This is a genomic window from Methylobacterium sp. AC690, assembly GCF_979256535.1.
In genome coordinates this window covers 1-55,166 of the sequence record NZ_CEEDOX010000025.1, presented here as the reverse complement: position 1 = coordinate 55,166, position 55,166 = coordinate 1, and the positions used below count along the sequence as shown (strand labels likewise).

Below are 55,166 nucleotides of genomic sequence, written 5' to 3'. Positions count from 1 at the left end.
GAGCCCGAGGGCAAGGAAGGATTTGGTCATGGGTTCTCGTCCTTAGGTTCACGTGTAAGCCGGGGCGGTCGAGCCGCCTTCGGCGGAAAAGGCTTGCGCCTCAGTGCCGGATGGCGGTTCGCCGAGCGTCATCGTCCCGCGGACCCGCGTCGAACACGGCCCTGCAGCCGGGGCTCAGGCTGGCTTCCTGCGCCCGCATGCAGGCCACGATCCGACCGCGGTCGGGTATCGCCGTCAGGCAAAGGCGCATGACGTCGTCGCGGCACAGAGCCGCCTGCTCTTCCTCTCCGGCCCTGGCACCGGATTGACCGGTTACAAGGATGCCCAGGACCAGGGCGACGTGGAGGAAAGGCTTCGTCATCGTATCGGTCCCGTCTCGGTACGCCCGGGCATCCAGTTCGGGCAGGGTCCGACATGGAACGTTAAGGATACGACTTCGTTCCGTTTAAGCGTCGAGTGTTCCGAAGCCTCGGCATCCGGGGATCAGGCGGCATACTTGATGCTGCATCCGGGCATGGTGACCGCGAGTCCGCCAATGATGCGGATCGGAACACGGGGTATGGACTGACATGCTGGCACGGATCGCGGCGGGCGCCATGGGCGTCATTGTTCTGTTCGAACCCGTCTCGGCCAAGGATGCGGTCGGCGCCCGTGCTCGCGCATGGGTGGCGAGCGTGGTGGAACGCGTGGAAGGCACGGCTGCGCTGGTGGCCGCGACGACCCGTGGGCGAACGGTCCGGACCATCGACGTCCACCTCTGTGTCGCCGCCGATGGCACCGTGCAGGACGTCGCGTTCGGGAACCCGCTTCTTATGGACCCCTGGAAAAGCGTCTGAGGGGGGGCGGTCCTAGCCGGTCCGTTCGGCCCGCCACCGAACGCGTTACTCGCCCTCGACGGAACGACCGACCTGGATTTTCCCATGAGGGTGTCCGACCGACGGCAATGAGGGCGGCGGCCTCGATGTGTCCCATCCCAGGTTGGTGACGGCCTCGCCTAGGTGCGCGAGAGGACTGACGCCTTGCCCGCGAAGGTGGGAATCGCCGCGGCACGCAACGTATCCGAAAGGTGTCGTGGCCGACCCGCGCAGGGGGCGGAGCGCAGGCCGGCCACTGATCGCACGGTCACAAGGCGGACAGTGCGATCCGTCGAGCGGCAGGTTCAGTGCGCCTCGATGGGGCCCGCCGTCCGCTGCGGCTTTTTCAGGATGGCGACGACGCCCAGGCTGAGAACGAGGCTGACGCCGACGATGTAGAACCCGTCCGCGTAGGCCATGACGTAAGCCTCGCGGCGAACCTGCTGGGCCAGCATGCCGATAGCGGCGCCCTTCGCGGCCGCCTGGTCGGCGATATGCCCGTGCAGGCCGGCGGCCAGCGCGGCGAGGCGCTCCTGCGTCCGCGTGGCGTTCACGGTGATCGCCTCGGCCAGCACCGAGAAGTGCATGTGCTCGCGCCGGTCGATCATCGTCGAGAGCATGGCAATGCCGATGGAGCCGCCGAGGTTACGCATCATGTTCGACAGCGCCGAGGCGTCGGCCGTGTCGCGCGGTGCGAGGCCCGCCGTCGAGAGCTGCGAGAGCGGGATGGTGAACAGCGGCTGGCCGATGGCCCGCATCAACTGCGGCAGGATCAACTGGTCCATGCCGACGTCGTGGGTGAGGCCGACGTTGATCCAGCAGCTTGCAATGAAGAACAGCGTCCCGGTCACCACCAGCAGCCGGGCGTCGAAGACCCGCATGATCAGGGGCATCATCGGGAACAGCAGCAACTGCGGCAGCCCGGACCACATCACCACGTAGCCGATCTGCTGGGCGTTGTAGCCCTGGATCTGCGCGCAGTAGACCGGGATGATGTAGATCGAGCCGAACGAGACTGCGCCGAGGACCGTCATCAGCACGCACGAGCCGCCGACCGAGCGGTTGCCGAGCACCCGCAGGTTGATGAAGGGCCGCTCGGCCATCAGCTCGCGCACGATGAAGCCGGTGATACCGGCGGCCGCCAGCAGCGACATGTTCACGATGATCTGCGAGCCGAACCAGTCCTTCCGCTGGCCCTCCTCCAGCACGTAGGTCAGCGCCGGCAAGCCGGTGGCCATCAGGCCGATGCCGATCCAGTCGCCCTTCAGGAGCTCGGCCCACCGCGCCGGCACGTCGTCGAAGGCGCCGAGCTGGATGCCCATCGCGAGCGGGCCGAAAATCAGGTTCAGGTAGAAGATGTAGTGCCAGGAGAAGTTGTCGGTGAGCCAGCCGCCCACCGTCGGGCCGATGGCCGGGGCGAAGGTGGCGGTCAGCCCGAACATCGCGATGCCGATGGTCTGCTGGCTCTTCGGCAGGCGCGTGCGCACGATGACGATGGCGGTCGGGATCAGCACGCCACCGGTGAAGCCTTGGCCGGCGCGGAACAGGATCATCTGCGGGAGCGAGGTCGAGAGCGCGCAGGCGAGCGAGAAGGCCGTGAACAGCATCGTGTTCATCGACAGGTACCGTCGAAGGCCGATCACCGAGGAGAGCCAGCCGGTGAGCGGGATCACGATGATCTCGGCCATGAGGTAGGCGGTCGAGATCCAGCTTCCCTCCTCGGTGGAGGCTCCGAGCGCCCCCTGGATGTCGGCGAGCGAGGCGTTGGTGATCTGGATATCGAGGATGGCGGTGAACGCGCCGAGGATCGCGCCGAACACCGCCAGCCAGTCGCGTGCGCTCGCCTTGACCTCAGGTGCCGTCGTGGCCGTCGCGCCGGCGCTCATCGCGGCAGCGCCTCGCTCACGAGCGCCGGGCGCGGCTTGCCCTGCCGAGGCTCGACCCGCTCAACCTCATCCCGTGTATGCACCGTCGCCTCGACCGAGAGGCCCGGACGCAGCCGCGCGAGCAGCGGGTCCCCATCATCCAGGGCGATGCGCACCGGCACGCGCTGGACGACCTTGGTGAAGTTGCCGGTGGCGTTCTCCGGCGGCAGCAGGGCGAACTGCGCCCCGGTGCCGGGCGAGAAGCTCTCGATACGCCCTTCGAACGCGTGTTCGCCAAGCGCATCGACCGTGAAGGTGACGTTCTGACCTTCGACGATCCGCCCGGTCTGGGTCTCCTTGAAGTTTGCCACGAGGTAGATGTCGCGGCCCATCGGCACCACGGTCAGCATGCCCGTGCCGGCGGAGACGAACTGTCCGACCCGCAGGGAGCGGTCGCCGACCACGCCGTCAACGGGCGCCGTGATGGTGGTGTAGGTCAGGTTGAGCTGTGCCTGCTCGACCTTCGCCTGCGCCGCCTCGAGGCTCGCCTTCGCGCTTCCCTCAAGGGCGCGGAAGCTCTCCACCTGCTTCCGGGCTGCATCAAGGGAGGCAATGGCCTTGTCGTGCGCCGCCCGCTTCTGGCGCAGGTCGGCATCCGCCTGCTGCTGGCGCTGCGCCGTGCCCGAGCCGGTCTGCAGCAGGTTCTGGTAGCGGGTGTATTCCTTGCCGGCGAAGTCGAGAGCCGCGTCGGTGTTCTCGACCTCGGCCTTCGCGGACTGGACCTGGGCCTGCTGCTGCAGGATGGCGGCGGCGGTGCTGAGGAGCTGGGCCCGGCTCTTCCCGACCTCTGCCTCGGCCTGCTTGAGCATGACCCGATACTCGCGGTCGTCGAGGCGGGCGACGACGTCGCCGACCTTCACCGGCTGATTGTCGCCGACCAGCACCTCGGCGACGTGGCCGGCGATGCGCGGGGCGACGGTCACCTTGTCGGCCTGCAGGTAGGCATCCTCGGTCGTCTCCAGGAACCGCCCGACCGTCCACCAGTGCCAACCGTAGCTGCCACCACCGCCCAGGGCGGCGAGGAGGAGAGCGGGAAGGATCCAGCGCGACTTCCGACGCTTGGCAGCCGGTGCAACGGCTGGGTGGCCCGAGGCGGCCGGCGTGGGATTGCCCCCCGTCGCCGTGAGAGCGGTCGGAGCTTCCGGTTGGGGAAGATCGCGGGATCGAGCGTCCATGGTGCTGGCCAACATCAATACGATACGGTAGTGTATCGATACAGGATGAGACCGGACGTGACAAGGAGCATGATGATGGCTGAGACCTCGACCGCCGAGCCCGAGGCGACATCGAAGCGCGGCACGGGCGGGCGGCCGACACGCGAGGAAGCCGCCCGGCGCGAGGCGCGCATCGTGGAGGTCGCCACCCAATTATTCATCGAGCGCGGCTTCGACGGCACCTCCATCGACGCGGTGGCGGAAGCCGCGGGCGTAAGCAAGCCGACGCTCTATTCCCGCTATCAGGACAAGCGCGCCCTGTTCGAGGCGGTCCTGCAGGGCCGCATCCGAGAATGGCTCGCCCCCCTCTCGGCGGCGGCGGAGATGCAGGCTCTCAGAGCTACCCCGAAGGATGCGGCGACGGTGCTGGACGAGCTGAGCCGCAACCTTCTTGCCCGCTCCCATGCACCGGGAGCCGCCGCGCTCACCCGCTGCATCGCCGCCCAGGCCATGCAATTCCCCAACCTTGCCAAACTGGCCTACGAGGAAGGTTGGCTCCGGGGCGTCAGGGCGGTCGGCTGCCTTCTTGGTGTCATGGTCGAGCAAGGACAGATCGCGGTCGACGACCCCGAGATCGCCGCCGACCTGTTCCTCAATCTCGTCCTCGGGCGGAGTTCGAGGCAGGCCCTGTTCGGCATCGAGGTGGATGCCGAGGCCCAGGAAAGGCGCCGTCGCGCCGCCATCGCCCTGTTCCTCGCCGGCGTCCGACCCGAACCTGCCTGAAGCACGCGAGGACGATACCGATTTTTGGTAAGCGGATTGCGGTTGAAATCCGACGTCACGTCGCGAAGACCTGCGATGCTCGTCGTTGCGTTACGGAAATGTCCGCTTCGTCGCCCATTCGCCTGAAAGTAGACCGGAAAAAATCCATCCTTCTCGGACTTTGCCGCCTATAGTGATCTGTGTCGGTAAAACGACCGATTTCGCCACCTACCAGATATGGTGGTGAGTGGGTGTCTGCCCCGACCAGAGTTGCTCGTGTTTCCTTAGGGTGGATTTCAGCTGGTCTGCTTACCGGCAATTCAAGCGTTACAGTAGTCGTGGACGCCAGACAGATGGGCGATCCGTCGCAGAAGCCCCTTCTTGGCAACGATAGAGGTCAAAAGCGTGCTGCGACACCACCCATGATCGTGCGCGGCATACCCGGTGTCGCGTAGCGGTTCTGGAAGGCGCGGTCGTAGTAGTTCGTGTCGAGCAGGTTGTCGACGTTGAGGTAGACCCGCACCTGCGGAGTGATCCAGTAGTACGAGATCAGGTTGACGACCGTGTAGTCCGGCAGTCGAAAAGTCGAGAGGGCGGTGCCGGCCACGCGCTGACCGACATGGGTCACACCAGCGCCGAGGCCGAGGCCACGCAACTCCGCCCGTTGGAACTCGTAGACACTCTGCAGGGCGAGGGTGTCGGCAGGGATGTTGGCGATCCGCGTGCCCACGGGCAGTGTGTTGTCACGACTTACAGCGGCATCGGCATGGGTGTAGGTGCCGATCATTCGCCAGCCGGGTGCCAGATACCCGGCGACCGTCAGGTCGAAGCCCCGGCTGCGCACCTCGCCGGCCGCTACGCTGAAGTTTAAATCGACTTCATCGGCCGTGAGGACGTTGGTGCGCCGAATGTCGAACAGAGCCGCCGTGGCGCTCAGTTGTCCGTCAAGCAGGCTGAGCTTGGTGCCGACCTCGTAGCCCTCGCCTTGCTGGAAAGCGAAGGGGCGTCCCGAGCGATCCGTGCCGGTATTCGGCAGGAAGGAACGGCCGTAGCTGCCGTAGACCGAGACCTCATCGGTGAGATCGTAGGTAAGGCCGAAGCGCGGGGTCGCGACCGTGTCCTGCAGGCTCGTGGTGCGGCCGGTGCGGTAGTCGGTCGAGACGAGGCCTAGGCTCTCCACGCGCACGCCCAGGAGGGCATGGAGGCGTGGGGTGAGGTCGATCTGATCCTGAACGTAGCCGCCGAAGCTCTCGGTGTTCTGCAGGAAGTTGGTGATCGAGGCGAGAGGAGGCCGGGTGGATTGCCCGTAGCGGGGCGCAAGGAGGTCGAGGGTGAAGGGGAAGAGGTTCGCGTTCGAGCGGTTGAAGATCTCGCGATAGCGGTACGTGTCGTACTCCAAGCCCATCAGCAGAGTATGGCGAAAGGGGCCGGTCTCGAACTTGCCCGCGAGGTTGAGCTGCAGGTCGAGGTCCGACCAGCTCAAGTCGCGATGTTCGAAGGTTCGGCGCAGGGTACGCCCATTACTGAGGACATTCATGGCGCCCACGCCGTCGCCGACGAGGCTCCCACCCAGAGCCTGGACGCCGGCCGTGACCACCCAGTTCTGATCGAGCTTGTGCTCGATGCGGAGTTGGCCGAGGGCGTTGTCGTTGCGCACCGGCGGGATGCCAGGCTCGCCGATGAAGCGGTTACGCGGCAGGGCGCGGATGTTACCGTTGATCGGCACGACGCCCCGGTCGAAGGTCGCGGTCGTGCTGGCAAACTCGCCCTCCAAAGTGATCGTGGTGTCGGCGGTCGGCTTCCAGGCGATGACGGGAGCGAGGTAGTAGCGGTCGCTGTGCACGAAGTCGCGGAAGCTGCCGTTGTCCTCCACGGCGCCCGTGACGCGAGCGAGCACTCGGCCTTCCTCGTCGAGGGCGCCAGTGGCGTCGAAGGTGCTGCGCTTCTGGTTGAAGCTTCCGAACTGCGTGCCGATCGCGAGGGCGCGCTCGGCCAAGGGCTGTTTGGTCACGATGTTGAAGGTGCCGCCGGGATCGCCGCGTCCGTAGAGGAAGGCGGACGGGCCCTTCAGCACCTCGATCCGCTCAATGGAGACCACGTCCGGCGAGGGCGGGTAGCCCCGGTTGATCGGGAAGCCGTTGCGGTAGTACTCGCCCGTGTTGAAGCCGCGGATCGTGAACTCCGTCAGGCCAAGGCCTGCAAAGTTGTTGGCCCGGCCGACGCCGGCAAGATCGAGGGCGGTGTCGACCCGCGTTGCGGCGGCGTCCTGCAGAACCCGATCCGGCACGACGACGACCGTCTGGGGCACCTCCCGTATCGGCGTGTCGGTGCGGGTCGCGCTGACGCTGTCCCGTGCAAGGTAGCCATCGACCTTGCGTGCTGTTCCGCCCGCAGGCCCTCCGATGCCGGCCACCGAGAGTTCGTTGAGCTGCACCTCTTGTGAAGCATCTGCGGCGAGCTGGGCTACGGCCGAACTGGGCCCAAAACTGACCAACGAACCCGATTGCGCCACAAGCACGAAGGCAGCGGACGCCGCCAGGGTAGTGCTTCTTTTGGTCATTTTTCTCGACACGATCACGGACGCAAACCAACTTGGATCAATTCCGTCCGTTACGGTCCAGAAACATACGCGGTCAAGCTCGCGGGGATCCGAGCACACACGCCTAGCTTCGAGGTCTTCGAATGTATCTCAGTCTAGATCTAGAAGCGTTATAATCTGTCGCGTCTCGCAGGAAGTGTGTTGCATGCGCGTAACAGCGGTGAAGGTCGTTCGCGGGTCAGCAGTCCTGTTTGTCTTGCATTCGGTTTGTAGCGGCATCCCGTCTGCGTACCTTTAACGAACAGCGCAACCGCTGGACGCCCTGACGGTTGGATGGCTGCTTTCAGGAAGTGCTCGGAGATGGCCGTATGACCGACGGGGGTCGTAAGCGGAAACTACCCGTTCGTTCTCAAATCCGACGTTAGGCAGAATATCCTGTCCGCGAGGGCATGCCCTGGCGGACACCTCGGACGCGCCAAAAAGTCTGTCCGGATGAGCTACAAAGATACAACTGTGATCGTCACCGGCAGGGCCGAAACCCTTCATGGGGTTCGGGGAGCGAAGCGACGAGAGCATGGTCCCGAAGGGACGCACCCTGCTGGCAGCGTCATGGTACTCTGGTAGGCTTCATCTGGCACGTTTTCTATGTCGCTGATTTTGGAAGACCGCCCCTGGGTCGTGTTCGATGGTGAATGCGTCCTCTGCAATCGGTTCGTTGGTGTTCTACTCACCCACGAGCGTTCACCGGATTTGCGGTTTGCGACCACGCGCTCGCGTATGGGACGGGCGCTCGCGTCTCGTCACGGTTTGACCGAGAGCGATCTGGACAAGACCTACCTCGTTGTCCGAGGGCATCAGGCCTGGACGCGATCCGATGCCTGGATCGAACTCATGAGCCTCATGCGGGCGCCACTGGGGTGGTTGCGACATCTGCGCGTGGTGCCGCGATCGTGGCGGGATGCCGTTTACGACGGGATTGCACGCAATCGGTATCGCTGGTTTGGGCACCATACGATCTGTCAGGTTCCCTCGGCAGAGGCGCGCCATCGGTTCGAGCTCGACTGAGGTCAGTCGACTGCGCTCGTCCAGCGTTGCCGCAGGCCACCACGGGGGCGCAGAGAGAAACGGGCCTCCGGGACCGGATCGGCGCTCTCTGGATGTGGCGTCCAGGTCCGAACGAGCGTGGCGATGGCGATCGACACTTCCATCAGCCCGAAAGTCTGTCCGATGCAGACGCGAGGGCCTGCGCCGAAAGGGAAGTAGGTGAAAGGCTGATGGTCTGAATCGAGCCACCGGCGGGGATCAAAGCTCTCCGGATTGGGGAACCAGCGCGCATCTCGTTGGGTGATCCAAGGCACGACCTGAACAACGTCCCCCCGGCGCACCGGCAGCCCGGCGATCGTCACGTCTCGGACCGCCCGGCGTAGGAACATCGTGTAGGCAGGCGGATAGAGTCGCAAAACCTCGCGGACCGTGCCGCTGAGGAGAGGCATAGCCGGTAGGTGGTTTGCCGCAACGGGTCCTGTCCTGCAGACAGCGACGATCTCCCGGCGGAGCGCCTTCACGAGGTCGGGCCGCGGCGCCAGGGAGGCGAATGTCCACGTCAGAGCCGCGGCCGAAGTCTCATGGCCGGCGATGAGAAGGCCAGCGACATCGTCGCGGATCGCATCGGGCTGATCTTCTCGACCGGCAACGAGTGTGCCGAGGAGGTCGATCCCGGCGGACGCACCATCGGCGAGGCGTGCGACGACCAGGTCGCGCACGAAGCGCCCGAAGGTGTCCATCGCCCACCTTTTCCGCCGCTTGGCCGGTGTCGGCAGACCATCCGGCAGGACGATCGGCGTGGTCGCTTCGCGGTAAGCGATCTCGGACAGGGTCCGCACGGCGATGCCAATCTCGTCGAGCACAGCATGGTCTGGGACCGCCCCGAACATGGTGGTGAGGGCGACATCCAGCATGAAGTGGCCCATGGCCACGTCGACGTCGAAGACAGGCTCCGGCTCGCCCGCTGCGATCGCTTCGGAGAAGGCGGTCGCGCGTCGGGCGATCGCGTCGGCATAGGCCGACAGGTTTCGGGTCGCAAAGACCGGCAGGACGTGTCGGCGCCTCTCGCGCCAGGCCGGTCCATCCGCCGTCAGAACGTTCTCGCCGTTCCACTGGCGCAGGATCCGCATCAGCCGTTCGAACCTGATGAACTCCTGGGCCTGCCTGGCCATCACGGCTTCGACGTGGTCGGGATGGAACAGCAGCCAGAGCCGGTAGGGCCCGAGCCTCAGGCGCACGGCGTCCCCGTGCCGGGCCTTCATGTCGTCGTAGAAGCCCAGGGGATCGCGGCGCAGGCGGAGCAGGTGATCGGTGCCGAGGGTAGGGCTGAACGGCGTAGCGGCACGCAGCGGGGGGGCGTCAGACAAGGCGGCGCTCCTTGGCCTCGCGCACAGGCGAGCGCGTCGAGAAGGGGGCCAGAACAAGCAGCAACGCCGAACCGAGGAGGACGGCCGCGAAATTGATATGCGACAGGGCCCAGGCGACCGCGTTTGGACCTTGGGCCGCGTAAGACCCGTCGACGTACCGCAAAGTCGTGCCCGGGCGGACGTCCAGGCCCCTGACTCGCCGTTCGAGCCAAGCGGCGAGGAGCGGCTGCCATGACACGGTGGGTGAGAACTCGAACCGTGCCGGCTCGACCGTCCATGGGTGCCAGCGCGGCCACCACTCCGGAACGGCCTCGCGATAGGCCAGCCAATCGGCGGGGAAGCGCTCGAGGAGGTCGTATCGGTGGTGCCATCGGACCATGCCGAGGACGAAGACGAGCGCCATGGCGGCCGCTGCCATGACCCAGGGGTTTGCGAGGACGGCGCCCATGAGCAGCCAGAGCGCGGCCGTACAGGTCTGCATCGGATTGCGGATGTAGGCGTAGATCCCACCCCGGACGAGCCGAACGGTAGGATCGAGGGGGATCGGCGTCCCGCCGCCGCGGAGGGCGAAGAGGTGCGCGCCGGTTGCTCCCAACAGGAGCAAAGGCGCGGCGACGATTGCCGCGGTCACGAGGATCCAGGGTGTCCTCGGCACATCGCTCCAGGACCCACCCATGGCCCGCATGATGAGGGTCGGCAGGAGCGCGAAAGCAAGCCAGCCATAGCCGAAGGCGAGCAGGGTGACGCGTGCACCGAGCCTGCGGTTCTCGGCGGTCCAGCGTGCGAGGAAGAGCGCCGGGATATGTGCGATCAGGAAGACGAAGAGTACGCCTGTGAGCCAATCTGAGCCTGCATGCACGAACGGTCGCAACGACGAGAACAGCGGCGCATGGAGGCAGACGACGATCGAACCAGCCAGCAGGACGGGATTGGTCTGCGGCGCCGCGAGGAACAGCACGGGGCCGAACAGCAAGGCTCCTCCAAGCAGGATATCGAACGGCATGCCTGCCAGCATCAGGGCGCCGCCCCCGTAGTGCCACCACCCGGCAGCAAGGGCGACCTGATGGGCGACAAAGATCGTTCCCATGCCGTAGAGTAGGGCAAAGAGCGCCGCGATCCGGCGGCGGTCGTCGCCCTCCCGCTTCATCAACCAGCCAGCGCCAGCCAGCGGCCCCAGAAACAAAGCCCAGCGCAGCGCCCAGAGGGCTGGTTCGGGCCATGCGCCGTTCGGAAGATAGGAAGCGATCACGCCAGTACCGCGCGCACGACACGGTCACGCCAAGTCGGCGGGATGCGTGTCACGAACAGCTCGACCAGGAGGAACACGACCGGCAAGCCGAGCGCGAGCGGGAGTGCGAGCGAAGGGACCGCCACGATCAGCGTAAGATGCGCGGCGGTGGCGAGGCGCATGAGGAGCCCTTCCCGCGTGCGGGTGGGCGGCATCCTGAGCAGTGCCGCGACGAGAACAACGGGGAAGATGACGCCCAGGGGCAGGGTCAACAGGGCGGTCTCCTCTCCCATCTGCAAGGCATGGAGCGCGACGGCGACGCGTAGCAACCCAAGGGCCGCCAGCGTACCGAAGATGGCTCGAACCACCCATTGCTGCGGGCGGAACCCACTCATGGCGAAGCTCCTGCGCTTACGATAGGACCAGGGGATGCCTCGCCAGTTGATACCGGCGAGGTCGGGTAATGCCCGCCGCAATGTCGACCAAACTTTCCCCAGTACGGGCCACGCGACGCGGTCGTCGAAGTGACCTACGTCCAGATCGGGCCGAAGGCGGAAGGCGCTAAATGTCAGGAATACGATCGTTTAATCTACATAACTTTGTTTTTGATGCCGGACTAGATCTGGCTTGCAGCACGCCAAGCGCGAAAGCTGCGCGTCAAGTGTGCGAGCGTCCGGTCAACAATCCAGCCGAACCACATTCGTAAGGCCGGTTCGACACGGGTTGCCACGGCAATCGCGGCTAAGCACGCCGTGCTCATACCAAACAGAAGCGACGCCAAAAGTGGTAGGCCGACGCCCAGAGCGAAGCGCATAGCTAGAACGCCAACGAAGGTGTGCAGGAGATAGAGCGGGTAGGTCGCTAAGCCGATCGTTCGTACCCAGGCAGCACCGCGTTGCCCGAGGAGAGCGTGTAGCTGTCGATCGAGCACGAGGCAGGCCGCGAGTAACGTGAGGAAGCCAACGAAGACCAGCTCGGGAACGTAGTTGAAAGTCTGTATCCCAAGTTCCGCCTCAGTTGCTCGAGCGTCGTAGGCAATCTGCAGAAGGCTGCCGAGGCTGCAGAGGCACAATACGACGAGACGCTGTCCAGTGATGCCGCGGAACGCCATCAGCCAGACGAGGACACCCAGCGCGAAGTCGCAGCCATGGGTGATCAACAACAGTTTGGCGATACGCTTGCTCGCTAGGACATCGAGACCAGGCAGCCAAGGCGTCGAGGCCGCGATCCAGATTGCCGTGGAGATCAGACCAACCACTGTCATGACGATTTCCAAGCGATGCCCGGCTTGCAGGAGCAGCAGCGTGAAGACGACCGCGTAGAAGGCGATCTCGATGGCCAGCGTCCAGTAGACCCCGTCGATCCAGGTAGGTACGGGAAACAGCACGAGGGTGCGGAGGTAGGTCAGGGTCATAGCCGTGGCCGAGAGCGGCAAGAAGGCTAGCGCGAGGAGGAAAGAGATCGTCGCGCAGATCCAGACGCCCGGCATCAGGCGCAGGAGGCGGCTGCGCAGGAAGCGTTCCGGCGTCGCGCCTTCGGCCGAGTAGGCAATGACGAAGCCCGAGATCGTGAAGAAGATCGGTACGCCGATCCAGCCGACGGCGGCGAGTTCGAGCAGGTCCGGGAAACGGGCCTTGCCATCAAGGAGCATCATCGCCTCGCTGGAGGGAATGATCCAGGACGTGCAAGCGAGGTGGAACAGCATGACGGCGCTGGCCGCGAGGAACCGCAGCAGGTCGATACCGACGACTTGCGTTTTCCTGCCCTCACCTGGAGACATATGCGATTGTAAAATCATGCGAGGACATCGATGGTGAGCGCGGCTGTCGCAGAACAGCCGCTGGAAACGCCACCCTGCCACCAATTCCTCCAACACGAAGAGAGCTGCCACCCTTTATCGGCTGACTGAGACGTCTTTTTCCAGCAATCACCAGGTTTTATTACGGATCGCCGGGGGATCGCGCCTCTTTCAGATTGAGCAGCCGACTACTCCCGATGGCTCGACCTTCAGGGCTCACGCGTTTCGGGCTGGATACATCACGGAAAGTGTAAGCCCAGGCGTGGATCCCACGTGCATTATGGACCAAAGCGGGCATCGGGACCCGAAGACGGTGGTCGGGTAGGCCGCCGATGCTGGCGAGCCGATGTCGACACGGGGCCAATGCACGAGGACCTTGCCCTGCGCATTGATGCCGTGAACTTGGAACACGTTCTTCGCCAGATCGAGGCCGATGGTGCTTACCTGTGCCATGGACGGCTCCTGTCGATGAGATCAACGACCTCATCTTGGCACGGCGATGCCGTGGCGGGGGCCGTCCACCCCATCAAGCCCCGTGGTCGCGCGCTACGGATCCGCTCCGGGAGTGGTCGCACCTCTCGGACGGAAAATGGGACTTGATATCCTGGGAGGATAGAAATGCTCAGCTACCGAAGGACATCGGACGGAACACGACGTGGCAGAGCCGGAAAGGCCAGCATCCATCCCGGAAGGATCCCAGCTTTAATGGGCGGCATACTCGCGGCGCTCGCGCTCCATGCCGCATCCTCCGCGCATGCCGGCGGCGGCGGAAGCTACGCCCATGCCACGGAGACGATCGGCACGGGCCAGCAGCCTACGATGGCCTGCTGACGCCGGATCTGACCGTGAACACCCTCCGCAACGTTGACAGTCTGTTTCCGACGCGGGCCGTGGCGGCCTCCGCACGGCCGGCCGCCTTTCGGATCGCGCGGAAGCAGCTCGGACAGATCAGGTTCGCCGTCGGCAACCGGACTTACGACCTCACCGACTTCCTCGCTGTAGATCGGGTATCCGGCATGATCGTCCTGAAGGACGGCGAAGTCGCCTACGAGACCTACCAGCTCGGCAACACGCCGGGCACCCGCTGGACCTCGATGTCGATTGCCAAGTCCGTCACGTCGACACTGATCGGCGTAGCGGTCAAAGAGGGTCTCATCGAAAGCTTGGATGAGCCGGCGACGAAGTACGTGCCGCGGCTCAAGGGTAGCGCCTACGACGGCGTAAGCATCCGCGATGTGCTAATGATGTCGTCCGGCGCGAAGTGGAACGAGGCCTACACCGATCCTGGATCCGACCGGCGCGATCTCCTCAAGGCGCAGGAATCTCAGCAGCGCGACGCCGCCATGGATGTCATGGCGAAGCTGCCCCGCGCGGTCGAGCCCGGAACGAAGTTTAACTACAGCACCGGTGAGACCCAGGTGGCTGGCGAGATTCTTCATGGCGCTATCAAGCGTCCTCTCGCCGACTACCTTTCGGAAAAGATCTGGAAGCCCTACGGCATGGAGGTCGAGGCCAGATGGTGGCTGGACTCGCCCGGCGGGCTTGAGATCGCCGGCAGTGGCCTGTCGGCGACGCTGCGCGATTTCGCGAGGTTCGGCCAGTTCTACCTCGACGGCGGCGTGGTCGAGGGCAGGTCGATCCTGCCCGACGGATGGCTGCAGGAAGCTAGCACCGCCAAGATCCTGAAGGGTGGCGCTCCGCTGGACTACGGCTACATGTGGTGGATCGCCACCTCGGCTCCGGCACGGGCCGACAGAGCATTCATGGCCCAGGGCATCTTCGGCCAGTTCGTCTACATCGACCCCAAGGAGCGCGTCGTGATCGCCGTAACGAGCGCGGCCTCAAAACCTCAGAACCTTCAGCTGATACCGCCTCAGGTGTTCTTCGACGCCGTCGTGGACGCTTTGAAGTAGCAGAAGCGGCGATCGCACGGATCCGCAGTCTCAAGAAGCAACGGAGTAGAATTTGCGCGCACTTTGAGAGTATTGCTTCGCAGCAGGCGTTCCATTCCAGCCAGCTTCTGCCGGACATGGGACGTCCTTTTTACGGGCTTTATACCCGAAGGCGGACCAGCAGATTTCCACCCAACCCGGTCATAGAGCAGACAGGCCGGCGTCGGCCAGCCGAGCCGTACAGACTGCTATGATGGCCGCGCAAAAGCGGACGTAGGCGTGGGTTCGACCCGCTCAGCCCCCTGCCGCAAACCACCGTCCTGCTCGCGCGATCCGGAACCGCTCGGCGGCGCAGGTTCGTCCCGCGGCGGGTATCCGAACATGGCCTTGTAGGCGCGGCTGAAGGCTGCCTCCGACGCGTAGCCGACGCGCAATGCGACCTCTCCAACACGCGCCTCGCGGGCGAGCAGCATGTCCCGGGCGAGCGTGAGCCGCCACTCGTTCTGGTAGCGTAGGGGCGAGCGACCGACGAGCGCCGTGAACCGGTCGCAGAAGCTCGACCGTGACATGCCGGCCGCGTCCGCCAGGGCCTCGACGCCCCAAGGACGTGATGGACGCTCGTGTATGACCTTCAACGCTCGGGCGATGCGGGCATCCGAAAGCCCTCCCAGCCATCCGGTGGTGTGCCCGCGCCGCACCCAAGTCCGTAGAGTGCGGATAACGATGACGTCGATGATCCGCGAGATCATCAGGGCCGCGCCGGGCTCATCGTCGGTCACCTCGACCATCAGGAAGGGTACGATGCCTTCCAGCCACCCCGCCCCCTCATCGCGCCGGATGTGGATGCGCCCGGGCAGGGCCGAGACCATGCCGCGCAGGGCGTGGGGATCGAACCAGAACCGACAGACGATCACCGAGGCGCGCGCGGCGGACGCCACTAGCCTAGCCCCTCCGAGCCCGCGGGGCAGAAGCACGAGATCGCCTGTGTCGATGACGACGCGTTTCGCGCCATTGCCTTCGACGTGAAGGGAACCCTCGGCGACCACGAGGACATGGGCGGCCCCAACCTCCAGGTCCAAGATCCCTGACCGCTCGACTTCATGGGACCGGACGTGGTCCCCGGTGAGCCTGATCTGCGCCAGGACGAGGGAGAGGAGGTCGCCGGCGACGCTCGGTCCATCCTCCGGAGGAACGGTCAAGTTTTCCAGCGATCCGGTCATGGGTGCCATCGGCGTCCGTTTGTAAAAGTGCCTTCCGAAGCGAGGCATATCCCCCTGGAAAAACACCGTTTCCACGAAGTCCGGCGTTTCGGTCGCCGGCGTCCTCCGCGTGATTGCGGGTCGTGCCGATCCTCCGCCTTGCCGCGCACCCAAAGGGAACCACGATGACGATTATCCAAAGACCCGGCCATGACACTTCGCGCTGGCTGAGTTCCTATCACTTCCTCCGTGCCGGAATATCCGTCGGCTGGGTCGCTGCCGCCTTCACCATCGGCAAGGCCATGCCGCCGGCCGCGGCGGCGCTCCTGGTCGCTTATCCCGCCTGGGATGCCGTCGCCAACGTCATCGACGCGCGCCACAGCGGCGGCTTGGGTGCCAATCCCAGCCAAGCCCTCAACGCGGCCGCCAGCACCGTCGTCGCCGTCGCAGTGGCGCTCGCGCTCGGATGGGGCATGCACGCGGTGCTGGCGGTGTTCGGGATCTGGGCGATCCTCTCCGGCCTGTTGCAACTCGCGACCGGCGTGCGGCGCTGGCAGGCGGGCGCACAGTGGGCGATGGCGCTCAGCGGAGCGCAGTCGGCCCTTGCAGGCACGCACTTCATCCTCAAGGCGAACGGTGCCTTGATGCCGGCGATCACGGACATCGCTCCCTACGCCGCGTTCGGCGGCTTCTACTTCCTGGTCTCGGCCGTGTGGTTGACCGTGGCGCAGGCGCGGAAAGGAACGACGGAACGGATTGCATGAACCATCGCGGCGCCGACGCCGCCGGCTGTCTCCCATTCATGGCTTGGCGGGATCGCCTCGCTCTCCGCTCACGCCGACAGGCCGACTATGCCTGGAGCGTCCTTGCCCGTGTCCTCTCCTGGGCGCTCGACCGCGGGCTAATCCTGGCCAACCCCTGCGAGAAGGGTGGCCGCCTCTACCGAGCGACGCGGACGGACAAGGTCTGGAGCGATGCCGACGAGGCCGCGTTCCTCGCCTCGGCGCCCCCTCACCTGCATTTACCGCTGATCCTGGCCTCTGGACCGGCCAGCGACAAGGCGACCTCCTGCGGCTTCCCTGGGGCGCCTACGACGGCAACACGATCCGCCTGCAGCAGGGAAAGACCGGTGCACGTGTCGTGATTCCAGTCAGCAGCGTGCAGAAGCTGGCTCTTAACGCCGCCCCGCGCCACAGCCCGGTGATCCTGCTCAACTCGGAGGATCGGCCCTGGACCAGCGATGGCTTTCGCTCCTCGTGGGGGAAGGCCTGCAAGGCGTGCGGCATCGCAGGTCTGACCTTCCACGACCTACGCGGAACTGCTGTGAGCCGCCTAGCACTGGCTGGATGCTCTGAGGCGGAGATCGCGACGCTGACCGGGCACTCGTTGAACGACGTTCGGTCTTGGATGCTCACTACCTGAGCCGTGATCCGGCGCTTGCCATCGCGGCCATCAGGAAGCTCGAAACCAGAACAGCTTTTCCCGACCAGATGCCCGACAGGGCCTAACTGTTCTCAGACTGAAGTGGAAAAAGCGTAGTTAAATCAGTGGCTGGGGGACCAGGATTCGAACCTGGACTAGAGGAGTCAGAGTCCACTGTTCTACCGTTAAACTATCCCCCAACATCCCCGCGTGGCACGAGGCAGGATCCGGTTGTTCGTCGCAGGCGCTGCCGAGGGCTGGCGGTTGAGACCCGGTCCGTTCCGGTGCAGGGGCGATAGCATGGCTTTCCGGACCGATGCAAGCCCACATCTGAACGCTTGCTCATGAGGTGATTCGCACTGCTTCAGGCGCTGCCCGGCGGCTCCAGGCGGGCCTCGATCATGCCGAGGGTGCGCAGGATCGCCAGGGCGACGATCTCGCAATCGGTATCCCCCTCCGGCGTGGCCGGGAGAATCGCCACGGTGCTCACTTCGTCGTCCGTCAGGAACCCGACCACGACCTTGTAGACATCGCCCTCCGGAGCGCTCTCGTCGTGGACGAGGCAGACGCGGCAGCCATGCGCCTCGCCGTAGACGCGCTGGGTCAGGACCTGGACGCGACGGGGATCGGTTGCTTCCGTGCGGCGTGGGGCGCCGAAGGTGGGGCGAATGATGTTGTCCATTTTCGCTCCTATACCCGACCGTCCCCGCTTCGGGGAGGCCCCTCCCCGCTCCGGTCCTGTGTGCGCCTCAACGAGTCAGGAGTCCTTTTGGGTCTTCCTGGGCGAGTTTGAGGAGGTTCTGTCCGTAGGCGGTTTTGGCGAAGAGCTTGCCGCGGGCGACGAGCTGGTCCTTGCCGATGAAGCCCTGCAGGTAGGCGATCTCCTCCAGGCAGGCCACCTGCAGGCCCTGGCGGTGCTGGAGCGTGCGCACGAACTCGGCCGCCTCCAGCAGGCTGTCATGGGTGCCCGTGTCGAGCCAGGCATAGCCGCGGCTCATGCGCTCCACGTGCAGCTGCCCGCGCTCGAGATAGGCCTCGTTGACGCTGGTGATCTCGAGCTCGCCCCGGGCCGAGGGCGTCACCGCCGCGGCGATGTCGAGGACCTGGTTGTCGTAGAAGTACAGCCCCGTCACCGCCCAGGGGCTCTCGGGCTCCACCGGCTTCTCGACCAGGCGCAGGGGCCGTCCGTCCGGGCCGAGGGTCACCACGCCGTAGGCCGAGGGATCGTCGACGTGGTAGGCAAACACCGTGGCGCCGCTCTCGCGCGCCCGCGCCCGGGCCAGCATCTCGCGCATGCCCGAGCCGAAGAACAGGTTGTCGCCGAGCACCAGGGCCACGCTGCCCGCGCCCACGAAGTCGCGCCCGATCAGGAAGGCCTGGGCCAGCCCTTCCGGCCGGGGCTGGAGTGCGTAGCTGAAGGACAGCCCGAACTGCTCGCCGGTGCCGAACAGGCGCTTGTAGTTGTCCAGGTGCTCGGGCGAGGAGATGATCAGGATCTCGCGGATGCCCGCCAGCATCAGCACCGAGACCGGGTAGTAGATCATCGGCTTGTCGTAGACCGGCAGCAGCTGCTTGTTGATCGACAGCGTGGCCGGGTGCAGGCGCGTGCCCGTGCCGCCGGCCAGAACGATCCCCTTCATGACTGTGTCTCCGTCGTTGTTCGTTCGGGGCCGACCAGCCGGTCGAGGATGTCGTCGAGGGCCCGTTCCCAGGGCCGCGGCCTCAGGCCGTAGGCGGCCGTGAGGCTCGCGGTCGAGAGCACCGAGTACGCGGGCCGGCGGGCCGGAGTCGGGAAGGCGCTGGTGGGAATGGCGTCGACCGGTACCGCGCGGGCGCCGCGCCGGGCCGCGCCCGCCACGATGGCCCGAGCAAAGCCGCACCAGGTGGTGGCGCCCGCATTGACGAAGTGATGCGTGCCCGTGGGGGCGGTAGGATCGCGGGCCAGCGCCTCGGCGATCTGGGCCAGGCCGGCGGCGAGGTCGCCCGCGCTCGTCGGGCTGCCGTGCTGGTCGTCGACCACGCTGAGGCGCTCGCGCTCGGCGGCGAGGCGCAGCATCGTCTTGACGAAGTTGCTCCGGTGCGGGCTCACCACCCAGGCGGTGCGGAGGATGGCGTGGCGCGGGTTGGCGCTGCGCACCGCGATCTCGCCGGCCGCCTTGCTGGCGCCGTAGACGCTCTGCGGGTCGATCGGCGTATCGGGGGTGCAGGGGGCCTCGGCGCGGCCGTCGAAGACGTAGTCGGTGGAGACGTGCACGAGGGGGATGCCGGCCCGGGCGGTGGCGGCGGCCAGGAGTGCCGGCGCCACCGCGTTCAGGGCCCAGGCCGCGGCGATCTCGCTCTCGGCCCGGTCCACGGCGGTGTAGGCGGCCGCGTTGACCACCGCCGCGTAGGGGCGCGCGCTCAGGGCGGCGTCGATGGCGTCCGCGTCGGTGACGTCGAGCGCCGTGCGGCTCGGGGCGTGCAGGCGGGTGCCCGCCTCCCAGAGCGCCGGTGCCTGCAACTCGGTGCCGACCTGGCCGGCCCCGCCGAGGATGAGGATGTCCATGGGTTCGGGCATCGGCTCAGGCGCGGCCGGTGGGGGCTGTGCCCAGGCCGAGGCGCTCGCCGGTGTAGCGGCCCTCGCGGATCGGGCGCCACCAGGCCTCGTTGGCGAGGTACCAGCGCACGGTCTCCTCCAGGGCCCGCTCGAAGTCCTTGGTCGGATGCCAGCCGAGCTCGGCCTCGGCCTTGGACGGGTCGATGGCGTAGCGCCGGTCGTGGCCGGGCCGGTCGGCGACGGAGGTGATCAGCCGGTCGTGGGGGGCCTGGTCCGGGCGCAGGCGGTCGAAGGCGGCGCAGAGCGCTTTGACGACGGCGAGGTTGTTGCGCACCGCGCGCCCGCCCAGCAGGTAGGTCTCGCCGATCCGCCCCTTCTCCAGCACCGCCACGAGGCCGCGGGCATGGTCCTCCACGTGGATCCAGTCGCGCTCGTTCAGGCCGTCGCCGTAGACGGGCAGCGGCTTGCCCTCCAGGGCGTTGAGGATCATCAGCGGGATGAGCTTCTCGGGAAAGTGGCGCGGGCCGTAGTTGTTCGAGCAGTTCGTCACCAGGACCGGCAGGCCGTAGGTCTCGTGCCAGGCGCGGGCCAGGTGGTCGGAGGCGGCCTTGGAGGCCGAGTAGGGCGAGCGCGGGTCGTAGCGGCTGGCTTCGGTGAAGAAGCCGTCCGGCGGCAGCGAGCCGTAGACCTCGTCGGTGGAGACGTGCAGGAAGCGGAAGGCCGCCTTGGCCTCGCCGCTCAGCCCGTCCCAGTGGCTGCGGGCTCCGTCGAGCATGACCTGGGTGCCGACCACGTTGGTGCGGATGAAGGCACCCGGATCTGTGATCGAGCGGTCGACATGGCTCTCGGCGGCCAGGTGCATCACGGCCTCGGGCCGGAACGCGGCGTAGAGGGCGTGCACGGCCCCCGGGTCGCAGATGTCGGCCTCCACCAGGCGGTGGCGCGGGTTGTCCGCCAGCGGCTGGAGCGAGATCGGGTTGGCCGCGTAGGTCAGCGCGTCGAGCGTCGCCACCTCGTGCCCGAGCTCCTGCACCAGGTGCAGCACCAGGGCCGATCCGATGAAGCCGCAGCCGCCCGTCACCAAGATGCGCATGGGATGAAAGGTCTCTCGTGAAGGCGATCGGGGGGCGATCGCGGGGAACAGCGGAACCGGATCCGGTCGTATCCTGCCGCAAGAGCTTCAGAAAAGCGGCGGAAGATCGGCCAGGCGCGGGGCGATCCGGTCCTTGGCCGAGAGCTGGGCCTCGACCTCGCTCACCGGCCAGGCGATGCCGAGTGCCGGATCGTTCCAGAGCAGGCCGCCATCGTGCTCGGGGCTGTAGACCCCGCCGGCGACCTTGTAGGCCACCATGGTGTCGGGTTCCAGGGTGCAGAAGCCGTGCCCGAAGCCGACCGGGATGTAGAGCTGCTCGCCGGCTTGCGCGTCGAGGCGCACGGCCACGTGCCGGCCGTAGGTGGGCGAGGCGCGCCGCAGGTCGACGGCGACGTCCAGGATGGCCCCCGCGAGCACCCGGACCAGCTTGGCCTGGGCCATGGGAGGGCGCTGGAAGTGCAGGCCCCGCACCGTGCCGCGCGGGGCGGAAAAGGACTGGTTGTCCTGGATGAACACATCCGCGATGCCGGCCCGGGCCAGGATGTCCGCCCGGTACGTCTCGCAAAACCAGCCCCGCGCATCGCCGAAGCGCGGAGACACCACCCGCCGGACCGCCGGAATCTCCGTCTCAATCACCTGCATGCTCGGGGGACCTCAAGATCGGGAAGCTGGACGTCCTTGGCAAGTTTGGATCCCGGCCTGTCAAGGATCGAAGGGGATTTTCGAAGGGGCCGCGATGCGCCTGAGCCGTCTCGCGCCCGCGGCCCTGTTTCCGACACAGGACTTCGCGAGAGGGGACGGCGTTTGGTGTTGACGGACGACCGCCTCAGCGCGGGGGATGGTCCGGACGGAAAGTATCGATGATCGCCATTCAGATCATATCCGGAACGTTCGGCGCCGGGCCGGGATCTTACGAATTCGGCGTCTTCGGGTTGCCCGATGGAAGCCTGCGCGGGGTCGAGGACTTGGAGACCTTGACGCTCGCGCCGCCTGAGCAGGTGGTTCCGCGTCGCACCGGTATCGCCCGGGGATTGCGGGACGCTCTGGTGGCCACCGGTCCCCTGCCGAACCCGCTCGGCCTCGCCGCGTCTCTCATGCATGCCGGCCTCGATGTCCTCGGGGGCGACGCGCGGCCGACCTGGTCCGTCGAGCTTCGATTCCGGGATGGGGTCCAGGCTCTGGTCCGGACCGATGCCGAGACGGCCGCCCAGATCGAGCGGGACCGTGAGGTGGTGCAGCGCGCCAGCCTGCGCCTACCTCCACCCCGCTCTTCGGTACCGTCGGCCGAAATCCAGCCCCGGATGCCCGCGGTGGCAGAGGGTGAGGCCGCCTCGATCGACGCGTCCGTGCCGGATGGGCAGACCCTGTCCTCCCTCTTCGCTTACGAGAAGCGCGGAGGCCGTGTGCGCCGCCTCTCCAAGGCACTGGACGGCACCTGATCCGCCGCGGTGGAGGGAGATCAGCCCGTGATCGTGCTCACATGGGCCGCGACGACCTTCCAGCCGTCGGGGAAGCGAATCCAGGTCTGGCTCTGGCGTCCGATACGCCCCGGGGCGCTCGACCGGGTGAACAGCGTCATGGCGATTCCGGTATCGGACCCGTAGGTGGTGATGACGGTGTCTCTCAGGTCGCGCGCCAGGCCCTCGGGCGACCGTGCCCGACGGAACGCGCGGATGGCCTCCATCCCGTAGAGGTTCTCGGCCCCACCGTAGCGGATCGTGCGCGCATCATCATGGAACAGGGCCTCCAGCGTCGGCACATCGTTGCCCACCAGGGCCGCCTCGTAGGCCGCGAAGGCGGCCTCCACCTCGGCCTTCACGGCCGGATCGTCGATGATCATCGCGGTCTCGCTCACAGGTTCGCCACGGGCGCGCGGACGATGCCGTCCCGCTCCAACTGGTGCGCTACGCGCAGGGCGTAGGCCTCGCGCCAAGGAGCGGCGATGACTTGGACACCGAGGGGCAGGCCGTCGTCCAGGCGCACGGGGACAGCCACCACCGGCAGGCCGATGAAAGAGATCGGCTGGGTGAACACCCCGATATTGGCCCGCACCGGCAGAGTCACCCCGTCGAGGACGAAGGTGGTCTGGCCTGAACGGGGCGCCCGGCAAGGCGTGGCGGGGGCCAGGATCACGTCGACCTCGCGGAACAGTTCGAGGACGGCGGCCCGGTACCAGCGGCGGAAACGCTGCGCCCGCTCGACCATCGGGGCCGGGATCATCGCCCCGGCGATCAGCCGGTCGCGTACGGCCGGATCGAAATCCTCCGCCCGGGTCCGCAGGCGATCGAGATGGAGCGCGGCTCCTTCGGCCGCCGTGATGAGGTAGGCCGCCGCCCGGGCACGGGCCGCCTCCGGAATTTCGACGCTGCGCGTGACGCCGAGGGCCCGGGCGATGGCGGCCACCGCTGCGAACGCCTCGGCGTCGCCACCGCGCGCAAAGTAGCCGCCCGCCACCGCGACGCGCAGGTTCCCCAGCCCGTCGGAGAGGTGAGGCAGAGCCGGCTCTGCGGGTCGCGTCGTAGCCACCGGGTCGTCCGGGTCCGGCCCCTGCATGGCGTCGTAGCTCAGGGCGAGGTCCGTGACGCTGCGCGCCATGGGTCCGACATGGTCGAGGCTGCCGACGAAGGGAAAGCTGCCCGCCCGACTCAGGCGACCGTAGGTTGGTTTGAGGCCGAAGCAGCCGCAGAAGGTGGAGGGGACGCGGATCGAGCCGTTGGTGTCGGAGCCGAGGGCGATCGGCACCAGCCCGGCCCCGACCGCCCCGCCCGAGCCTCCGGACGAGCCGCCGGACATGTGATCGAGAGCGTGCGGGTTCCGGGTCGATCCGTCATGGACGTTCTCGCCGGTGAAATCGTAGGCGTATTCGCCCATGTTGAGGCCGCCGACGAGGATCGCGCCCGCCGCCTCGAGCCGGCGCACCAGGGCGCCGTCGCGCTCCGCCGGGGCCCGATCGCGGTTGATCTTCGCACCGGCGCGGGTCGGCAGACCGGCGATGTCGAACAGATTCTTGACCGCGAAGGGCACGCCGGCCAGCGGACCCAGGGTCTCGCCCCGATCGCGGGCCGCATCCAGGGCCTCGGCCCGGGCCTGGGCGCGCGGGGCGAGAATGTCCGTGAAGGCATTCACCGCACCGTCGACCCGCGCGATGCGCGCCAGGGTCGCGGCGACGTTCGCGCGGGCGCTGGTCGTCCCATCCCGAAACGCCGCCGCCAGCGCCTCGGCCGTCATCGTGCTCGGATCGTGCATCGTGTCCGGACCGTTCATGCTTCGTAGACCGGGGCGGCATCCACCTCGTCGGGCAGGGAAAACGCGGCCACATGCGCGGCGGCCGCGCGCAGGACCGCGAGGTTGCTTCCGATGGCGCCGATCCAGGCTGGATCGAGGGGGATGGCGAGCAGCCCGGCCGCTGCCTCGATGTAGGCGTCGAGGCCATCGGCCGGTGGATCGTTGCGCTCCGACATGCGCTGTCTCCTAAAGATGTCGCGTCTCCGCGTGAGGGTGATCCCGACTAAAGGGGGGACTCGGCCGGCCCGGCGAGACAGGATGAGTTTGACGAAGGTGCCGCGTCGTCGGGGCCGGAAGCAAGCGTCAGGCCGGGCGACGGCCCCGGAGCGCGGGCCGGGCCGATCCTGCGGCTTTCCGGCAACGCGCTCCGCAGGCCCGAAGGTTCGGTTCTCCCCGTGTCCGACGAATCTCAGGATGTGCCGCTCAGGGCTGCGATCACCGCCGCCGAGGAGGCGACCCAGCCGAAGATTCCACCCTGTGCGGCAATCATCGCGAGGCCGACACGATGGAATTCGGGGAAGTAGGAGGCGCAGCCATCCCCGACCGCCACGCAGCGATAGCCGCGGTCGTTGCCCTCTCGGATCGTGGTGTGCACGCAGACCTCGGTGGTGACTCCGCAGACGAGCAGGGTCGCGATGCGGCGGGCGGCCAGGACCGCACCGAGATCCGTGGCGTAGAAAGCGCCCTTCCCCGGCTTGTCGATGACCACCTCGCCCCGCATCGGTGCCAATGCGGGAACGATGCCGTGGCCCGGCTCGCCGCGGATCAGGATGCGGCCCATCGGGCCCGGAGCGCCGATCCGTGCGCTGGGCTCGCCCCGTTCCAGCTTGGCCGGCGGCGCATCGGACAGGTCCGGCTTGTGGCCCTCCCGCGTATGCACGACCAGAAGCCCTGCGCCCCGGGCCGCGGTGAGGACGGCCCGGATCGGCGGCACGGCGGCCTGGAGGAGCGACACGTCGTTGCCTAGGCTTTCACCGAAGCCGCCCGGCTCCAGAAAATCGCGCTGCATGTCGATCACCACCAGCGCGGTCGTCGCCGGATCGATCGTCAGGGGGGCGGGCTCGGCCGCGAGGATATGGGGCATGCCGGGATACCGGGCCGGAGGAGCGTCGGCGCGACGGATGCAAGGACCGTGCGGCCGCCGCGAACCTGCGGATGATCATGGCGGCAGGATCGACGATGGGCACGCCTGAGTGCTTCGCGATGCGGCATCGTTCCGATGCAGGCCGGGGACCGTTCCGGCGCTGTACCCAGCCTCGCACCGCAGGGGGCGATGCCTAGGAGCGAGGCCGACGTGCGGCGCGGCGGACGCGCCTGCGATGTTTCCGGGACCCCGTGGGCTTCCGGGGCTCCGTGGGCTTCCGAGACTCCGTCGTCCTGCCGGCGGGTTCGTTACCGCGCTTTCGGACCGCGCGGGTGAGGGGAAGGGCGCGGGTTTCCCCCGTTGCCCTGCCCTGCCGCTGCCGGCCGCGTCTCGGAGTGTTGCGGAATTACGCCAATCGCCCGCGACCCCTTTGCGGCGATCGCCCCTGGCACATCGGTTGCTGTGATGCCGGCAACTGGGCGTCCAAGCCCTTGGGGGACGTTATGACCATCACAGCATTTCTAAGACCCCTGACGGCTGTCGCCCTGGGCCTGGCCGCCCTCACGCCCGCCCTGGCCGCCGACCTCGACAAGAGGCCTCCGGCCGCCCCGCCGGAGGGTCCGTCCTCGTTCTTCCTGTTCTCGGACACCCAGGTCAGCTACCGCTACCAGTTCCCCGCGGCCAACCCGGGCAGCCAGGTCCAGCGCGCCGATGGCAGCTTCCGCAACCAGGATGCTCCCAAGCACATCCTCAACATCTCGCACGCCGATGCCTGGGCGTACGGGACGAACTTCTTCTCCCTCGACATCCTCAAGTCGGGCGCCCAGTTCCCGGCCGGCACCACCGACGGCTTCGGCGTGCCGACCTTCTCCGATTCTGGAAACACCGAGGCCTACGGCCTCTACCGCGGCACCCTGAGCCTGAACGCGCTGACCGGCACCAAGGCCTTCGTCGTGCCAGGCCTCATCAAGGACGTCTCGCTCGCCTTCGGCTTCGACGCCAACGCCCAGAACGACGCCTTCGGCTCGAAGAAGCGCGACGTGGTGGGCGGTCTGAACTTCGCCTTCGACGTCCCGGTCGGCTTCCTCAACGCCTCGGTGCAGGCCTACAAGGAGTGGAACCGCAACGGCTTCAACGTGGCGCCCAACCGCGACGTCAGCTTCGACACCGTGCCCGAGTTCGAGATCGTCTACAACTTCCCGCTGACCTTCACGGGCCTGCCCCTGAGCATCGCCGGCTTCAACAACATCGTCCTGCCCAAGGGTCGGGGCGTGAACGATCCGGGGGCGTTCGCCTTCAACCCGAAAACGGGCCTGGAATTCCTCTCGCGGACCAACTTGGTTCTCGATGTCGGCAAGCTGATCTACGATCAGCCCAACCGGGTCGATGTGTTCATCGGGTTCCAGTACTGGCACAACAAATTCGGTAACATCGAGCGGGCGGACTTCAAGGGCACGGAGGAGAAGAGCTTCCTGGCCGGCGTGGCCTTCCACGTGTTCTAGAAGCCCGGTGTCGCGCTTCGACCGATCCTCGATCACGATGCATGATGCCCGCACGGGACGGCAGCCGATGCGAGCCCAGGGAGATAACGGACGATATGGTCGAGTCCAGCCCATCGAAGCGCCTCTGGATCCGCAATCCTCTGGCGATCCTGGCACCAGAATCCGGCGGTGGCCTCGTCGTCGAGGGCTCCCGCATCGTCGAGCGGGTCCGGGCCGGGGCGACGCCCGCTGCGCCCGTGGACGAGACCTTCGACGCCGGCCGTCACGTGGTCATCCCAGGTCTCGTCAACACCCACCACCACTTCTTCCAGACGCTGACCCGCGCCCATCCGGTGGCGATCAACAAACCGCTCTTTCCGTGGCTGAAGGCGCTCTACACCGTCTGGGACAGGATCACCCCCGAGGCGTTCCGGCTGGCGACCCGGCTCGCCTACACCGAGCTGCTGCTCTCCGGCTGCACCACGGCCGGTGATCACCACTACCTCTTTCCCAAGGGGCTGGAATCCTCCGTCGACATCCAGGTCGAAGAGGCCGGGCCGGTCGGGATCCGCGCCTTCGTCACCCGCGGCTCGATGAGCCTGTCCGAGCGCGACGGCGGACTGCCGCCCGAATGTCTGACCCAGGACGATGACACCATCCTGGCCGACAGCGAGCGGGTGCTGCGCCTGTTCCACGACCCCAAGCCCGGCGCGATGGTACAGATCGGGCTGGCCCCCTGCTCGCCTTTCAACGTGACGAAGCGGCTGATGCGCGAGAGCGCGGCGCTGGCCAAGCGCCACGATTGCCGCCTGCACACCCATCTCGGCGAGACGCTGGACGAAGACCGCTACTGCGTCGAGCTGTTCGGCCAGCGCCCGGTGGATTACCTCGAGGAGGTGGGCTGGATGGGCCCGCGCACCTGGCTTGCCCACGGCATCCACTTCAATGACGCCGAGGTGAAGCGTCTCGGGGCGGCCGGCGTCGGCGTATGTCACTGCCCGACCTCGAACATGACGCTGGCCTCCGGCCAGTGCCGGACCTGCGAGCTGGAGGCCGCCGGCAGCCCCGTCGGCCTCGGAGTCGACGGTTCAGCCTCGAACGACAGCTCGAACCTGATGGAGGGCGTCCGCCACGCCCTGATGATCAACCGCCTGACCTATGGGGCCGAGGCCGTGACCCATCTCGACGCCCTGCGCTGGGCGACGGAGGGGTCCGCCGCCTGCCTTGGACGGACCGATATCGGCCGGATCGCGGAGGGCTGCGAGGCGGATCTGGCGCTGTTCACCCTCGACGAACTGCGCTTTTCCGGCGCGCACGATCCGCTGGCTGCCCTGGTTCTCTGCGGCGCGCACCGGGCCGACCGCGTGATGGTGGCAGGCTCCTGGCGCGTGGTCGACGGCCAACCCCTCGGAATCGAGACCGAGCAGCTGCGCGAGGCCCACTCCCGTCTCGCCCGCACCCTGTTCGGAACCCTCTAGGGTGACCCCGGTCGTCCCCCCGGCCCGAACGGAGGGGCCGACGCCTCTGTTCGGCGCCTACGGCATCGTCAAGCGCTTCGGCGACTTCACGGCCAATGACGGGATCGACCTGGAGATCCGGGCCGGCGAAATCCATGCCCTGCTCGGCGAGAACGGCGCCGGCAAGTCGACCCTGATGAAGATTCTCTACGGGCTCCTGGAGCCCACCGAAGGCGTGGTCACCCATCGCGGCGACGTCGTGCGCCTCGCCAATCCGGAGGCGGCCCGGGCGCTGGGCATCGGCATGGTGTTCCAGCACTTCTCCCTGTGCGAGAACCTGACGGTCGCCGAGAACATCGCCCTGGTCATGCCGCGGGCCTTACGGGGACGGACCCTGAAAGCGCGCATTGCTGCGGTCGGCGGGACCTACGGGCTGCACCTCGACCCGGATCGGCCCGTCTGGTCGCTCTCGGCCGGCGAGCGCCAGCGCATCGAGATCATCCGCTGCCTCCTGCAGGACCCGCACCTCGTGATCCTGGACGAGCCGACCTCGGTGCTGACGCCCGGCGAGGCAGACCTGCTGTTCGGCGTGCTGGAGCGCCTGCGCGACGAGGGTTGGGCGCTGCTCTATATCTCCCATCGCCTCGACGAGGTGCGCCGGCTCTGCGCGCGTGCCACCATCCTGCGCGGCGGCCGGGTGGTGGGAACCTGCGACCCGCGCGCCGAGACCGCCCGGTCGCTCGCCGCCATGATGGTGGGGGCGCAGGTGGGCGAGGTAAAGCCGCCCACCGGGCAGGCAGCCGGACCCGCGCGTCTGGTCCTGTCCGGGCTCACCCTCCCCGCTCCCGGGCTGCACGGCACCGCCCTCGACCGCGTTTCGCTCAGCGTGCGCGGCGGTGAGATCGTGGGCATCGCCGGAATCGCCGGCAACGGGCAGGCGGAGCTGTTCGACGCCCTCTCTGGTGAGACCCTGGCGTCCGAGCCCGAAATGGTGCGGTTCGACGGCGTGATGTCCGGGCGCCTCGGGATCACGGCCCGGCGGCGGGGCGGCGCCGGCTTCGTACCGGAGGACCGCAACGGCCACGGCGCAGCCCCGACCCTGAGCCTGTCCGACAACGCGATCCTGTCGCGTCACGCCACGGCAGGCCTGAGCCGCTTCGGCTTCCTGCGTCGCGCCGTCGCGAAATCCCTCGCCCGCGCCGTCATCAACGCCTTCGACGTGCGCGGGGCGGGGTCCGATCCCACCGCCGGTACCCTGTCGGGCGGCAACCTGCAGAAGTACCTGATGGGGCGCGAGATCCTGGCCGAACCCGGCATCCTCGTGGTCAACCAGCCGACCTGGGGCGTCGACGCCCTGGCCGCCGCCCATATCCGGCAGGCGCTCCTCGACCTGGCGGAGCGGGGCACCGCCGTGCTGGTGATGAGCCAGGACCTCGACGAACTGTTCGCGATCGCCGGGCGGATCGCGGTATTGCACGACGGCACACTGTCGCCGGCCGTGCCGGCGGCCGGAACCACGCGTGAGACCCTGGGCCTGCTCATGGGTGGGTCGGAGCCAGCGCGCATTCCGCCGCCCGCATCGGTCCTTGCGGACGCCCCCTGGGTGCCGACCCATGCGCATTGACCTGACGCCGCGCGCCAACCGCTCGGCCCTGTTGGATGCGCTCTCGCCCATCCTGGCCTTCCTGGCCGCCCTGGTGGTCGGTGGCCTCGTGGTATCCGCCCTCGGCCGATCTCCGGCCGCCGCCTTCGTGACGTACTTCGTGGCGCCCCTGAGTGAGGTCTGGTCGCTGCAGGAGGTGGCCATCAAGGCCGCGCCGCTCGCCCTCATCGCCACGGGCCTCGCCTTCTGCTTTCGTGCCAACATCTGGAATATCGGGGCGGAGGGACAGTTCGTCATGGGCGGCCTGTTCGGCGGCTGGATCGGCGTCGCCACCCACGGGGCCACCGGCAACACCGCCTGGGTACTGCCCCTGATGCTGGTCGTCGGGACACTGGCGGGCCTGCTCTACGCGCTGATTCCCGCCCTGCTGAAGGTCCGCCTCGGGGTTTCGGAGATCCTGACCAGCCTGATGCTGGTCTATGTCGCCGAACTGCTGCTCGACTACATGGCGCGGGGGCCCTTGCGGGATCCGGCCGGCTTCAACTTCCCCCAGAGCGTCCCCTTCGATGAAGCGGCGCGCCTGCCCTACCTGATGGAGGGCGACACCCTGCATGCCGGCGTGGCCATCGCACTGGTGGTCCTCGGCCTCGCCACGCTGGTGCTCGCCCGGACCCTGTTCGGCTTCACCGTTCGGGTGGTGGGCGCGAGCCCGCGCGCGGCGCGCTTCGCCGGCTTCAGCGATGCGCGCCTGACCCTGGCGGTCTTCGCCGTCTCCGGAGCGGCCGCGGGCCTCGCGGGCATCTCCGAGGTGGCGGGCAGGATCGGCCAGCTCCAGCCCTCGATCTCGCCCGGCTACGGGTTCACCGCCATCATCGTCGCGTTCCTGGGGCGACTCTCTCCGGTGGGAATCCTGGTCGCCGCCCTCGTCATCGCCCTCACCACCATCGGCGGCGAGGGCGCGCAGATCGACCTGAAGCTGCCCCTCGACCTCACGCGTGCCTTCCAGGGCCTGCTCCTCGCCCTGGTGCTCGGAGCCGACGCCCTGTCGCGCTACCGGGTCCGCCTCGTGCCGGGAGCTGCCGCGTGAGCCTCGACATCCTGCAGATGGTGCTCGTCACCATCATCGCCGCCGCCACGTCGCTGATGATCGCGGCCCTCGGCGAACTCGTCGTCGAGCGTGCGGGCGTCCTCAACCTCGGCGTCGAGGGCATGATGGTGCTGGGTGCGGCCGCCGGCTTCGCCGTGGCGGTGGAAACCGGGTCGACCCTGGTGGGCGCGGCGGCCGGGGCCGGGGCAGGCCTCGCCCTCGCGGCCCTGTTCGGGCTTCTCACCGTGGTCCTGAGTGCCAATCAGGTCGCCTCCGGCCTCGCCATGACGATCCTCGGCCTCGGTCTCTCGGGCCTCGTCGGCGCGTCCTATGTCGGCTTGAAGCGCGAGCCGGCGCCGCATCTCGACCTGCCTGGCCTCACGGATCTTCCCGGCATCGGACGTCTGGTCTTCGGGCAGGACGGCTTCGTCTACTTCGCCTTCGCGCTGGCGGCGGGGGTGTGGTGGTTCCTCTGGCGCACCCGCACCGGCCTGATCCTGCGGGCCATCGGCGACGACCACACCGCGACGCATGCGCTCGGGCTCCAGGTCCGCACGGTCCGATTCCGTGCCGTGCTGTTCGGGGGGGCCTGCGCAGGCCTCGCCGGGGCCTACCTGTCGCTGTCCTACACCCCATTCTGGGCACCCGCGATGACGGCCGGGCGGGGCTGGATCGCCCTCGCCCTCGTGGTCTTCGCCTCCTGGCGCCCACTCCGGGTGCTGGCGGGAGCGATGCTGTTCGGCGGCGCCACGGTGCTCCAGCTCAACGCTCAGGCCGCCGGCATCGGCCTGCCGGGACAACTCCTCTCCGCCCTGCCCTACCTCGCCACCATCCTGGCCCTGGTCTTGCTCTCCCTCGGCAGGCGCCAGGGCGGCTCCCTCGCCCCGGCGTCGCTCGGCCGGGTCTTCACCCCGCACCGGTAGGCGCGCATAGCTCGAAGGATCTCGGAACGATGCGGATTGTGCAGGGGACCCTGGTGGCCGTTCTCGCCCTCGGAATCGGAGGCGCGCAGGCCCAGGAGAAGAAGCCCGGCGAGAAGCTGAAGGTCGGCTTCGTCTATGTCGGACCGGTGGCCGATTACGGCTACTCGTACCAGCACGACCAGAGCCGCAAGGCGCTCGCAGCAGCCCTCGGCGACAAGGTCGAGACCAGCTTCCTCGAGAACGTGCCCGAGGCCGACAGCGAGCGCTCCATCGAGAGCCTCGCGCGCTCCGGCCACGGCCTGATCTTCACCACCTCGTTCGGCTTCATGGAGCCGACGCTGAAGGTCGCCAAGAAATTTCCCAAGCTGAAGTTCGAGCACGCCACCGGCTACAAGCGCGCGGCCAATGTTTCGACCTACTCGGCACGGTTCTACGAGGGCCGTTACGTCTGCGGCGAGATCGCCGGCCGACTCTCGAAGACGGGCACCCTCGGGTACATCGCTTCGTTCCCGATTCCCGAGGTGGTGAGCGGCATCAACGCCTTCATGCTCGGCGCCCAGTCGGTGAACCCCGACATCAAGCTCAAGATCGTCTGGGTGAACACCTGGTTCGATCCCGGCAAGGAGGCCGAGGCCGCCAAGGCTCTGCTGGCCCAGGGCGTCGACATCCTGTCGCAGCACACCGATTCCGCCGCGCCGTTGCAGGAGGCGGAGAAGCAGGGCAAGCTCGCCTTCGGACAATCCTCCGACCAGATGCGCTTCGCGCCGAAGGCCCAGCTCACCTCCATCGTCGACGATTGGGACGGCTACGTCATCGGCGAGGCCAAGGCCGTCCTCGACGGCACCTGGAAGAGCCACGACACCTGGGGCGGCATCAAGGACGGCATGGTCGTGCTGGCGCCCTTCGCCAACATGCCCGACGACGTGAAGGCCAAGGCCGAGGCCACCAAGAAGGCGATCGCGGACGGCACGCTCCACCCGTTTCACGGTCCGGTATACAAGCAGGATGGTACAGAGGTCGTGAAGGCCGGCGAGAACGCCCCCGACCCGATGATCCTCGGTATGAACTGGTACGTGAAGGGCATCGGCGACACGCTTCCGCATTAGCCCGGTCGCGAACTGTCCCGTGGGGGGCGACGAATCGGCGTTCGAACACGAGAGGCCGCATGAGACACGCGATCCGCTTCCTCCTCGGCCCTGACGCGCGCACGATCGAGACCTGCGACCCGACGCTGACGGTGCTCGACTGGCTGCGCGGGTCCGAGCGGCTGACCGGCACCAAGGAGGGCTGCAACGAGGGGGATTGCGGGGCCTGCACCGTGGTCGTGGTGCGCCCCGAGGGGCCGCCCGGCGCCGAGCGCCTGCGCTACCGCACGGTCGACGCCTGCATCACCTTCCTGGGTATGCTCGACGGGTGCCAGCTTCTCACCGTGGAGCACCTGCGCGGGGCCGACGGGACCCTGCATCCGGTCCAGCGCCTGATGGTGGAGGAGCACGGCTCGCAATGCGGCTTCTGCACGCCGGGCTTCGTGATGTCGCTGTTCGCCCTGACCAAGGACCGGCCCGCCGCGACCGGGGAGGTCTGGACCTCCGCGAGTCCCATCGACGACGCGCTCGCCGGCAATCTCTGCCGCTGCACCGGCTACGCGCCCATCGTGCGCGCCGCCGAGCGGGCGCTGGCCACCCCCGAGGCGGATGCCTTCGACGCCGCCCACGACGACACCCTCGCCCGGCTGCTGGCCCTGCGTGACGATGAAACCGTGGCGGTCTCCGGTCCGAAGGGCCGCTTCCTCGCGCCCGCCACCATCCAGGGGGTCGTCGACCTCATGGCCGAGCACCCGGATGCGACCCTCGTCGCCGGGGCCACCGACGTCGCCCTCTGGGTGACGAAGGGTCTGCGCGTCCTCGACCCCATGATCTGGCTCGGGCGGGTGCCCATGCTGCGCGTCGTCGGCGAGGCCGCCGACCATCTTTACCTTGGGGCGGGCGTGAGCCTCGCCGAGGCCGGGCTGCACCTCTCGCGCCTGCATCCGGATCTCGGCGAGCTGTTCCGCCGGCACGGTGCCGCCCAGACCCGCAATGCCGGCACGCTCGGAGGAAACATCGCCAACGGTTCGCCGATCGGCGATGCGGCGCCGGCGCTGATCGCGCTGGGCGCGCGCCTCCACCTGATCGGCCGGGGCACCGAGCGCGAGATCCCCCTGGAGAATTTCTTCCTCGCCTACGGGCGGCAGGACCTGCGGCCGGGCGAGTTCGTCGGCGGGGTCCGGGTGCCGAAGCTTGGCCCCGACGCGCTGTTTCGCGCCTACAAGATCTCGAAGCGCTTCGACGAGGACATCTCCGCCGTGCTCGGCGCCTTCCGGGTGACCCTCGCGGGCGGCACGATCCGGGAGGCGCGCATCGCCTATGGCGGCATGGCGGGCACGCCCGGGCGCGCGGCACGGGCCGAGGCCGCCCTGGTGGGCCGGCCCCTCGACGCGGCCGTCGTGCCGGCCTTCAAGGCGGCGTTGGCCCAGGATTTCACGCCGCTCACCGACATGCGGGCGACGGCCGGCTACCGCCTCAGGGTCGCCGGCAACCTGATCGAGCGCCTGATCCACGAGGCCGCGCCGCGGGCGCCGGAGACCCGTCTCGCCTCCGTGGGAGCCCTGGCCCATGCTTGATCGCACGCCCCCGGCCCCGAAGGCCGACGACCGGATCGCGGGCGGGGCCCACACGCCGCGCATCCACGACAGCGCCGCGCGCCATGTCGGCGGCACCGCGATCTACATCGACGACATGGCCGAGCCGGCCGGCCTGCTCCACGTCTGCCTGGGGCTGAGCGCGCGCGCCCATGCCCGCCTCGTCTCGGTGGACCTCGCTCCCGTGCGGCGTGCCGAGGGCGTGGTCGCGGTGTTCACCGCCGCCGACGTGCCGGGCGTCAACGAGATCTCCTCCTCGCACCGGGACGACGAGCCGATGCTGGCGGAGGACACGGTGTCCTATCTCGGCCAGCCGATCTTCGCCGTGGCGGCCCTGACCCGCGCTGCGGCGCGCCGTGCCGCACGCCGCGCCATCATCGCCTACGAGGATCTCGAGCCCGTCCTCACCTTCCGGCAAGCGCGGGCGGACGGAAACCTCGTCTGGCCCCCGATGACCCTGACGCGGGGCGATTCCGACGCGGTGCTGGCGCAGGCCCCCGGCATCGTCCGCGGCCGGATGGCCATCGGCGGCCAGGAGCACTTCTACCTCGAGGGCCAGATCGCGCTGGCGGTTCCGGGGGAGGACGACGAGGTCACCGTCTACACCTCGACCCAGCACCCCTCCGAGGCGCAAGCGCTCGTCGCCAAGGTGCTGGGCACGGTGAACTCGGCCGTGACGGCCGAGGTCCGCCGGATGGGCGGCGGCTTCGGCGGCAAGGAGAGCCAGTCCAACCTGTTCGCCTGCGTGGCGGCCCTGGTGGCCAAGAAGACCGGCCGCGCCGCCAAGATCCGGCCGGATCGCGACGACGACATGGTCATCACCGGCAAGCGCCACGATTTCGAAGTCGACTACCTCGTGGGCCACGACGCGGAGGGCAGGATCCTCGCCGTCGACATGCAGCTCGCCGCCCGTTGCGGCTGGGCCGCCGACCTGTCCGGCCCGGTCACCGACCGGGCCCTGTTCCACGCCGACAACTGCTATCATTACCCGGCGGTGCACCTGACCTCGCGGCCTTACCGCACGAACACCCAGTCCAACACCGCCTTTCGGGGCTTCGGCGGCCCCCAGGGCATGGTGGCGGCCGAGCGGGTGATCGAGGAGGTAGCCTATGCCTGCGGCCTCGACCCGCTGGAGGTGCGCAAGCGCAATTTCTACGGCACCGAGACCGACAACGTCACGCCTTACCACCAGACCATTTCCGACAATTGTATCCGGAATTTGGTGGCAAAACTGGAAGTCGATTGTGAGTATGCCGCGCGCCGCGCGGCCCTGCATGCGGCGAATGAAGCGAGCCCGGTGATCAAGCGCGGCATCTCCCTGACGCCGGTGAAATTCGGCATCTCCTTCACCTCCACCGCCTACAACCAGGCCGGCGCCCTGGTGCACATCTACAACGACGGCTCGGTCGGCCTGAACCATGGCGGTACCGAGATGGGCCAGGGGCTCTACGTCAAGGTCGCGCAGGTGGTTGCGGAGGAGTTCCAGATCGACGCCGACCGTGTCCGCATCACCGCGACCACCACCGGCAAGGTGCCGAATACCTCGGCCACCGCCGCCTCCTCGGGAGCCGACCTCAACGGCATGGCGGCCCGCGCCGCCGCCCAGACCCTGAAGGGCCGCCTGGTCGCCTTCGCGGCGGAGGCCTGGAGCGTCGAGCCCGAGACCGTGCTGTTCCTGCCCAACCGGGTCCGGGTGGGGAACCAGGAAATCCCCTGGGCGGACCTGATCCACAAGGCCTACCTCGCCCGCATCCCGCTCTCCGCCACGGGCTTCTACAAGACGCCGACCATCCATTGGGACCGCGATGCGGGCCGGGGCCACCCGTTCTACTACTTCGCCTATGGCGCGGCCTGCGTGCAGGCGGCGGTGGATACGCTGACCGGCGAGTACCGGATCGAGCGGGCCGACATCCTGCACGATTGCGGCCGCTCCCTGAACCCGGCCGTGGACAAGGGCCAGATCGAGGGCGGCTTCATCCAGGGGCTCGGCTGGCTCACCACCGAGGAATTGTGGTGGGACGGCACGGGCGCCTTACGCACCCACGCCCCCTCCACCTACAAGATCCCGGCCTGCGGCGACCGTCCGCGGATCTTCAACGTGGCCCTCTACGCGAACGAGAACCGCGAGGAGACGATCTACCGCTCGAAGGCGGTGGGCGAGCCACCGCTGATGCTCGGCATCGCCGGCCTGCACGCGCTCTCGGATGCGGTGGCGAGCGTCGCCGGCCATCGGCACTGCCCGCGCCTCGATGCGCCGGCGACGCCGGAGCGCGTCCTCGACGCCGTCGACCGGATGCGGGCGCTGGCAGACGCGCCACCTGCGCAGCCGTGAGCCTGGACCCGTCGGAGACGCTGTCGGCGACCCTGGCGACCGCCCTTGCGGCGGGTACGCCGGCGGCCCTGGTCACCGTGTCCGAGGCGCTGGGCTCGACCCCGCGCGCAGCCGGCACCGCCATGCTGGTGATGCCGGACCGGGTCGCCGGCACCGTCGGGGGCGGCACCTACGAATGGGCGGGCATCGCCCGCGCCCGGGAACTCCTGGCGGCGGGCGAGGCCGAGGCGACCCTGCGCAGGCCCCTGGGACCCGAGACCGGCCAGTGCTGCGGCGGGCACGTGACCCTGGCGATCCGCCGGGCCGATGCCGCGACGCTCGCCGCCCTCCGGGCCTCGGAGGCCGAATCCGCCGCACGGGCGCCCCTGGTGATGATCTACGGCGCGGGCCATGTCGGGCGCGCCCTGGCCCTGGCCCTCGACCCGCTGCCCGTCCGTCCGCGGATCATCGATGACCGGCCCGAGGAGATCGCGCGGGTTTCGGGCACGCGCGTCGCACGGGTCGTCGGCTCGGCCAGCGCCGCGGCGGAGGCTGCGCCGCCCGGGGCCGCCCACGTGGTGGTCACGCACAGCCACGCCCTCGACAGCCTGATCTGCGCCAGCCTGCTGGAGGCGAACACCTTCGCGTATCTCGGCCTGATCGGGTCTTCCACGAAGCGGGCGACCTTCCTCTCCGCCTTTCGGGCGATGGGCTTGGACGAGGCGGCGCTGGCCCGCCTCGTCTGCCCGATCGGCGGGACGCGGGTGCGCGACAAGCGCCCCGCGGTGATCGCCGCCCTGGTGGCGGCCGAACTCATCGCCGCCTTCGCGCCCTGAGCGTCAGGGGCGTCCGGCCGGTGGCGGAGGCGCCTCGCCGCCGCGCACCGGCCTCTCCTCGACCGGAACGCCCCCGGCCCGGGGCGGCACCGGGATCGCGTCGCCGCTGCGGATCGCCTCGGCCTCGTTGCGGGGGCCGGCCCGCCCCGCGGTTCCCCCCGGGGCGGTGGCGCCCTCCATGCCGGCGGGCGCGCCGACGCTCTGGGCCAGGGCCGGGCCGGCAAGGCCGAGGGAGAGGCTGAGGCTGAGAAGGCTGAGCACACGGATCATGCGGTCTGGACTCCTGAAGGCGGGTGGTCGAGGCGGGTTCAACGGTGGCGGCGGTGGGCCACCGACCGATGGCGGATCTGATGCCGGTGGCGGAGGGCGGTGCGGCCGCGCAGGCCGCCGGGGGCCGTGATCCGGGGCTGGCCTCCCGGCGCGATCAGGGTGCCCTGCGCCCGGGCGGGCGGGGCGAGCGCCAGGAGACCTGCCGCGAGCAGCGCTGCGGCGCACCCCCGCGCCATCAGGCTCCGAACCGAAAATCGAGGCGTCAAATCCCATCCTCCCTGCGACCCGCTTGGCTGGGCGTCGATCAAGTTGCAGGCAAAGGACATGCCGGAGCGAACTGATATCACAAGGCTTTGTCGGATCGCGACGCTGCGGCTGCCTCGGGCCGGTCAGCTGCCACGATAGGTCTGGTAGCTCCAGGCGCTCGCCACCAGGGGCACGTGGTAATGCCCTTCCGGATCGGCGACCCCGAAACGCAGCGTGACGCTGTCGAGGAAGGGAGGTTCGGGCAGGCCCGGACAGGTGGCGCGGAAGTGATCGCCGATGCGGAAGCGCAGCTCGTAGGCAGCCACCGGAACGGGGCGTCCGCCGATCAGCGGCTCGTCCGTGCGCCCGTCGGCGTTCGTCACCGTGCGGGCCACCCGGACGGTCTCGGTCTCCGAGACCCATTCGTGGAGTTCCACCGGGATTCCCGGCGCCGGCCGGCCCGCCACGGTGTCGAGGACGTGGGTGGAGATCCGGCCCGTGACGCGGGGCGCGCCCGGCCCGCTCACCAGGGTGCCGAGGCGAAGGGCGGCGATGCGGTACACCTCTGCGAGGGCGGTCCGGCGCTCGGTCTCCGGGTCGGCGGCGAGGCGTGCCTGGACGGTGCGCAGCAGCGAGGCGCGGCCATGGCGCCTGACGCAGAGGATGAACGGGAACCCGAAGGTCCGGCCATAGGCCGCGTTCAGCGCCGCGAAGCGCTCGCCTTCCGCCTCCGAGAGCCGATCGAGGCCGGCGGCCGCCGGCTCGGCGGCGGAATCGGGGGCGATCGTGCCGGCGCGGGCCGCACGCCCGGCGAGCCCGGGGTGGTCGGTGAGAAGGGCGTGGCGGGCCGCCTCCGGCGCGGCCTCGACCGCCCCCTGCAGGGCAGTGAGCAGGGCCTCGACGGTGGGAAACGGCCGTTGTGCGGCGGCAGCCTCGGCGACCCAGGGCGCGTATTCGAACACGCCCCCGAGGGCGGCGACGAACGCATCGTGCGGGGCCTGGTTCAGGGCGTCGAGGGTCGGCATCGCGGATCCATCCTACGCAGGGCGGGGGCCGGGGAAGCCATAGCAGGCAGCGGGCCATCCGGCGCGGGCGCGTGGCGGCGCAAGGATCGCCAGGCGCGCGAAAATGTGGTCTGGCCGGCGCTCCCGCCCGCTCGATGGATGCCGGACGGACAGCGAGGCCAGCCATGATCCGCAAGACGCACCTCCCGCCCGACGCGACGCTGATCCAGGTCGCGGGCGATCTCGCCGAGCCCGAGGAGTACCTGCGCCGGCTCCTCGGGAACATGCGGTTCTGCCAGAAGCGGCATGGCGACGCCCTGGTGCGGATCGGGGTGACCGGAAAGGGCAAGGGCGGGGGCAAGGGTGGGGGGCTGAGCCCCTCCTACCGGATCGACTACCGGGTGGACGGGGTCGAGACGGTCTTCAACGGCTTCGGCGGCACCTCGCACAGCGCCTTCACCGAAACCAACGTTCGCGAGACGAACTGGAGCCGGGCCCACGCGACGATCCAGGAGGTCCAGCGACTCTACGACGACCTGCGCAAGGGCCCGCCCCGCGCGCCTTGAGCCTGCCCGAGAGCCCGGCCGTCGCATCCCGGACCGACTTCGGGGGAAGGACGGATCGGCATCCGGCGATACTGTATGACTTCATACAGTCGAAGACTCGGTCTGTGAGGTGAAAGCCAGCCGGTTGTTGGATTCAACACCAAGCGTTCGGATGTTTTGGGTCGATTAAAGGTTGCGTGTCAGATTTCGCGGACGAGAGATCCGTGAGTGTGATGAGAATGGCTGGAGTGTCGCCGTCTCGGAGTGAGCCCGTAGCTGTCGAGGTCTTTGGCCAACCTGCGCCGGACCCGCAGCTGGACGCCGTATGCCGGACGGCGGCTGCGCTCTTCGGCGTTCGTTACGCCTTCGTCTCGCAACTGGACGGGGCCTGTCAGTGGTTCCTCGGCCGCGAGGGCCTGATCCTTCCGGGGACGCAGCGGGAGATCGCGTTCTGCGCCCACACGATCCGCGGCGCGGCACATGTGCCCCTGGTCGTGCTCGATACCCGTCGCGACCGACGCTTCGCCGCCAACCCGCTGGTCACGGGAGCGCCGTTCCTGCGCTTCTATGCCGGCGTGTCGATCGCGCTGGGCGACGGCACCCATGCCGGTACCGTCTGCATTGCCGACACCGTTCCGCGCACCGGCTTCAGTGCGGCCGAGGGCCGTCGCCTGTCCGACCTCGCCCTCTTCGTCGAGGCGACCCTGCGCGGGCGCGCCGCCCAGTCGGAGGCACGGCAGGCGCACCATCGGGCCGAGGCATCGGACACCCTCCTCCGCACGACCCTGGAAAGCATGGATCAGGGTCTGCTGATGACCGATGCCGCGGACCGGATCCGGGTCTACAACCGCCGCGTGGCGACCCTGATGGGTGTGCCGGAGGCCCTCCTCTACGACGGCGCGCCCTTCGCGACGGTCCGGGCCCACCAGGCGGCGTCCGGCGAGTTCGCCCACCTGCCCGACCCCCTGCGGGCCTGGCTGGAGCACGGCGCACCGGAGGCCCGCATCTACGATTACGAGCGCGTCCGCCCCGATGGGACCGTGCTCCAGGTCCGCACCCTGCCCCTGCCCCGGGGCGGCCTCGTGCGGACTTTCACCGACGTGACGGCACGCCGGACCGCGGAGAGCGCCCTGCGCGCGAGCGAGGGCCGCTATCGTCTCCTCGCCGAGAATTCCAACGACGTCATCGTCCTCGGCGATATCGCCATGCGCTGCCTCTACGTCTCGCCCGCCGTGCGGACGGTCCTCGGCTACGAGCCGGAGGACCTCGTCGGAACCACCGCGGCCGCGTTCTGCCACCCCGATGACGCCGCGGCCCTGACGGAGCACTGGTCGCAGCTGACGGCCGGCCGGGAGGGCCGGTTCGTCGCCTGCCTGCGGCATCGTCACAAGGCGGGTCACTACGTCTGGATCGAGGCCTCCGTCCGCGTCCTGCCGGATGCGCAGGCGGAGGACGGGATCACCTTCGTGGCGACCCTGCGCGACGTCAGCGCCCGGCGTGAGGCCGAAGAGCGGGTCCGGCACATGGCGCTGCACGACGCCTTGACCGGCCTGCCGAACCGGACGCTGTTCCGCGACCGCCTGGACCAGGCGATCGCCCATGCGCGCCGGGTCCGGACCGGCTTCGCGGTGCTGGCCTGCGACCTCGATCGCTTCAAGGCCGTCAACGACAGTCTCGGCCATCCGGCCGGCGATGCATTGCTGCGCATCGTCGCCGCGCGGATGCGAGCGGTTCTGCGGCCCTACGACACCATCGCCCGTCTCGGCGGCGACGAATTCGCCGTCGTGCTCACCTATCTCGACGAAGCGCGGGAGGCGTCCTGCCTCGCGGAGCAGCTGATCGCGGCGGTGAGCGAGCCGATCGATCTCGACGGGCAGAGCGTCGAGGTCGGCGTCAGCATCGGCCTGACGGTCGCGGCGGATCTGGACTGTGACCCGGACGAGCTGTTCCAGCGCGCCGACATCGCCCTCTACGAGGCCAAGGCGGCGGGGCGGAACACCCATCGGGAATTCGAGCCCGATGCGGGGGCGCGGATCGCCACGCGGGGTCTCCTCGCCCTCGACATGAAGGAAGCGATCCGCCGCGATGCCTTCCGTCTCGCCTACCAGCCCGTGGTCGATGCCGCGACGGGGACGGTGGTGGGCTTCGAGGCCCTGATGCGCTGGCGCCATCCCGTTCAGGGCGAGATCGCGCCCGGCGCCTTCATTCCCCTCGCGGAGGAGACGGGCCTGATCGTGCCCATGGGCTCCTGGGCCCTGCAGGAGGCTTGCCGGGAGGCGGCGGCCTGGCCCGCGCCGATCCGCGTCGCGGTAAACGTCTCGGCGGTGCAGTTTCGGCGCCCGGGCCTCGAGGCCGCGGTGCTGTCGGCCCTGGCCGCGAGTGGCCTCCCGGCGAACCGCCTCAAGCTGGAGGTGACCGAGAGCGTCCTGATGCAGGATGCCGAGGCGGTCCTGGCCTGCCTGCACCGCTTGCGGGGCTGCGGCGTCAAGATCGCCCTCGACGATTTCGGCACCGGCTACTCCTCCCTGAGCTACCTGCGCCGCTTCCCCTTCGACCAGATCAAGATCGACCGCTCCTTCATCCGCGACATCGCCGATCCGGATGCCGCCGCGATCGTGCGGGCGGTGGTCGGCATCGGCGAGCGCCTCGGCATGGGCATCGTCGCCGAGGGCGTCGAGACGCCGGAGCAGCTCGACCTCGTGCGCCGGGAAGGCTGCACGCAGGTCCAGGGCTTCCTGTTCAGCCGGCCGCTGCCGCCGGGGGAGGCGGCCGCCTACATCGCGGCCCGCGCCGACCGGGCCGGACCGTCATCGGGGCAGCGCGTGGCCGCCGCTCAGGGCTGAGCCTCCGCCGCACGGGCTGCCGCGACGAGGCGTTCCGCGTCCTCCTTCAGGAGCAGCCGCTCCGCCACCAGGCCGTCCGCCGCGCGGGCGACCGCCGCGGTCCGGTCGCCCCGGGTCGGATAGCGCTCGGCCAGGGAGCGGCGCGGGTCCCCCTTCGCCTCGCGCTCCGCCCGGGTCTCGGCCAGGGGTAGCCGACTGCCCTCCCGGTCGCAGAGCTCGCCGGCCGGGAAGGGCTCCGCGTAGAGGTTCCAGCCGGTCTGGGTCGCGAGCGGAGCGGCGACGTCGGGCAGGCGGATGCCGGCGATCTCGTGGCCGTCGGCATCGACCTTCGGCACCAGGGGGCGGTATTGCGGACCGCTCTCCGGACGGGGATCGAGGGCGCTGGCGAAGCGGGCGATCGCGTTCGGGGCATCCGGCAGGCGCAGGCCCGGGATGTAGGGAAACCCGGTCTCCGCGGCCGGCACCAGCGTCCCGTCCGCGAGATTCGGCACGCGGCTCGGCGGCGGCGCGACGCCGCGGGCGACCCAGTCCTCCAGGGCGACCAGAAGGGCGCGCAGGGCCGGGGCGGGGCTCAGGGTGTTGCGCGGATGGAGGCACGGCCCGCGGGCCGCGCTCAGGCCGGCGCGCCCATAGTGGAATCCGCTGGAGACGAGATAGGCCCGGGCGGTGTCCGGCAGGGCGACGTCGGTTCGGCCCAGGGGATCGGTGGTGAGGAGCGAGGCGCCCTTCTGCCAGTACTCGGTGCTGGTGTTGACCTCCATCAGCAGCGGGTCGAACCCGTCCCCGCGCAGCAGCGAGCCGGTCCGGCCCGTGACGGGATCGTGCTGGGCCGCGGCCGTAAACGGGAAGGCGTTCTCAGGATAGAGATGGTCCTCGTGCTGGGTGTTGGTGCGCGAGGGCTGGCCGAAGCGGGCATTGAGGTACACCCCGCCGATTCCGGAGATGTGCAGCAGCATCCCGTCGAAGACGCGCCGGCCATCCTCGTCCTGGTTGAAGCCCTGGTGGATGTAGTCCCGCAGGAAGCGGCCGCTCTGGGAGATGCCGAGGGCGACCGCGTGGCGGATCGCGCCGCCGGCCGGGTTCTCGGACGAGGCCGGTCCGCGGAGATGGGCGACGACGTCCCGGGTGGCCGCGAAGCCGATGCCGAGCACCTTCGGGTTCGCCGCCGGGTAGGTCAGGGTGTAGAGCGTCCCGGGTTCCGGCTTGACGGTGGCGGGCAGGAGGCGGAGTTCGCCGGACCCGGCGAAGGTCCAGGCGTCGTCCGGGACGCGGCGCGGCGTGTCCGCCTCCCGGCGGCGCACGGTGAGGCGGGCGCCGGCCTTGTCGGCGTTCGCCGCCTTGAAGGTGAGGAAGAACGGCGCCTCCGGCGGCCCCCGGGTGGCGCTGACGAGCTCGTCGCGCACGGTCTCGACGATGGGCGCCCCGCCCTGCGTCGCCACCGGCACGTCGATCGCCATGCCGCCCTGCTGGCGCAGGGCCTCCGCCTCCCATCCGGACCAGACCACGGTGTCGCCCCGGCGCAGGACCAGGGCGGTACCCGCATCCTGGGCGGTGCGCGGATCGTTCACCGCCTGGGCCGCCTGCGGGGGCGCGTCGAGGACCCAGTTGAACAGGAACTTCCGGCCGCGGTTGAGCACCTCGTAGAGCAGCGTGCCGCTGGCGCGGGCCGGATCCTTCGGCCGGAGCATGAAGATGTCGGTGCTGTATTCCACGAGGCCGCGCGCGTTTCGGGGCGCCCGTATGAGGTCGACAATCCCGGCGTTGCGCGGGTCGGCCGGGTCGAGCTCCCCGCGCGCGACGCCGATCACCCGCTCATAGGCGCCGGCCTCGCCGAAGCTCTGGCCGTCGGCGAAGGGCTCGACGGTCCGGATCTCGATGGCGGTGACCCGGGCCAGGGCCGGCTGGGCGAGGCCCGCGCAGAAGAGCGCGCCCACGAGAGCGGTGGTCCTGACCATGTGCCTGTTCCTCACCCGACCAGCGTCAAGCCGCGCTGTTGGGCCGGATCTTACACCGGACCGGCGCGCGGTCGAGGGCGCGCTGCCGGGCAACGATCGGCCGGACAACCATGGACCGGGATGGCACGTGGTTTGCGGACCCCGGGACCGGCAAGCCCCCCGGGGCTCGCGGGACGGGGGACCGACGCGTGGATCACGGCTCTGCTCAGACCAGCCCGGCCCAGACCGCCCCGCCCACCCGGGTTCCCCCGGTGGCCCTCGGTTTGCTCGCCCTGCAGCACGTGCTGGTGATGTATGCCGGGGCCGTAGCGGTGCCGCTCATCGTCGGGCGCGCCCTCGGGCTGCCGCCCGAGCAGGTGGCGCTGCTGGTGAGCGCCGACCTGTTCGCCTGCGGCCTCGCCACCCTGATCCAGAGCTGGGGCCTGCCCGGCATCGGCATCCGCATGCCGGTGATGATGGGCGTGACCTTCGCGGCGGTGACGCCGATGATCGCCCTGGGCACCAACCCGGCCCTCGGGCTCCCGGGCATCTACGGCGCCGTGCTCGTCGCGGGCCTGTTCGCCCTCCTCGCCGCGCCCCTGGTGGGGCGCCTGCTGCCCTTGTTCCCGCCGGTGGTGACGGGCACCGTCATCCTGGTGATCGGCATCTCGCTGATGCGCGTCGGCGTGAACTGGGCCGCGGGCGGGCTCGAAAACCCACGCTACGGCGCCCTGCTCTATCTCGGCCTCGCGCTGTTCGTCCTCCTCGTCATCCTGGGCCTGACCCGGTACGCCCGCGGCTTCGTCGCCTCGGCCTCGGTGCTGATCGGCATCGTGGTCGGCATGGCGGCGGCGGGGGCCTTCGGCCTCGTCGACCTGTCGCGGGCGGCGGCGGCGCCGTGGTTCGACGTGGTGCGGCCCTTCGCCTTCGGGGCGCCGCGCTTCGACCTGGTGGCCAGCCTCACCCTCTGCCTCGTCATGGTGGTGGTGATGATCGAATCCACGGGCATGTTCCTCGCGCTCGCCGAGATCACGGGCGAGACCGTGGACGAGGCGCGCCTGATCCGGGGCCTGCGCGCCGACGGCCTCGGCACCGTGCTCGGCGGCGTGTTCAACACCTTCCCGTACACCGCGTTCTCGCAGAACATCGGCCTCGTCGGCGTCACCGGCGTGCGCTCGCGCTGGGTCGCAGTGATCGGCGGCGTCGTGATGCTGGTCCTCGGCCTGATCCCGAAGCTCGCCGCCCTGGTGGAGGCCGTGCCGCCCTGCGTCCTCGGCGGCGCCGGGCTCGTCATGTTCGGCATGGTGGCGGCCACCGGCACGCGCATTCTCGGCACCGTGGATTTCGCCGCCAACCGCAACAACCTATTCATCGTCGCGGTGTCGGTGGGCTTCGGCCTGATCCCCCTGGTGGCGCCCGCCTTCTTCAAGCAGATGCCCGACGTGCTGCATCCGCTGCTGGAATCCGGCATCCTCCTCGCCGCCCTGTCGGCCGTGAGCCTGAACCTGTTCTTCAACGGGCTCGGCGGCCGGGCGGGCGCCCGGGCCGCGGCGGCCCGCCTCGCCCACGCCGCCGAGGCGTGAGAGCCTCGCGTCCCATCACCGGAGGAGACCCATCATGGCGCTGACGCAGGCACGCTACGGCAAGGGCCGCGTGCGGGTGCTCCGGCTCGCCCGGGCGAGCGCCCGCCACGCGGTGCGCGAACTCACCCTCACGGTGCTGCTGGAGGGGGCGTTCGGCGCGTCCTGGACGGCGGCCGACAACCGGCAGGTCATCGCCACCGACAGCATCAAGAACATCGTCAACGTCACGGCCGCCCAATACGTCGAGGCCGAGACCGAAGCCTTCGTCGGCCACGTCGCCGCCCTGTTCCTGGAGCGCTACCCCCAGGTCGCGGCCGTCACCATCGAGGCCCTGGAGACGCGCTGGCTGCGCCGGATGGTGAACGGCGCGCCGCATCCCCACACCTTCACCCTCGACGGCAACGGCCAGCCCTTCGTCCGGCTGGTGGCCGACCGGGACGGGTCGGTGCTGCAATCGGGCCTGCGCGGCTACACCCTGATGAAGACCACCGAATCCGGCTGGGCCGACTTCGTCGACGACGCGTTCCGCACCCTGCCGGACACCGACGACCGCATCTGCGCCACCAGCATGGATGCGACCTGGACCTGGACGGCGCCGCCGGACGATCCCACGGCGGCCAACGCCGGCATCCTCGACACGATGATCACGGTCTTCGCCACCACCTACAGCGCCGGCGTCCAGGACAGCATGTACCGGATGGGCGAGGCGGTGCTGGCCGCCCGGCCGGACATCGCCGAGATCCACTTTGCGATGCCCAACAAGCACTACATCCCGATGAACCTCGCGCCGTTCGGCATCGCCCATGGCGGGCAGGTCTTCCTGCCCACCGACGAGCCGCACGGCCAGATCGAAGCCAGCATCGGCCGCATCGGCTGACGGGGGGGCACCCTCCCCCGAAGCCCGGAGGGCCGGATCGGCGGGCGGTCTCGCACCAGGGGCTCCTTCACCCCGCCACGGGTCGAGCCCAGATCCGGAGGGGCGCCCCGGCGGCGCACGATCCGGGCGCGATCCCACGTGCCGTGCCGCACCTGCGAATCGAGACGCGTGCCAAAACCTGCCGACGGCCGTCGCAATCTTCGGTCTTCCGACAAGCTATTGATTTTGCAAGAAAAATCGTGATACGTCAGATTTACCGACGGGGCGATGTCTTGAGACATGACGGCGTTACCCACCTTCACTGCACAGAGAACAAGCAAGTCTTGGTGTCTCACGCGGCAGACATGCACAAATTCTAGGAACTCGGCGGGGGTGCTTCGCGTCTCCCCGGCACTCGTACGTTCCAGGATGTCCGCCATGACGCATCGCCATCTCACCGCCGCCCTTGCCGTGGCTCTCGGCCTGTCCGCCTCGGGCGCCCTCGCGCAGAGCTACAACGCCCCCGCGGGCATCCCCGCCGCCGTGGCGCCGGGCGGCCTCGCCGGCCAGGCGGCCGCGCGCAACCTCGATGAGCTGCGCGACAGCCGCGCCCGGGCCGTCGTGCCGCGGGGCTACGGGGACGAGATCGCCACCGGTTCGGTCCGGGCCCGTCGCAACGATCGCTGGTAAATCCCGCCCGCTTCCGGGCGCCGCGCGCAGCGAAGGCCGGCCTTCTCGAAGGGGAGCGCCGGCCTTCGTCGTTTCATGCTGGGCCTCGGTTCATGCTGGGCCTCGGTTCATGCCGGGCCTCGGTTCATGCCGAGCCCGGTTTCACGCCGGGCCCGGCCAGGAACGCGGCGGTTGAAGACGGCGTCAGGCCGCGGCCTCGCGCGGGGGCGCCGCGCCGAGCGGCACCGTGTGATAGCCCCGGTCGGCGTAGACGAGCCCGTGCCCGTCGCCCGGCTCGGCGAGCGCCACGACCTCGCAATAGAGCACGTCATGGGTGCCCACCGGGTGACGGGCGACGATGCGGCAATCGAAGGCCGTCAACGCCCCGAGGAGGGCGGGCGCTCCGGTGACCAGGGTGGTCCAGGTGCCGGCCTCGAAGCGTACCGCCATCGGCGTACGCCCCCCGAAGGCCGCAGCGACCCCGGATTGGTCGTGCGCCAGGGTGTTGACGCAGAGGCCCGCATTGGCGCTGACCGCCGCGTAGGCGGAGGACGACCGGTTGATGCAGACCAGCAGGGTCGGCGGCCCGTCGCTCACGCTGCACACCGCCGAGGCGGTGAAGCCGGCCCGGCCGCCCGCGCCATCGGTGGTGACGAGATGGACGGCGCTGGCCACGCGCGCCATGGCGCCGCGGAAGGCGTCGGCTGCCACAGGGAGGGCATGGGCCACCACGGGCAGGGCGTCGGCCTCGACGGAAAAGCCGTCAGCCTCGACGGAAAAGGCGTCGGCCTCGCCGGAAGAAAGCGCCGCTTGGCTCGGCCGCGTCTGGCTCACGGGGATCACTCCTGTCGGTCGAGGAACGCCACGAGCGTCCGGTTGAAGGCGTCGGCGCGGGTGACGCTGTGCGCGTGGCCGCCGCTGGGGACCCGGTCGAGGTGCGCGTTCGGGAGCCCGCGCGCAAGGTCTTCCGAGCACAGATAGGGCACCAGGACGTCGTCGTCCGCCGCCATCACCAGGGTCTCGTGCGGGATGTCCGGGAGATCCACCGTCAGGTCGAAGGCCTCGAGGGCGGCGATCCGGGCGAGGACGGTCTCGCGGCCGGGGAACTGCGCCAGGGCATGCGCCTCGTCCTCGGCCACCCTGGCGGCATTCTGCGAGAGCCACGGGGCCGGGTAGAGGAAGATCGCCTGCGCCCGAACATAGGCCTCGGGGCTCTCGGCCAGCAGCAGCTTCCGGGCGGCAAAGCAGCGCTTCGTGGCGGAATCCGCCCTCGCCCAGCCGTTGACCACGGCGAGGCGGCCGACGCGCTCCGGGGAGGTCCGGGCGAGTTCGAGGCCGATCAGGCCCCCGAGGGCGTGCCCGACGAGGTCGCAATGTTCGACCCCGCAGGCCTCCATCACCGCCAGGGCGTCCCGGGCCATGGCGGTGATGTCGTGGCCAGGCTCCAGGTTTCCACCCGAGCGGCCGGTGCCGCGGTGGTCGTAGGTGATGACGCGGAACCGCGCGGTCAGCGCCGCCATCTGCGGCGCGAAGTAGGCGGCCGAGCCGCCGAGGCCCGGCGAGAGCAGGACGGTGCGGTCGCCGCTGCCGTGGACGGCATGGTGGAGCGATCCGGCCATGCCGCCTCAGGCCCCGCCCACATGCGCCACCGAGGCGATCTCCACCAGGGCGTCGGGCTTCACCAGGCCGCACTGGATGCAGTAGCGCGCCGGCTTCTCGCCGGGGAAGTACTCGGCATAGACCGCGTTGATGGCGGCGTAGTCGGCCCAGTCCTTGAGGAAGACGTGATTGAAGGTGACGTCGTCCATGCTGCCTCCGGCGGCGGTGACCACGCCCTTGATCGTCTCCAGCACGTGCCGGGTCTGGGCGGCGGCGTCGCCCACGTGCACGACGTTGGCCTCCGCATCGAGGGGCAGCGTGCCCGAGACGTAGAGCACGCCGTCCGCCAGGGTGCCGGGGACGTAGGGCGCCAGCGGCTTGCCGGTGCCGGGCGGGATGATCGCGGTTTTGGGCATCGTCGGGGCTCCTGGGCTACGTCAGCGTGGGATCGTTTCAGATGTCCTAGTGGAACCGGGACGCACGATGGGATGGGGGATGAGGAATGGGGGCCCGTGTTCCGCGAGGTCCTGCAGGTTCGTCGGGCGTCCTGGCGCGCCCTGCCAGGTGTCCTGCCAGATGCCCTGCCAGGTCTCGCTGGGGCGCGGGTTCTTCCCTCCCCCTTCGCCGGGCCGTCCCTCGCGCCACAACGAGAGGGACCCGTGTGCGCGGCCTTCCCGCCCGTGCGCCGACACGCCCGCTCCGGGAGGAGCGGGCCGCCCTATTCGGCCGCCGCCGTTCGTCGAAGGTCCGGCCCGAGGGCCGCCTCGAAGGCTGCGACGTCCGAGACCCAGCCGAAGAAGGTCTCGATGTTGGTGAGTGCCCCCGCCTGCAGGGCCGGCGGGCCGGCCTGATGGGTGGCGTCGGCCAGCACGATGCCGAAATATTCGAGGAAGAAGCCGTCGCGCAGGGTGGATTCCACGCAGACGTTGGTGGCGATGCCGGTGAAGACCAGGGTGCGGATCCCGGCCGCGCGCAGCAGGCTGTCGAGCTGGGTGTTGTAGAAGCCGCTGTAGCGCGGCTTGCCCAGCACGATGTCGCCGGGCTCGGGCCTGAGGGCATCCACCAGGGCGTAGTCCCAGGTGCCCCGGGCGAGCAGGCGTTCGTTCATCCCGGGCCGGGCCCGCATGGTCTTGAGGGCGTTCGACTTGTGCCAGTTCGGCGAACCCGGGCCTCCGGCCTCGACGTAGTCCGGGTCCCAGCCGTTCTGGAACCAGACGATCCGGATCCCGGCCGCCCGCGCCGCCCGCACCGCCCGGGCGATCTGCGCCACCACCGGCCCGGTGCCGGAGACGTCGAAGCCGGCGAGATCGAGGTAGCCCCCCGGCGTCGTGTAGGCGTTCTGCATGTCGACGACGATGAGCGCGGTGGCGGATCCGTCGAAGGCGATGGGTTCCGGCCGGGCCGCGAGGGTGATGCCGCCCTGGCGGCCCTGCGGATCGGTATAGCCGGCTGGCTTGGTGATGCCGTCCATCACGCCACCTGCGCCATCGGCTCGGCCGACGCGTCAGCCCCGGCTTGGATGTGCGCGCGGCTCGTCATCAGGGGCTGGATGCGGGTGCCGTAGGCGTCGAGGCCCGCGAGGAAGTCGTCGAACACCAGGAGCACGCCCTCGGTGCCCGGGACCGTGGCGACCTCGTCGAGCATCCGCGCCACCTCGGCATAGGAGCCCACCAGCGTGCCCATGTTGATGTTCACGGCCGAGGTCGGGTCGATCATCTGGCGCACGTTGGTGTCGGACCCCGACTTGGTGTCGGCGGCGCCCTGGATCCCGAGCCAGGCGATCGCCTCCTGGTCGGCGCCGGCCTTGTAGTGCTCCCAGGTGGCCCGGGCCGCCTCGTCGGTCTCGTCGGCGATGACCATGAACAACACGTAGGAGGAGACGGCGCGCCCCGTCGCCGCCTTTCCCGTCGCCGCCGCTCCCGCCGCGGCCGTTCCCATCGCAACCTTGGCGGCTTCCAGCCGCTCCACCGTGGGGGCGAAGGCGGTCGGCGTGTTCACCCCCTTGCCGAAGCAGAAGTTGTAGTCGGCGTAGCGGGCCGTGAACTCCATGCCGGCATTGGACTGGCCGGCGCAGATGATCTTCATCTCGGCCTGCGGGCGCGGGCTGAGGCGGCAATCGTCCATCTGGAAGAATTCGCCCTTGCGATCACAGACCCCGGTCTCCCACAGGTCGCGCAGCACCTGCGCGTATTCCGAGAGGTACTCGTAGCGGCGCGAAAAATACTCGTCCCCGGGCCACAGGCCCATCTGGGCGTATTCCGGCCGCTGCCAGCCGGTGACGAGGTTGAGGCCGAAGCGCCCGTTCGAGATCGAATCGATGGTCGCGGCCATCCGCGCCGTGATGGCGGGGGGCATGCACAGCGTGGCGGCCGTGGCGAACAGCTTGATCCGGCTGGTCACGGCCGCCAGCCCCGCCATCAGGGTGAAGGATTCGAGGTTGTGGTCCCAGAACTCGGTCTTGCCGCCGAAGCCCCGCAGCTTGATCATCGACAGCGCGAAGTCGAGCCCGTAGCCCTCGGCCTTCAGAACCACCTGCTTGTTCAGTTCGAAGCTCGGCTTGTACTGCGGCGCATTCTCCGACAGCAGCCAGCCGTTGTTTCCGATCGGGATGAAGACGCCGACATTCATGGCAACCTCGTTCGCGCGGGCAGAACCCGCTGTCAGGCGGGACTCCGACGAAGACATGACCCGGACAAAACCAGTCCAGGGCGCTTCGGGACGGCGGCGGAGACTGTCGATCGTCTCCGGTCTCCACGATCCAACCCCATTCGGACCGGATGGTCAAACTCCCGCGAGGGGGTTTTCGGGCGCTTGCCTAAACTCTCTCCGTTCTGCCGGCCGTTTGGGCGCCTCCTGCCCAGGGCGGCAGCGGATCGCGCCGGGTCAGCGCAGGCCGAGGCCGGCCAGGATCAGGGCCTGGGTGCTGGCGACCGTGCGCTCGAAGAAGTCCGGGTCGTCGAGGCCCCGCCCCGTGACGGCCTCCACCTGCACGGCGAAGTCGGCATAGTGCTGGGTGATCGCCCAGATCGAGAAGATCAGGTGATGCGGATCGTGCGGGCCGATCCGCCCGGCCGCGCTCCAGCCCCGGATGATCGCGGCCTTGGCCTCGACGAGGTCGCGCAGGGAGCCCTCGAGCTCCGGGCGCAGCAGGGGGGCGCCCTGGACGATCTCCAGGCAAAACAGCCGCGAGGCCTGGGGCGCGTCCCGCGACAGGGTGAGCTTGGCGCGGATGTAGCCCCGGAACGCCGCGGCCGGTTCGCTGTCGGCGTCGAAGGCCTGGAGCGGATCGAGCCAGACCGTCAGCACCCGGCGCAGCACCGCGACGTAGAGCGCCTCCTTCGAGGGGAAGTAGTAGAGCAGGTTGGTCTTCGAGAGCCCGGCCCGCTCGGCGATGCCCTCCACGCTGGCCCCGTGCAGCCCGAGGCCCGAGAACAGCGCGAGCCCCGCATCGAGGATGGCCACGCGCCGCGCCTCCCCGTCCTTGCGGCGGCGGCGGGCGGGCGGAGGGGCGGCGTCCGTGCGGATCTCGCGCATGGCGATGCCTCAGGCCGGCGGGTGGTGCCGGATCCAGTGCTCGGCGATGTCGATGCGGCGGGCGACCCAGACCTGGTCGTGGGCGGCGATGTGGTCGAGGAAGCGGACCAGCGCGCCGATTCGCCCCGGCCGGCCGACGAGGCGGCAATGCAGGCCGACCGACATCATCTTGGGCGCCTCCGCACCCTCGGCATAGAGGGCATCGAAGGTGTCGCGCAGGTAGGTGAAGAGGTGGTCGCCGGTGTTGAAGCCCTGGATGGCGGCGCATTTCATGTCGTTGGCATCCAGGGTGTAGGGCACCACGAGGCCCCGGCCGCTGGGCTCGTCGATCCAGTACGGCAGGTCGTCGGCGTAGGAATCGGCGAGGTACGTCATCCCGGCCGCGATCCCGAGGTCGAGGGTGTGGGGCGAGGAGCGCCCCGTGTACCAGCCGCGCGGGCGCGCCCCCGTGATCTCGGTGTGGATGCGGATCGCCTCGTCCATGTGCGCCTTCTCCTCGGCGCGGGTGAAGTCGCGGTAGTCGATCCACTTGAGGCCGTGGCAGGCGATCTCCCAGTCCGCTTCCTTCATGGCCGCGGCGACGTCCGGGTGGCGGGCGAGCGCGGTGGCGACCGCGAAGGCGGTCACGGGGATCTTTCGCGATTGGAACAGCCGCCAGAGCCGCCAGAACCCGGCCCGCGACCCGTACTCGAACAGGGATTCGAGACTCATGTGGCGCTGGCCCGGCCAGGGCTGCGCCCCGACGATCTCGGACAGGAAGGCCTCGGAGGCCGCATCCCCGTGCAGGATGCAGTTCTCGCCGCCCTCCTCGTAGTTCAGCACGATCTGCACCGCGATGCGCGCGCCGTCCGGCCAGCGCGGATGCGGCGGATTGCGGCCGTAGCCGACGAGGTCGCGGGGATAGGTCAACGGCCGGCCCTTGGAGCGGGGTGAGGTCGACTCCGCTGTTCGGCCGGGGCCCGCATCCTGTCAACCGGAGGGCGGCCCGCGTCGCGCTTGCGCTCGCTCTCCAGGGATGCATCCATGCGCGCCGCGTTCCCGGCGCGCGGCCCCGCCGCGCACGGTCCTTGCCTTCCCGGGTCCGACATGTCCGCGCCCAACCTCCGAGGTCCCCCGTGCTCCTGACCCCACGCGAAAAGGACAAGCTCCTCCTCGCCATGGCCGCACAGGTGGCCCGCAACCGGCTCAGCCGCGGGGTGAAGCTGAACTATCCCGAGGCGGTGGCGCTGATCAGCGACTTCGTGGTCGAGGGCGCCCGGGACGGGCGCTCGGTCTCGGAGCTGATGCAGGCCGGCGGGCACGTGCTCACCGCCGAGCAGTGCATGGACGGCATCCCCGAGATGATCCACGACATCCAGGTCGAGGCGACCTTCCCGGACGGCACCAAGCTCGTGACCGTACACCACCCGATCCGGGGCGCGGCCTCGGCCGAGGTGCCCGGCACCGTGACCACCCTGCCGGGCGAGATCGTCTTCAACGAGGGCGCCCCCCGCACCCTCCTGTCGGTGTCCAACGTCGGCGACCGGCCGATCCAGGTCGGCTCGCACTACCACTTCTACGAGGTCAATCCCGGCCTGACCTTCGAGCGCGAGAAGGCCCGCGGCCAGCGCCTCGACATCGCCCCCGGCACGGCGGTGCGCTTCGAGCCGGGCGTGACCCGCGAAGTCGTGCTGGTGCCGCTGGGCGGAGGCCGCACCGTCTACGGGTTCCGCGGCGACGTGATGGGAGCGCTCTGATCGACACGGCCATGGTAGACATCAGGCGGATCATCGAAGTTGAGGAGTCGCGCGTGCAACGGTTCGCGGTGACGGTGACAGCGAAGGGGCAGGTCACGCTGCCAGCCGAATTCCGGCGTGCGATCAACGCCGTGGCCGGCGACCGCCTATCGCTCGTCGTCGGCGACGACGGCAGCGCCGTCTTGAGGAAGGACACCGACGACCTGTGTTCGATGCAGGCGATCGCCCGCCGGGCCCGGGACGCGGCCGGCCGGGCCGAAGCTGGGACCGGAGCGGACCCGGTCGGCGACTACCTCGTCGCCGAGGACGAGCGCACGAAGTCGGGCCGATGATTGGAATCGATACCAACATCCTGCTGCGTCACACCCTCGCCGACGATGCTGCGCAGTCGCCGCTGGCGAGCGCGTTCCTGGTCGACCCGGCGCGACTTGCAGGGCCGGCCCTCATCAATCCCGTCGTGCTGGTGGAGTTTGTCTGGACTCTGGCGCGGCGCGAGCGCTTCGGCAAGGCAGACATCCTCGCTCTGCTCGATGTTCTCGTCAGTTCACCCCGGATCGCTTTCACCGACGAGCGTGCGGTCATTGCCGCCATCGAGAACTGGCGCGCCGGCAGCGCCGATTTCCCGGATTATCTCATCGGTCACCTCAACCGGCAGGCGGGTGCCTCCACCACGATGACCTACGATCAAGTTGCCGCGCGCGAGGCAGTCTTCTCACACCTTTCGGCCTGATCAGAGGCGCAAGGATACCCGATGTCCAACATGCCCCCCCGCGCCGCCCTCCCCCGC

At 69.1% G+C, this 55,166-nt stretch carries 55 protein-coding genes, 1 tRNA gene and 1 pseudogene (1 of these 57 running past the window's edge); 26 read left to right on the top strand and 31 right to left on the bottom strand.

Annotation, left to right across the window (positions count from 1 at the left end):
- A protein-coding gene (locus tag AC0IY1_RS22925; protein ID WP_471772666.1) for a hypothetical protein crosses the window boundary here: on the bottom strand, nt 1–30 show its 5' portion. 393 nt of this gene lie to the left of the window's left edge; only the first 30 of its 423 coding nucleotides appear in the window; the start codon lies at nt 28–30; the stop codon falls past the left edge of the window.
- A 73-nt stretch (nt 31–103) separates the two neighbouring features.
- Between AC0IY1_RS22925 and AC0IY1_RS22920 the strand changes: the two genes are divergently transcribed.
- Both AC0IY1_RS22920 and AC0IY1_RS22915 read left to right on the top strand, forming a co-directional pair.
- Nucleotides 104–568 carry a hypothetical protein gene (locus tag AC0IY1_RS22920; protein ID WP_471772664.1) on the top strand — a complete coding sequence of 155 codons (465 nt, stop codon included), beginning with the start codon at nt 104–106 and terminating at the stop codon, nt 566–568.
- Nucleotide 569: 1 nt separating this feature from the next.
- On the top strand, nt 570–836 hold the full coding sequence (locus AC0IY1_RS22915) for a hypothetical protein (RefSeq protein ID WP_055955674.1): 267 nt from the start codon (nt 570–572) through the stop codon (nt 834–836).
- A gap of 323 nt (nt 837–1,159) precedes the next feature.
- On the opposite strand, the gene AC0IY1_RS22910 is transcribed toward AC0IY1_RS22915, so the two are convergent.
- Complete coding sequence (locus AC0IY1_RS22910; RefSeq protein WP_471772662.1) at nt 1,160–2,740, bottom strand: DHA2 family efflux MFS transporter permease subunit; 1,581 nt, start codon at nt 2,738–2,740, stop codon at nt 1,160–1,162.
- Nucleotides 2,737–3,954 carry an HlyD family secretion protein gene (locus AC0IY1_RS22905; protein ID WP_471772659.1) on the bottom strand — a complete coding sequence of 406 codons (1,218 nt, stop codon included), beginning with the start codon at nt 3,952–3,954 and terminating at the stop codon, nt 2,737–2,739. Before AC0IY1_RS22905 ends, AC0IY1_RS22910 begins: the two co-directional genes overlap by 4 nt.
- A gap of 75 nt (nt 3,955–4,029) precedes the next feature.
- On the opposite strand from AC0IY1_RS22905, the gene AC0IY1_RS22900 reads away from it, so the two are divergent.
- Nucleotides 4,030–4,716 carry a TetR/AcrR family transcriptional regulator gene (locus tag AC0IY1_RS22900; RefSeq protein WP_471772657.1) on the top strand — a complete coding sequence of 229 codons (687 nt, stop codon included), beginning with the start codon at nt 4,030–4,032 and terminating at the stop codon, nt 4,714–4,716.
- 376 nt (nt 4,717–5,092) lie between these two features.
- On the opposite strand, the gene AC0IY1_RS22895 is transcribed toward AC0IY1_RS22900, so the two are convergent.
- Nucleotides 5,093–7,255 (bottom strand): TonB-dependent siderophore receptor, encoded by a 2,163-nt coding sequence (locus tag AC0IY1_RS22895; RefSeq protein ID WP_471772655.1) that lies wholly within the window; start codon nt 7,253–7,255, stop codon nt 5,093–5,095.
- Nucleotides 7,256–7,879: 624 nt separating this feature from the next.
- Between AC0IY1_RS22895 and AC0IY1_RS22890 the strand changes: the two genes are divergently transcribed.
- The gene (locus tag AC0IY1_RS22890; RefSeq protein WP_471772652.1) at nt 7,880–8,299 is read left to right on the top strand and encodes a thiol-disulfide oxidoreductase DCC family protein; all 420 of its coding nucleotides are present in this window, start codon (nt 7,880–7,882) and stop codon (nt 8,297–8,299) included.
- A 2-nt stretch (nt 8,300–8,301) separates the two neighbouring features.
- Here AC0IY1_RS22890 and AC0IY1_RS22885 read toward each other — a convergent pair whose 3' ends face one another.
- From AC0IY1_RS22885 to AC0IY1_RS22865, 5 genes are all read right to left on the bottom strand, one after another.
- Nucleotides 8,302–9,645 carry a cytochrome P450 gene (locus AC0IY1_RS22885; RefSeq protein WP_471772693.1) on the bottom strand — a complete coding sequence of 448 codons (1,344 nt, stop codon included), beginning with the start codon at nt 9,643–9,645 and terminating at the stop codon, nt 8,302–8,304.
- Complete coding sequence (locus AC0IY1_RS22880) at nt 9,638–10,894, bottom strand: methyltransferase family protein (RefSeq protein WP_471772650.1); 1,257 nt, start codon at nt 10,892–10,894, stop codon at nt 9,638–9,640. The genes AC0IY1_RS22885 and AC0IY1_RS22880 overlap by 8 nt, the downstream gene beginning before the upstream one ends.
- The gene (locus tag AC0IY1_RS22875) at nt 10,891–11,268 is read right to left on the bottom strand and encodes a hypothetical protein (protein WP_471772647.1); all 378 of its coding nucleotides are present in this window, start codon (nt 11,266–11,268) and stop codon (nt 10,891–10,893) included. The genes AC0IY1_RS22880 and AC0IY1_RS22875 overlap by 4 nt, the downstream gene beginning before the upstream one ends.
- A gap of 221 nt (nt 11,269–11,489) precedes the next feature.
- Nucleotides 11,490–12,764, bottom strand: coding sequence for an acyltransferase family protein (locus tag AC0IY1_RS22870; protein WP_471772645.1), 1,275 nt, complete (start codon nt 12,762–12,764; stop codon nt 11,490–11,492).
- Between the two features lie 123 nt (nt 12,765–12,887).
- The gene (locus AC0IY1_RS22865; RefSeq protein ID WP_471772699.1) at nt 12,888–13,124 is read right to left on the bottom strand and encodes a hypothetical protein; all 237 of its coding nucleotides are present in this window, start codon (nt 13,122–13,124) and stop codon (nt 12,888–12,890) included.
- Nucleotides 13,125–13,376: 252 nt separating this feature from the next.
- Here AC0IY1_RS22865 and AC0IY1_RS22860 point away from each other — a divergent pair, with 252 nt between their 5' ends.
- Nucleotides 13,377–13,502: a hypothetical protein gene (locus AC0IY1_RS22860; protein WP_471772643.1), complete on the top strand. Its 126-nt coding sequence runs from the start codon at nt 13,377–13,379 to the stop codon at nt 13,500–13,502.
- A gap of 14 nt (nt 13,503–13,516) precedes the next feature.
- Complete coding sequence (locus tag AC0IY1_RS22855) at nt 13,517–14,584, top strand: serine hydrolase domain-containing protein (protein ID WP_471772641.1); 1,068 nt, start codon at nt 13,517–13,519, stop codon at nt 14,582–14,584.
- A 227-nt stretch (nt 14,585–14,811) separates the two neighbouring features.
- Here the strand turns inward: AC0IY1_RS22855 and AC0IY1_RS22850 are convergent, their stop codons facing one another.
- Entirely contained in the window at nt 14,812–15,783 is a 972-nt protein-coding gene (locus AC0IY1_RS22850; protein WP_471772639.1) for an AraC family transcriptional regulator, read from the bottom strand.
- A gap of 164 nt (nt 15,784–15,947) precedes the next feature.
- On the opposite strand from AC0IY1_RS22850, the gene AC0IY1_RS22845 reads away from it, so the two are divergent.
- Together AC0IY1_RS22845 and AC0IY1_RS22840 are read left to right on the top strand one after the other, a co-directional pair.
- Entirely contained in the window at nt 15,948–16,526 is a 579-nt protein-coding gene (locus tag AC0IY1_RS22845) for a DUF308 domain-containing protein (protein ID WP_471772691.1), read from the top strand.
- Nucleotides 16,519–17,184, top strand: a complete 666-nt coding sequence (locus AC0IY1_RS22840) for a tyrosine-type recombinase/integrase (protein WP_471772636.1) — start codon at nt 16,519–16,521, stop codon at nt 17,182–17,184. The genes AC0IY1_RS22845 and AC0IY1_RS22840 overlap by 8 nt, the downstream gene beginning before the upstream one ends.
- A gap of 126 nt (nt 17,185–17,310) precedes the next feature.
- Here the strand turns inward: AC0IY1_RS22840 and AC0IY1_RS22835 are convergent.
- The 6 genes from AC0IY1_RS22835 to rfbC form a co-directional block, all read right to left on the bottom strand.
- Nucleotides 17,311–17,384 (bottom strand) — tRNA-Gln (locus AC0IY1_RS22835).
- A 164-nt stretch (nt 17,385–17,548) separates the two neighbouring features.
- A complete protein-coding gene (locus AC0IY1_RS22830) occupies nt 17,549–17,866 on the bottom strand; it encodes a hypothetical protein (RefSeq protein WP_055955652.1) in 318 nt (105 codons plus the stop codon).
- Nucleotides 17,867–17,933: 67 nt separating this feature from the next.
- On the bottom strand, nt 17,934–18,824 hold the full coding sequence (rfbA, locus tag AC0IY1_RS22825; RefSeq protein WP_471772635.1) for a glucose-1-phosphate thymidylyltransferase RfbA: 891 nt from the start codon (nt 18,822–18,824) through the stop codon (nt 17,934–17,936).
- A complete protein-coding gene (gene rfbD / locus AC0IY1_RS22820; RefSeq protein WP_471772633.1) occupies nt 18,821–19,729 on the bottom strand; it encodes a dTDP-4-dehydrorhamnose reductase in 909 nt (302 codons plus the stop codon). The genes rfbA and rfbD overlap by 4 nt, the downstream gene beginning before the upstream one ends.
- Nucleotides 19,730–19,745: 16 nt before the next feature.
- Nucleotides 19,746–20,813: a dTDP-glucose 4,6-dehydratase gene (gene rfbB, locus AC0IY1_RS22815; protein WP_471772631.1), complete on the bottom strand. Its 1,068-nt coding sequence runs from the start codon at nt 20,811–20,813 to the stop codon at nt 19,746–19,748.
- Nucleotides 20,814–20,900: 87 nt separating this feature from the next.
- A complete protein-coding gene (rfbC, locus tag AC0IY1_RS22810; RefSeq protein ID WP_471772630.1) occupies nt 20,901–21,455 on the bottom strand; it encodes a dTDP-4-dehydrorhamnose 3,5-epimerase in 555 nt (184 codons plus the stop codon).
- 218 nt (nt 21,456–21,673) lie between these two features.
- Here rfbC and AC0IY1_RS22805 point away from each other — a divergent pair, with 218 nt between their 5' ends.
- A complete protein-coding gene (locus AC0IY1_RS22805; protein ID WP_471772628.1) occupies nt 21,674–22,252 on the top strand; it encodes a hypothetical protein in 579 nt (192 codons plus the stop codon).
- Between the two features lie 20 nt (nt 22,253–22,272).
- Here AC0IY1_RS22805 and hpxZ read toward each other — a convergent pair whose 3' ends face one another.
- From hpxZ to AC0IY1_RS22785, 4 genes are all read right to left on the bottom strand, one after another.
- Nucleotides 22,273–22,653 carry an oxalurate catabolism protein HpxZ gene (hpxZ, locus tag AC0IY1_RS22800; RefSeq protein ID WP_055958727.1) on the bottom strand — a complete coding sequence of 127 codons (381 nt, stop codon included), beginning with the start codon at nt 22,651–22,653 and terminating at the stop codon, nt 22,273–22,275.
- 11 nt (nt 22,654–22,664) lie between these two features.
- On the bottom strand, nt 22,665–24,059 hold the full coding sequence (locus tag AC0IY1_RS22795; protein ID WP_471772689.1) for an AtzE family amidohydrolase: 1,395 nt from the start codon (nt 24,057–24,059) through the stop codon (nt 22,665–22,667).
- 14 nt (nt 24,060–24,073) lie between these two features.
- Nucleotides 24,074–24,274, bottom strand: a complete 201-nt coding sequence (locus AC0IY1_RS22790; protein ID WP_471772625.1) for an AtzG-like protein — start codon at nt 24,272–24,274, stop codon at nt 24,074–24,076.
- Between the two features lie 233 nt (nt 24,275–24,507).
- On the bottom strand, nt 24,508–25,182 hold the full coding sequence (locus AC0IY1_RS22785) for a cysteine hydrolase family protein (RefSeq protein WP_055958214.1): 675 nt from the start codon (nt 25,180–25,182) through the stop codon (nt 24,508–24,510).
- Nucleotides 25,183–25,685: 503 nt separating this feature from the next.
- Here AC0IY1_RS22785 and AC0IY1_RS22780 point away from each other — a divergent pair.
- From AC0IY1_RS22780 to xdhC, 9 genes are all read left to right on the top strand, one after another.
- A complete protein-coding gene (locus tag AC0IY1_RS22780; RefSeq protein WP_471772623.1) occupies nt 25,686–26,684 on the top strand; it encodes a hypothetical protein in 999 nt (332 codons plus the stop codon).
- A gap of 95 nt (nt 26,685–26,779) precedes the next feature.
- A complete protein-coding gene (locus AC0IY1_RS22775; protein ID WP_471772621.1) occupies nt 26,780–28,141 on the top strand; it encodes an 8-oxoguanine deaminase in 1,362 nt (453 codons plus the stop codon).
- Nucleotide 28,142: 1 nt separating this feature from the next.
- A complete protein-coding gene (locus AC0IY1_RS22770; protein WP_471772619.1) occupies nt 28,143–29,744 on the top strand; it encodes an ABC transporter ATP-binding protein in 1,602 nt (533 codons plus the stop codon).
- A complete protein-coding gene (locus AC0IY1_RS22765) occupies nt 29,734–30,810 on the top strand; it encodes an ABC transporter permease (RefSeq protein ID WP_055958224.1) in 1,077 nt (358 codons plus the stop codon). The genes AC0IY1_RS22770 and AC0IY1_RS22765 overlap by 11 nt, the downstream gene beginning before the upstream one ends.
- Nucleotides 30,807–31,733 carry an ABC transporter permease gene (locus AC0IY1_RS22760; RefSeq protein WP_471772617.1) on the top strand — a complete coding sequence of 309 codons (927 nt, stop codon included), beginning with the start codon at nt 30,807–30,809 and terminating at the stop codon, nt 31,731–31,733. Before AC0IY1_RS22765 ends, AC0IY1_RS22760 begins: the two co-directional genes overlap by 4 nt.
- 29 nt (nt 31,734–31,762) lie before the next feature.
- Complete coding sequence (locus AC0IY1_RS22755) at nt 31,763–32,839, top strand: BMP family ABC transporter substrate-binding protein (RefSeq protein WP_471772615.1); 1,077 nt, start codon at nt 31,763–31,765, stop codon at nt 32,837–32,839.
- 59 nt (nt 32,840–32,898) lie between these two features.
- Nucleotides 32,899–34,395 (top strand): xanthine dehydrogenase small subunit, encoded by a 1,497-nt coding sequence (gene xdhA / locus AC0IY1_RS22750; RefSeq protein WP_471772613.1) that lies wholly within the window; start codon nt 32,899–32,901, stop codon nt 34,393–34,395.
- Nucleotides 34,388–36,745 carry a xanthine dehydrogenase molybdopterin binding subunit gene (gene xdhB / locus AC0IY1_RS22745; protein WP_471772611.1) on the top strand — a complete coding sequence of 786 codons (2,358 nt, stop codon included), beginning with the start codon at nt 34,388–34,390 and terminating at the stop codon, nt 36,743–36,745. Before xdhA ends, xdhB begins: the two co-directional genes overlap by 8 nt.
- Complete coding sequence (xdhC, locus tag AC0IY1_RS22740) at nt 36,742–37,560, top strand: xanthine dehydrogenase accessory protein XdhC (RefSeq protein WP_245436513.1); 819 nt, start codon at nt 36,742–36,744, stop codon at nt 37,558–37,560. The genes xdhB and xdhC overlap by 4 nt, the downstream gene beginning before the upstream one ends.
- A gap of 3 nt (nt 37,561–37,563) precedes the next feature.
- On the opposite strand, the gene AC0IY1_RS22735 is transcribed toward xdhC, so the two are convergent.
- The 3 genes from AC0IY1_RS22735 to uraD form a co-directional block, all read right to left on the bottom strand.
- Nucleotides 37,564–37,830 (bottom strand): hypothetical protein, encoded by a 267-nt coding sequence (locus AC0IY1_RS22735; RefSeq protein WP_471772609.1) that lies wholly within the window; start codon nt 37,828–37,830, stop codon nt 37,564–37,566.
- A gap of 38 nt (nt 37,831–37,868) precedes the next feature.
- Complete coding sequence (locus AC0IY1_RS22730; RefSeq protein WP_471772607.1) at nt 37,869–38,066, bottom strand: hypothetical protein; 198 nt, start codon at nt 38,064–38,066, stop codon at nt 37,869–37,871.
- 153 nt (nt 38,067–38,219) lie between these two features.
- A complete protein-coding gene (uraD, locus tag AC0IY1_RS22725; protein ID WP_471772605.1) occupies nt 38,220–39,101 on the bottom strand; it encodes a 2-oxo-4-hydroxy-4-carboxy-5-ureidoimidazoline decarboxylase in 882 nt (293 codons plus the stop codon).
- A gap of 164 nt (nt 39,102–39,265) precedes the next feature.
- On the opposite strand from uraD, the gene AC0IY1_RS22720 reads away from it, so the two are divergent.
- Both AC0IY1_RS22720 and AC0IY1_RS22715 read left to right on the top strand, forming a co-directional pair.
- Nucleotides 39,266–39,646: a hypothetical protein gene (locus tag AC0IY1_RS22720; protein ID WP_471772603.1), complete on the top strand. Its 381-nt coding sequence runs from the start codon at nt 39,266–39,268 to the stop codon at nt 39,644–39,646.
- 227 nt (nt 39,647–39,873) lie between these two features.
- Nucleotides 39,874–42,468 (top strand): sensor domain-containing phosphodiesterase, encoded by a 2,595-nt coding sequence (locus AC0IY1_RS22715; protein WP_471772601.1) that lies wholly within the window; start codon nt 39,874–39,876, stop codon nt 42,466–42,468.
- On the opposite strand, the gene AC0IY1_RS22710 is transcribed toward AC0IY1_RS22715, so the two are convergent.
- The gene (locus AC0IY1_RS22710) at nt 42,459–44,423 is read right to left on the bottom strand and encodes an alpha/beta hydrolase domain-containing protein (RefSeq protein WP_471772599.1); all 1,965 of its coding nucleotides are present in this window, start codon (nt 44,421–44,423) and stop codon (nt 42,459–42,461) included. The two genes, AC0IY1_RS22715 and AC0IY1_RS22710, sit on opposite strands and share 10 nt — an antisense overlap.
- A gap of 188 nt (nt 44,424–44,611) precedes the next feature.
- On the opposite strand from AC0IY1_RS22710, the gene AC0IY1_RS22705 reads away from it, so the two are divergent.
- From AC0IY1_RS22705 to AC0IY1_RS22695, 3 genes are all read left to right on the top strand, one after another.
- On the top strand, nt 44,612–45,985 hold the full coding sequence (locus AC0IY1_RS22705; protein WP_471772597.1) for a nucleobase:cation symporter-2 family protein: 1,374 nt from the start codon (nt 44,612–44,614) through the stop codon (nt 45,983–45,985).
- Nucleotides 45,986–46,019: 34 nt separating this feature from the next.
- Nucleotides 46,020–46,862 (top strand): factor-independent urate hydroxylase, encoded by an 843-nt coding sequence (gene pucL, locus AC0IY1_RS22700; RefSeq protein WP_471772595.1) that lies wholly within the window; start codon nt 46,020–46,022, stop codon nt 46,860–46,862.
- A 417-nt stretch (nt 46,863–47,279) separates the two neighbouring features.
- A complete protein-coding gene (locus tag AC0IY1_RS22695; protein WP_055958256.1) occupies nt 47,280–47,531 on the top strand; it encodes a hypothetical protein in 252 nt (83 codons plus the stop codon).
- A gap of 183 nt (nt 47,532–47,714) precedes the next feature.
- Here the strand turns inward: AC0IY1_RS22695 and AC0IY1_RS22690 are convergent, their stop codons facing one another.
- The 7 genes and pseudogenes from AC0IY1_RS22690 to puuE all read right to left on the bottom strand — a co-directional run.
- Complete coding sequence (locus AC0IY1_RS22690; RefSeq protein ID WP_103711996.1) at nt 47,715–48,194, bottom strand: flavin reductase; 480 nt, start codon at nt 48,192–48,194, stop codon at nt 47,715–47,717.
- 155 nt (nt 48,195–48,349) lie between these two features.
- A complete protein-coding gene (rutD, locus tag AC0IY1_RS22685) occupies nt 48,350–49,129 on the bottom strand; it encodes a pyrimidine utilization protein D (RefSeq protein ID WP_471772593.1) in 780 nt (259 codons plus the stop codon).
- 6 nt (nt 49,130–49,135) lie between these two features.
- Nucleotides 49,136–49,525 (bottom strand): pyrimidine utilization protein C, encoded by a 390-nt coding sequence (gene rutC / locus AC0IY1_RS22680; RefSeq protein ID WP_055958262.1) that lies wholly within the window; start codon nt 49,523–49,525, stop codon nt 49,136–49,138.
- Between the two features lie 302 nt (nt 49,526–49,827).
- Nucleotides 49,828–50,580, bottom strand: coding sequence for a pyrimidine utilization protein B (rutB, locus tag AC0IY1_RS22675; RefSeq protein ID WP_471772591.1), 753 nt, complete (start codon nt 50,578–50,580; stop codon nt 49,828–49,830).
- Nucleotides 50,580–51,737 (bottom strand): pyrimidine utilization protein A, encoded by a 1,158-nt coding sequence (gene rutA / locus AC0IY1_RS22670; protein ID WP_471772588.1) that lies wholly within the window; start codon nt 51,735–51,737, stop codon nt 50,580–50,582. Before rutA ends, rutB begins: the two co-directional genes overlap by 1 nt.
- 255 nt (nt 51,738–51,992) lie before the next feature.
- Nucleotides 51,993–52,643: an HTH-type transcriptional regulator RutR gene (rutR, locus tag AC0IY1_RS22665; RefSeq protein ID WP_471772586.1), complete on the bottom strand. Its 651-nt coding sequence runs from the start codon at nt 52,641–52,643 to the stop codon at nt 51,993–51,995.
- A gap of 18 nt (nt 52,644–52,661) precedes the next feature.
- A pseudogene (gene puuE / locus AC0IY1_RS22660) lies at nt 52,662–53,552 on the bottom strand (allantoinase PuuE); the annotation flags it as partial.
- Nucleotides 53,553–53,758: 206 nt separating this feature from the next.
- On the opposite strand from puuE, the gene AC0IY1_RS22655 reads away from it, so the two are divergent.
- From AC0IY1_RS22655 to AC0IY1_RS22645, 3 genes are read left to right on the top strand one after another with little or no spacing between them, the layout of a single operon-like run.
- Nucleotides 53,759–54,379: an urease subunit gamma gene (locus AC0IY1_RS22655; RefSeq protein WP_055958277.1), complete on the top strand. Its 621-nt coding sequence runs from the start codon at nt 53,759–53,761 to the stop codon at nt 54,377–54,379.
- Between the two features lie 53 nt (nt 54,380–54,432).
- Complete coding sequence (locus AC0IY1_RS22650; protein ID WP_181017436.1) at nt 54,433–54,711, top strand: AbrB/MazE/SpoVT family DNA-binding domain-containing protein; 279 nt, start codon at nt 54,433–54,435, stop codon at nt 54,709–54,711.
- Nucleotides 54,708–55,109 carry a PIN domain-containing protein gene (locus AC0IY1_RS22645; protein WP_471772583.1) on the top strand — a complete coding sequence of 134 codons (402 nt, stop codon included), beginning with the start codon at nt 54,708–54,710 and terminating at the stop codon, nt 55,107–55,109. Before AC0IY1_RS22650 ends, AC0IY1_RS22645 begins: the two co-directional genes overlap by 4 nt.
- Nucleotides 55,110–55,166 lie beyond the last annotated feature (57 nt).

Bases quoted from the DNA above. Each gene is read 5' to 3' on its own strand.
- AC0IY1_RS22915 (WP_055955674.1), top strand. From the start codon at position 570: ATGCTGGCACGGATCGCGGCGGGCGCCATGGGCGTCATTGTTCTGTTC.
- AC0IY1_RS22910 (WP_471772662.1), bottom strand. From the start codon at position 2,740: ATGAGCGCCGGCGCGACGGCCACGACGGCACCTGAGGTCAAGGCGAGC.
- AC0IY1_RS22905 (WP_471772659.1), bottom strand. From the start codon at position 3,954: ATGGACGCTCGATCCCGCGATCTTCCCCAACCGGAAGCTCCGACCGCT.
- AC0IY1_RS22900 (WP_471772657.1), top strand. From the start codon at position 4,030: ATGGCTGAGACCTCGACCGCCGAGCCCGAGGCGACATCGAAGCGCGGC.
- AC0IY1_RS22895 (WP_471772655.1), bottom strand. From the start codon at position 7,255: ATGACCAAAAGAAGCACTACCCTGGCGGCGTCCGCTGCCTTCGTGCTT.
- AC0IY1_RS22890 (WP_471772652.1), top strand. From the start codon at position 7,880: ATGTCGCTGATTTTGGAAGACCGCCCCTGGGTCGTGTTCGATGGTGAA.
- AC0IY1_RS22875 (WP_471772647.1), bottom strand. From the start codon at position 11,268: ATGAGTGGGTTCCGCCCGCAGCAATGGGTGGTTCGAGCCATCTTCGGT.
- AC0IY1_RS22865 (WP_471772699.1), bottom strand. From the start codon at position 13,124: ATGGCACAGGTAAGCACCATCGGCCTCGATCTGGCGAAGAACGTGTTC.
- AC0IY1_RS22860 (WP_471772643.1), top strand. From the start codon at position 13,377: ATGGGCGGCATACTCGCGGCGCTCGCGCTCCATGCCGCATCCTCCGCG.
- AC0IY1_RS22850 (WP_471772639.1), bottom strand. From the start codon at position 15,783: ATGACCGGATCGCTGGAAAACTTGACCGTTCCTCCGGAGGATGGACCG.
- AC0IY1_RS22845 (WP_471772691.1), top strand. From the start codon at position 15,948: ATGACGATTATCCAAAGACCCGGCCATGACACTTCGCGCTGGCTGAGT.
- AC0IY1_RS22830 (WP_055955652.1), bottom strand. From the start codon at position 17,866: ATGGACAACATCATTCGCCCCACCTTCGGCGCCCCACGCCGCACGGAA.
- rfbA (WP_471772635.1), bottom strand. From the start codon at position 18,824: ATGAAGGGGATCGTTCTGGCCGGCGGCACGGGCACGCGCCTGCACCCG.
- rfbD (WP_471772633.1), bottom strand. From the start codon at position 19,729: ATGGACATCCTCATCCTCGGCGGGGCCGGCCAGGTCGGCACCGAGTTG.
- rfbB (WP_471772631.1), bottom strand. From the start codon at position 20,813: ATGCGCATCTTGGTGACGGGCGGCTGCGGCTTCATCGGATCGGCCCTG.
- rfbC (WP_471772630.1), bottom strand. From the start codon at position 21,455: ATGCAGGTGATTGAGACGGAGATTCCGGCGGTCCGGCGGGTGGTGTCT.
- AC0IY1_RS22805 (WP_471772628.1), top strand. From the start codon at position 21,674: ATGATCGCCATTCAGATCATATCCGGAACGTTCGGCGCCGGGCCGGGA.
- hpxZ (WP_055958727.1), bottom strand. From the start codon at position 22,653: ATGATCATCGACGATCCGGCCGTGAAGGCCGAGGTGGAGGCCGCCTTC.
- AC0IY1_RS22795 (WP_471772689.1), bottom strand. From the start codon at position 24,059: ATGCACGATCCGAGCACGATGACGGCCGAGGCGCTGGCGGCGGCGTTT.
- AC0IY1_RS22790 (WP_471772625.1), bottom strand. From the start codon at position 24,274: ATGTCGGAGCGCAACGATCCACCGGCCGATGGCCTCGACGCCTACATC.
- AC0IY1_RS22785 (WP_055958214.1), bottom strand. From the start codon at position 25,182: ATGCCCCATATCCTCGCGGCCGAGCCCGCCCCCCTGACGATCGATCCG.
- AC0IY1_RS22780 (WP_471772623.1), top strand. From the start codon at position 25,686: ATGACCATCACAGCATTTCTAAGACCCCTGACGGCTGTCGCCCTGGGC.
- AC0IY1_RS22775 (WP_471772621.1), top strand. From the start codon at position 26,780: ATGGTCGAGTCCAGCCCATCGAAGCGCCTCTGGATCCGCAATCCTCTG.
- AC0IY1_RS22765 (WP_055958224.1), top strand. From the start codon at position 29,734: ATGCGCATTGACCTGACGCCGCGCGCCAACCGCTCGGCCCTGTTGGAT.
- AC0IY1_RS22755 (WP_471772615.1), top strand. From the start codon at position 31,763: ATGCGGATTGTGCAGGGGACCCTGGTGGCCGTTCTCGCCCTCGGAATC.
- xdhA (WP_471772613.1), top strand. From the start codon at position 32,899: ATGAGACACGCGATCCGCTTCCTCCTCGGCCCTGACGCGCGCACGATC.
- xdhB (WP_471772611.1), top strand. From the start codon at position 34,388: ATGCTTGATCGCACGCCCCCGGCCCCGAAGGCCGACGACCGGATCGCG.
- AC0IY1_RS22735 (WP_471772609.1), bottom strand. From the start codon at position 37,830: ATGATCCGTGTGCTCAGCCTTCTCAGCCTCAGCCTCTCCCTCGGCCTT.
- AC0IY1_RS22730 (WP_471772607.1), bottom strand. From the start codon at position 38,066: ATGGCGCGGGGGTGCGCCGCAGCGCTGCTCGCGGCAGGTCTCCTGGCG.
- uraD (WP_471772605.1), bottom strand. From the start codon at position 39,101: ATGCCGACCCTCGACGCCCTGAACCAGGCCCCGCACGATGCGTTCGTC.
- AC0IY1_RS22720 (WP_471772603.1), top strand. From the start codon at position 39,266: ATGATCCGCAAGACGCACCTCCCGCCCGACGCGACGCTGATCCAGGTC.
- AC0IY1_RS22710 (WP_471772599.1), bottom strand. From the start codon at position 44,423: ATGGTCAGGACCACCGCTCTCGTGGGCGCGCTCTTCTGCGCGGGCCTC.
- pucL (WP_471772595.1), top strand. From the start codon at position 46,020: ATGGCGCTGACGCAGGCACGCTACGGCAAGGGCCGCGTGCGGGTGCTC.
- AC0IY1_RS22695 (WP_055958256.1), top strand. From the start codon at position 47,280: ATGACGCATCGCCATCTCACCGCCGCCCTTGCCGTGGCTCTCGGCCTG.
- AC0IY1_RS22690 (WP_103711996.1), bottom strand. From the start codon at position 48,194: ATGGCGCGCGTGGCCAGCGCCGTCCATCTCGTCACCACCGATGGCGCG.
- rutD (WP_471772593.1), bottom strand. From the start codon at position 49,129: ATGGCCGGATCGCTCCACCATGCCGTCCACGGCAGCGGCGACCGCACC.
- rutC (WP_055958262.1), bottom strand. From the start codon at position 49,525: ATGCCCAAAACCGCGATCATCCCGCCCGGCACCGGCAAGCCGCTGGCG.
- rutB (WP_471772591.1), bottom strand. From the start codon at position 50,580: ATGGACGGCATCACCAAGCCAGCCGGCTATACCGATCCGCAGGGCCGC.
- rutA (WP_471772588.1), bottom strand. From the start codon at position 51,737: ATGAATGTCGGCGTCTTCATCCCGATCGGAAACAACGGCTGGCTGCTG.
- rutR (WP_471772586.1), bottom strand. From the start codon at position 52,643: ATGCGCGAGATCCGCACGGACGCCGCCCCTCCGCCCGCCCGCCGCCGC.
- AC0IY1_RS22645 (WP_471772583.1), top strand. From the start codon at position 54,708: ATGATTGGAATCGATACCAACATCCTGCTGCGTCACACCCTCGCCGAC.